Source organism: Streptomyces sp. NPDC001787 (assembly GCF_040297465.1).
Taxonomy (GTDB): Bacteria; Actinomycetota; Actinomycetes; order Streptomycetales; family Streptomycetaceae; genus Streptomyces.
Map to the genome: position 1 here is coordinate 1 of NZ_JBEOZE010000039.1, position 57,671 is coordinate 57,671.

The 57,671-nt window shown below is 68.0% G+C and carries 42 protein-coding genes and 12 pseudogenes (1 of these 54 running past the window's edge); 28 read left to right on the forward strand and 26 right to left on the reverse strand.

All coding sequences use genetic code 11. The features are described from left to right. Window positions 1-393: 393 nt before the first annotated feature. Complete coding sequence (locus ABT170_RS35145; RefSeq protein WP_329940609.1) at window positions 394-2,460, forward strand: discoidin domain-containing protein; 2,067 nt, start codon at window positions 394-396, stop codon at window positions 2,458-2,460. A gap of 231 nt (window positions 2,461-2,691) precedes the next feature. Here the strand turns inward: ABT170_RS35145 and ABT170_RS35150 are convergent, their stop codons facing one another. Beyond that, the gene (locus tag ABT170_RS35150; RefSeq protein WP_351874329.1) at window positions 2,692-4,959 is read right to left on the reverse strand and encodes an NACHT domain-containing protein; all 2,268 of its coding nucleotides are present in this window, start codon (window positions 4,957-4,959) and stop codon (window positions 2,692-2,694) included. A gap of 160 nt (window positions 4,960-5,119) precedes the next feature. Continuing rightward, entirely contained in the window at window positions 5,120-6,019 is a 900-nt protein-coding gene (locus tag ABT170_RS35155; RefSeq protein WP_351874332.1) for a DUF6801 domain-containing protein, read from the reverse strand. Window positions 6,020-6,294: 275 nt separating this feature from the next. Here ABT170_RS35155 and ABT170_RS35160 point away from each other — a divergent pair, with 275 nt between their 5' ends. From ABT170_RS35160 to ABT170_RS35170, 3 genes are all read left to right on the forward strand, one after another. Continuing rightward, window positions 6,295-7,281 (forward strand): AraC-like ligand-binding domain-containing protein, encoded by a 987-nt coding sequence (locus ABT170_RS35160; protein ID WP_329940612.1) that lies wholly within the window; start codon window positions 6,295-6,297, stop codon window positions 7,279-7,281. A gap of 260 nt (window positions 7,282-7,541) precedes the next feature. Beyond that, entirely contained in the window at window positions 7,542-8,456 is a 915-nt protein-coding gene (locus tag ABT170_RS35165) for an MBL fold metallo-hydrolase (RefSeq protein WP_329940613.1), read from the forward strand. Window positions 8,457-8,564: 108 nt separating this feature from the next. Beyond that, the gene (locus tag ABT170_RS35170) at window positions 8,565-9,032 is read left to right on the forward strand and encodes a GNAT family N-acetyltransferase (protein WP_351874336.1); all 468 of its coding nucleotides are present in this window, start codon (window positions 8,565-8,567) and stop codon (window positions 9,030-9,032) included. Between the two features lie 96 nt (window positions 9,033-9,128). Here ABT170_RS35170 and ABT170_RS35175 read toward each other — a convergent pair whose 3' ends face one another. Next, on the reverse strand, window positions 9,129-10,295 hold the full coding sequence (locus tag ABT170_RS35175) for an NAD(P)/FAD-dependent oxidoreductase (protein ID WP_351874339.1): 1,167 nt from the start codon (window positions 10,293-10,295) through the stop codon (window positions 9,129-9,131). Continuing rightward, window positions 10,292-12,271, reverse strand: a complete 1,980-nt coding sequence (locus ABT170_RS35180) for a LodA/GoxA family CTQ-dependent oxidase (protein ID WP_351874342.1) — start codon at window positions 12,269-12,271, stop codon at window positions 10,292-10,294. Before ABT170_RS35180 ends, ABT170_RS35175 begins: the two co-directional genes overlap by 4 nt. Window positions 12,272-12,802: 531 nt before the next feature. On the opposite strand from ABT170_RS35180, the gene ABT170_RS35185 reads away from it, so the two are divergent. The 3 genes from ABT170_RS35185 to ABT170_RS35195 all read left to right on the forward strand — a co-directional run bounded on the left by ABT170_RS35185 (window position 12,803) and on the right by ABT170_RS35195 (window position 14,710). Then, window positions 12,803-13,024: a hypothetical protein gene (locus tag ABT170_RS35185; RefSeq protein WP_351874345.1), complete on the forward strand. Its 222-nt coding sequence runs from the start codon at window positions 12,803-12,805 to the stop codon at window positions 13,022-13,024. 33 nt (window positions 13,025-13,057) lie between these two features. After that, complete coding sequence (locus tag ABT170_RS35190) at window positions 13,058-13,738, forward strand: aminotransferase class I/II-fold pyridoxal phosphate-dependent enzyme (RefSeq protein WP_351874426.1); 681 nt, start codon at window positions 13,058-13,060, stop codon at window positions 13,736-13,738. Between the two features lie 195 nt (window positions 13,739-13,933). Continuing rightward, window positions 13,934-14,710, forward strand: a complete 777-nt coding sequence (locus ABT170_RS35195; protein ID WP_329940619.1) for a class I SAM-dependent methyltransferase — start codon at window positions 13,934-13,936, stop codon at window positions 14,708-14,710. Between the two features lie 396 nt (window positions 14,711-15,106). Here the strand turns inward: ABT170_RS35195 and ABT170_RS35200 are convergent, their stop codons facing one another. Then, entirely contained in the window at window positions 15,107-15,433 is a 327-nt protein-coding gene (locus ABT170_RS35200; RefSeq protein ID WP_351874348.1) for a hypothetical protein, read from the reverse strand. Between the two features lie 859 nt (window positions 15,434-16,292). On the opposite strand from ABT170_RS35200, the gene ABT170_RS35205 reads away from it, so the two are divergent. Beyond that, window positions 16,293-17,453, forward strand: a complete 1,161-nt coding sequence (locus ABT170_RS35205) for a cytochrome P450 (RefSeq protein WP_329940621.1) — start codon at window positions 16,293-16,295, stop codon at window positions 17,451-17,453. Between the two features lie 331 nt (window positions 17,454-17,784). On the opposite strand, the gene ABT170_RS35210 is transcribed toward ABT170_RS35205, so the two are convergent. The 8 genes from ABT170_RS35210 to ABT170_RS35245 all read right to left on the reverse strand — a co-directional run bounded on the left by ABT170_RS35210 (window position 17,785) and on the right by ABT170_RS35245 (window position 28,150). After that, entirely contained in the window at window positions 17,785-18,225 is a 441-nt protein-coding gene (locus ABT170_RS35210; RefSeq protein WP_329940622.1) for a hypothetical protein, read from the reverse strand. A gap of 462 nt (window positions 18,226-18,687) precedes the next feature. Then, window positions 18,688-20,724: a collagenase gene (locus ABT170_RS35215; protein ID WP_351874352.1), complete on the reverse strand. Its 2,037-nt coding sequence runs from the start codon at window positions 20,722-20,724 to the stop codon at window positions 18,688-18,690. Between the two features lie 209 nt (window positions 20,725-20,933). Then, a complete protein-coding gene (locus ABT170_RS35220; RefSeq protein ID WP_329940624.1) occupies window positions 20,934-21,962 on the reverse strand; it encodes a LacI family DNA-binding transcriptional regulator in 1,029 nt (342 codons plus the stop codon). A 58-nt stretch (window positions 21,963-22,020) separates the two neighbouring features. After that, the gene (locus ABT170_RS35225) at window positions 22,021-23,874 is read right to left on the reverse strand and encodes a glycoside hydrolase family 36 protein (protein WP_351874355.1); all 1,854 of its coding nucleotides are present in this window, start codon (window positions 23,872-23,874) and stop codon (window positions 22,021-22,023) included. 4 nt (window positions 23,875-23,878) lie between these two features. After that, complete coding sequence (locus ABT170_RS35230) at window positions 23,879-24,694, reverse strand: carbohydrate ABC transporter permease (RefSeq protein WP_329940626.1); 816 nt, start codon at window positions 24,692-24,694, stop codon at window positions 23,879-23,881. Further along, the gene (locus ABT170_RS35235) at window positions 24,691-25,644 is read right to left on the reverse strand and encodes a carbohydrate ABC transporter permease (RefSeq protein ID WP_329940627.1); all 954 of its coding nucleotides are present in this window, start codon (window positions 25,642-25,644) and stop codon (window positions 24,691-24,693) included. The genes ABT170_RS35230 and ABT170_RS35235 overlap by 4 nt, the downstream gene beginning before the upstream one ends. A gap of 5 nt (window positions 25,645-25,649) precedes the next feature. Continuing rightward, a complete protein-coding gene (locus ABT170_RS35240; RefSeq protein ID WP_329940628.1) occupies window positions 25,650-26,978 on the reverse strand; it encodes an extracellular solute-binding protein in 1,329 nt (442 codons plus the stop codon). After that, the gene (locus ABT170_RS35245) at window positions 26,963-28,150 is read right to left on the reverse strand and encodes an aminotransferase class V-fold PLP-dependent enzyme (protein ID WP_351874360.1); all 1,188 of its coding nucleotides are present in this window, start codon (window positions 28,148-28,150) and stop codon (window positions 26,963-26,965) included. The genes ABT170_RS35240 and ABT170_RS35245 overlap by 16 nt, the downstream gene beginning before the upstream one ends. Window positions 28,151-28,522: 372 nt before the next feature. Here ABT170_RS35245 and ABT170_RS35250 point away from each other — a divergent pair, with 372 nt between their 5' ends. Continuing rightward, the gene (locus ABT170_RS35250; RefSeq protein ID WP_351874363.1) at window positions 28,523-29,050 is read left to right on the forward strand and encodes a GNAT family N-acetyltransferase; all 528 of its coding nucleotides are present in this window, start codon (window positions 28,523-28,525) and stop codon (window positions 29,048-29,050) included. A gap of 295 nt (window positions 29,051-29,345) precedes the next feature. Next, window positions 29,346-30,017: a DUF4232 domain-containing protein gene (locus ABT170_RS35255; RefSeq protein ID WP_351874366.1), complete on the forward strand. Its 672-nt coding sequence runs from the start codon at window positions 29,346-29,348 to the stop codon at window positions 30,015-30,017. Window positions 30,018-30,094: 77 nt separating this feature from the next. On the opposite strand, the pseudogene ABT170_RS35260 reads toward ABT170_RS35255, so the two are convergent. Both ABT170_RS35260 and ABT170_RS35265 read right to left on the reverse strand, forming a co-directional pair. Further along, a pseudogene (locus tag ABT170_RS35260) lies at window positions 30,095-30,606 on the reverse strand (transposase); the annotation flags it as partial. A gap of 185 nt (window positions 30,607-30,791) precedes the next feature. Then, window positions 30,792-32,486 carry a hypothetical protein gene (locus ABT170_RS35265; RefSeq protein WP_351874369.1) on the reverse strand — a complete coding sequence of 565 codons (1,695 nt, stop codon included), beginning with the start codon at window positions 32,484-32,486 and terminating at the stop codon, window positions 30,792-30,794. 111 nt (window positions 32,487-32,597) lie between these two features. On the opposite strand from ABT170_RS35265, the gene ABT170_RS35270 reads away from it, so the two are divergent. From ABT170_RS35270 to ABT170_RS35285, 4 genes and pseudogenes are all read left to right on the forward strand, one after another. Continuing rightward, a complete protein-coding gene (locus tag ABT170_RS35270) occupies window positions 32,598-32,792 on the forward strand; it encodes a hypothetical protein (RefSeq protein ID WP_351874372.1) in 195 nt (64 codons plus the stop codon). 1,394 nt (window positions 32,793-34,186) lie between these two features. Next, window positions 34,187-34,423: a DUF6186 family protein gene (locus ABT170_RS35275; RefSeq protein ID WP_329940634.1), complete on the forward strand. Its 237-nt coding sequence runs from the start codon at window positions 34,187-34,189 to the stop codon at window positions 34,421-34,423. Window positions 34,424-34,439: 16 nt separating this feature from the next. Then, entirely contained in the window at window positions 34,440-34,799 is a 360-nt protein-coding gene (locus ABT170_RS35280) for a DUF6256 family protein (RefSeq protein WP_329940635.1), read from the forward strand. A 26-nt stretch (window positions 34,800-34,825) separates the two neighbouring features. Beyond that, window positions 34,826-35,106: pseudogene (locus ABT170_RS35285) on the forward strand (hypothetical protein); the annotation flags it as partial. Window positions 35,107-35,264: 158 nt separating this feature from the next. Here ABT170_RS35285 and ABT170_RS35290 read toward each other — a convergent pair. Next, a pseudogene (locus ABT170_RS35290) lies at window positions 35,265-35,348 on the reverse strand (transposase); the annotation flags it as partial. A 351-nt stretch (window positions 35,349-35,699) separates the two neighbouring features. Between ABT170_RS35290 and ABT170_RS35295 the strand changes: the two are divergent. Further along, window positions 35,700-36,224, forward strand: a complete 525-nt coding sequence (locus tag ABT170_RS35295; protein WP_351874378.1) for a peptidase inhibitor family I36 protein — start codon at window positions 35,700-35,702, stop codon at window positions 36,222-36,224. Between the two features lie 550 nt (window positions 36,225-36,774). Then, window positions 36,775-37,048: pseudogene (locus ABT170_RS35305) on the forward strand (Tn3 family transposase); the annotation flags it as partial. A 659-nt stretch (window positions 37,049-37,707) separates the two neighbouring features. On the opposite strand, the gene ABT170_RS35310 reads toward ABT170_RS35305, so the two are convergent. Further along, window positions 37,708-38,772, reverse strand: a complete 1,065-nt coding sequence (locus tag ABT170_RS35310; protein WP_329940638.1) for a 2,3-butanediol dehydrogenase — start codon at window positions 38,770-38,772, stop codon at window positions 37,708-37,710. 1,197 nt (window positions 38,773-39,969) lie between these two features. On the opposite strand from ABT170_RS35310, the gene ABT170_RS35315 reads away from it, so the two are divergent. Beyond that, the gene (locus tag ABT170_RS35315) at window positions 39,970-40,596 is read left to right on the forward strand and encodes an SMI1/KNR4 family protein (protein ID WP_329940640.1); all 627 of its coding nucleotides are present in this window, start codon (window positions 39,970-39,972) and stop codon (window positions 40,594-40,596) included. A gap of 664 nt (window positions 40,597-41,260) precedes the next feature. Here the strand turns inward: ABT170_RS35315 and ABT170_RS35320 are convergent. Then, window positions 41,261-41,710: a hypothetical protein gene (locus ABT170_RS35320; protein WP_329940641.1), complete on the reverse strand. Its 450-nt coding sequence runs from the start codon at window positions 41,708-41,710 to the stop codon at window positions 41,261-41,263. Window positions 41,711-42,058: 348 nt separating this feature from the next. Here ABT170_RS35320 and ABT170_RS35325 point away from each other — a divergent pair, with 348 nt between their 5' ends. From ABT170_RS35325 to ABT170_RS35335, 3 genes and pseudogenes are all read left to right on the forward strand, one after another. Further along, entirely contained in the window at window positions 42,059-42,265 is a 207-nt protein-coding gene (locus tag ABT170_RS35325) for a hypothetical protein (RefSeq protein ID WP_351874384.1), read from the forward strand. Next, window positions 42,262-42,831: a relaxase domain-containing protein gene (locus tag ABT170_RS35330; RefSeq protein WP_351874387.1), complete on the forward strand. Its 570-nt coding sequence runs from the start codon at window positions 42,262-42,264 to the stop codon at window positions 42,829-42,831. The genes ABT170_RS35325 and ABT170_RS35330 overlap by 4 nt, the downstream gene beginning before the upstream one ends. A 551-nt stretch (window positions 42,832-43,382) precedes the next feature. Further along, window positions 43,383-43,511 (forward strand): annotated as a pseudogene (locus tag ABT170_RS35335) (IS630 family transposase); the annotation flags it as partial. A gap of 10 nt (window positions 43,512-43,521) precedes the next feature. On the opposite strand, the gene ABT170_RS35340 reads toward ABT170_RS35335, so the two are convergent. Beyond that, window positions 43,522-44,034, reverse strand: a complete 513-nt coding sequence (locus ABT170_RS35340) for a DinB family protein (protein ID WP_329940644.1) — start codon at window positions 44,032-44,034, stop codon at window positions 43,522-43,524. 295 nt (window positions 44,035-44,329) lie between these two features. Beyond that, window positions 44,330-44,506, reverse strand: a pseudogene (locus ABT170_RS35345) (transposase); the annotation flags it as partial. Here ABT170_RS35345 and ABT170_RS35350 point away from each other — a divergent pair. Next, window positions 44,462-45,341: pseudogene (locus ABT170_RS35350) on the forward strand (transposase); the annotation flags it as partial. The pseudogenes ABT170_RS35345 and ABT170_RS35350 overlap by 45 nt on opposite strands. Before the next feature lie 22 nt (window positions 45,342-45,363). On the opposite strand, the pseudogene ABT170_RS35355 reads toward ABT170_RS35350, so the two are convergent. Together ABT170_RS35355 and ABT170_RS35360 are read right to left on the reverse strand one after the other, a co-directional pair. Beyond that, window positions 45,364-45,705 (reverse strand): annotated as a pseudogene (locus ABT170_RS35355) (transposase); the annotation flags it as partial. Between the two features lie 65 nt (window positions 45,706-45,770). Beyond that, a complete protein-coding gene (locus tag ABT170_RS35360) occupies window positions 45,771-46,397 on the reverse strand; it encodes a hypothetical protein (RefSeq protein ID WP_351874390.1) in 627 nt (208 codons plus the stop codon). Between the two features lie 911 nt (window positions 46,398-47,308). Between ABT170_RS35360 and ABT170_RS35365 the strand changes: the two genes are divergently transcribed. After that, a complete protein-coding gene (locus ABT170_RS35365; RefSeq protein WP_329940646.1) occupies window positions 47,309-47,584 on the forward strand; it encodes a hypothetical protein in 276 nt (91 codons plus the stop codon). A gap of 48 nt (window positions 47,585-47,632) precedes the next feature. Here ABT170_RS35365 and ABT170_RS35370 read toward each other — a convergent pair. Continuing rightward, window positions 47,633-48,842: pseudogene (locus ABT170_RS35370) on the reverse strand (IS256 family transposase). A gap of 141 nt (window positions 48,843-48,983) precedes the next feature. On the opposite strand from ABT170_RS35370, the pseudogene ABT170_RS35375 reads away from it, so the two are divergent. Continuing rightward, window positions 48,984-49,339: pseudogene (locus ABT170_RS35375) on the forward strand (transposase); the annotation flags it as partial. Between the two features lie 8 nt (window positions 49,340-49,347). Here ABT170_RS35375 and ABT170_RS35380 read toward each other — a convergent pair. Then, window positions 49,348-51,000: a serine/threonine-protein kinase gene (locus ABT170_RS35380; RefSeq protein WP_351874393.1), complete on the reverse strand. Its 1,653-nt coding sequence runs from the start codon at window positions 50,998-51,000 to the stop codon at window positions 49,348-49,350. Window positions 51,001-51,547: 547 nt separating this feature from the next. Between ABT170_RS35380 and ABT170_RS35385 the strand changes: the two genes are divergently transcribed. Beyond that, window positions 51,548-51,958 (forward strand): hypothetical protein, encoded by a 411-nt coding sequence (locus ABT170_RS35385; protein WP_351874433.1) that lies wholly within the window; start codon window positions 51,548-51,550, stop codon window positions 51,956-51,958. Here ABT170_RS35385 and ABT170_RS35390 read toward each other — a convergent pair. Continuing rightward, window positions 51,905-52,405 carry a DUF6193 family natural product biosynthesis protein gene (locus ABT170_RS35390; RefSeq protein ID WP_351874396.1) on the reverse strand — a complete coding sequence of 167 codons (501 nt, stop codon included), beginning with the start codon at window positions 52,403-52,405 and terminating at the stop codon, window positions 51,905-51,907. The two genes, ABT170_RS35385 and ABT170_RS35390, sit on opposite strands and share 54 nt — an antisense overlap. Window positions 52,406-52,642: 237 nt before the next feature. On the opposite strand from ABT170_RS35390, the pseudogene ABT170_RS40725 reads away from it, so the two are divergent. The 4 genes and pseudogenes from ABT170_RS40725 to ABT170_RS35405 all read left to right on the forward strand — a co-directional run. Further along, window positions 52,643-52,711: pseudogene (locus ABT170_RS40725) on the forward strand (hypothetical protein); the annotation flags it as partial. A gap of 40 nt (window positions 52,712-52,751) precedes the next feature. After that, entirely contained in the window at window positions 52,752-53,594 is an 843-nt protein-coding gene (locus tag ABT170_RS35395; RefSeq protein WP_443034209.1) for a transposase, read from the forward strand. A 401-nt stretch (window positions 53,595-53,995) separates the two neighbouring features. Next, window positions 53,996-55,024 (forward strand): S66 family peptidase, encoded by a 1,029-nt coding sequence (locus tag ABT170_RS35400; protein WP_329940651.1) that lies wholly within the window; start codon window positions 53,996-53,998, stop codon window positions 55,022-55,024. A gap of 73 nt (window positions 55,025-55,097) precedes the next feature. Further along, window positions 55,098-56,118 (forward strand): annotated as a pseudogene (locus ABT170_RS35405) (IS701 family transposase). 524 nt (window positions 56,119-56,642) lie between these two features. On the opposite strand, the gene ABT170_RS35410 reads toward ABT170_RS35405, so the two are convergent. Further along, a protein-coding gene (locus ABT170_RS35410; protein ID WP_329940288.1) for a hypothetical protein crosses the window boundary here: on the reverse strand, window positions 56,643-57,671 show its 3' portion. 207 nt of this gene lie beyond the right edge of the window; the window shows 1,029 of its 1,236 coding nt (coding positions 208-1,236); its start codon lies beyond the right edge, outside the window — the gene reads right to left on this strand; the stop codon is at window positions 56,643-56,645.

The following is a 57,671-nucleotide window of genomic DNA, read 5'->3' on the forward strand; positions in this document are numbered from 1 at the left end:
TGTAGGCGTCCGCCATCCTGACCGCGCTCGGTGTGGAGGTGCCGAGGGCGAAGGAGCGGTCCAGGCGCGCCAGGCTCTGTTCGCGCAGCCCGGCCTGGGGAGACGTGCCTGCCGCGGAAACCGGCCGCCGCAGCGGCGATCGGGGTGGCCGACCTGCGAATACCACCTTCCGCGGGTGCTCGACCGGAACCTCGGCACGCCGGTCGTGTTCGCCCTGATCGTCCACCTTCCGTCGACGCGGTCGTGAGCCGGAAGGCTGTTTGACGCCAGGCGTGAGCGCATCGGAACTGATAGGCCATCAACTGAAGCGTTCCGGAGTATTGACTCTGCCGACGGTGGTCGCGATTCTCAACTCGCCAGTAACTTGAGTGGACATGCCAATCAAGGTGAGTGATGAACATGGTTCAACATCCGCGCCGCAGACTCCGATCGCTGACGGTGGTGTCACTGCTTGTCTCCGTGATCGCCCTGCTGCTCGGTCCGATGCCCAGCTCCGCGGCGGAGCCCGGCTGGTGGAACCCGGCCGCCCGGCCCGCGCCCGACTCGCAGATCAACGTAACGGGCGAGCCTTTCCAAGGCACCGATGACCAGGGGCGCGTGAGGGGATTCGTCGACGCCCACGACCACATCATGTCCAACGAGGGCTTCGGAGGCCGGCTGATCTGCGGAAAGCCGTTCTCGGAGCAAGGCGTTACCGACGCGCTCAAGGACTGCCCCGAGCACTACCCCGACGGCACGCTCGCCATTTTCGACTTCATCACCAAGGGCGGCGACGGGAAGCACGACCCCAACGGGTGGCCGGCATTCAAGGACTGGCCCGCCCACGACTCGCTCACCCATCAGCAGAACTACTACGCCTGGATCGAGCGGGCCTGGCGCGGCGGCCAGCGAGTGCTGGTCAACGACCTGGTCACCAACGGCGTGATCTGTTCGGTCTACTTCTTCAAGGACCGCGGCTGCGACGAGATGACCGCCATCCGTCTTGAGGCGCAGAAGACGTACGACATGCAGGCCTACATCGACAAGATGTACGGCGGTCCGGGCAAGGGCTGGTTCCGCATCGTCACCGACAGCGCGCAGGCCCGCGAGGTCATCAAGCAGGGCAAGCTGGCCGTCGTCCTGGGCGTCGAGACCTCCGAGCCGTTCGGCTGCAAGCAGATCCTGGATGTCGCGCAGTGCTCCAAGGCGGACATCGACCGGGGCCTGGACGAGCTGCACAAGCTGGGCGTACGCAGCATGTTCCTGTGCCACAAGTTCGACAACGCCCTGTGCGGGGTGCGCTTCGACTCCGGTGCCCTCGGAACGGCCATCAACGTGGGCCAGTTCCTGTCGACCGGAACCTTCTGGAAGACGGAGACCTGCCGCGGCCCGCAGCACGACAATCCCATCGGCAACGCGGTGGCCGAGTCGGCGGAGAAGCAGCTGCCGGCAGGGGTGACCGTCCCTTCGTACGCCTCGGGCGCGCAGTGCAACACCCGCGGGCTGACCGACCTGGGTGAGTACGCGGTGCGCGGCATGATGGACCGCAAGATGATGCTGGAGATCGACCATATGAGCGTCAAGGCCGCGGGCCAGGCCTTCGACATCCTCGAATCCGAGTCGTACCCGGGCATCATCTCCTCGCACAGCTGGATGGACCTGGGCTGGACCGAGCGGCTCTACAAGCTCGGCGGGTTCATCGGTCAGTACATGAGCGGCTCCGAGGCGTTCAGCGCGGAGGCCAAGCGCACGGACGCGCTGCGCGAGAAGTACGGGGTCGGCTACGGCTACGGCACCGACATGAACGGTGTCGGCGGCTGGCCGGGCCCTCGGGGCGGCGACACGCCGAATCCGGTGAAGTACCCCTTCCGCAGCACGGACGGCGGTTCGGTGATCGACAAGCAGACCACCGGCGAACGCACTTGGGACTTCAACACCAGTGGCGCCTCGCACTACGGCATGGTCCCGGACTGGATCGAGGACATCCGGATCGTCGGCGGTCAGGGCGTCGTGGACGACCTCTTCGCGGGCGCCGAGTCGTATCTCCGCACCTGGGGGAGTTCCGAGCGGCACAAGTCCGGGGTGAACCTGGCCTCGGGCGCGACCGCCTCGGCGTCCACCTCGCAATGGTGGAATCCGTTGGTCAGTTTCGCGCCCGACCGGGCCGTGGACGGTGACAAGGGCACTCGCTGGGCCAGCGAGTGGAACGACGACCAGTGGCTGCGCATCGATCTCGGATCCGCGAACCTGGTCAAGCGCGTCACCCTCGACTGGGAGGCGGCGTACGGGAAGTCGTACCGGATCGAGCTGTCGGCGGACGGCACGAACTGGCGGACGGCCTCGTCCACGACGGCCGGTGACGGCGGACTGGACACGGTGCGCTTCGACGGAACTCCGGCGCGATACATACGGATCCAGGGGCTGGAGCGCGGCACGCAGTGGGGCTACTCGCTCCACGAGGTCGGCGTCTACAGCGACTGACAGCACCGGTGGAGCGGTGCCCGAGGCCGGGGCCGGCCGGATCAGCTCTCCTGATCCGGCCGGCCCCGGCGCGCAGAGGCACGCGACGGTCGCGTCCCTTCCTGGGGCGGCGGCCCGTGGCGTTCACGGCGGGGGCGGTCGTCCATGAACGGTTCTTCTCCCACCGAGCGGGAACAGCGGCGTGTCCGTCGGCGCGCACAGCCCCGCCGGGTCGCGCGGTGAACGACAGGCTCAGGGTCGTGTCATGCGTGCGGAGGAGGGTCGGTTGGGCGGGTCGTGCTGGATGGGGCCGCGGATGAGGAAGTCCTGGATCTCGCGGTGGCGGAACTGATAGGCGATCCCGGCGGTGCGCATCAGACCCGCTTCGCAGCACCAGTCGAGAAAGCGGCCGAGACGCCAGGGCAGCGGCTGGCCGGACCAGTAGCGGCGGGTGCAGAGCAGGAACGCCAGGTAGCGGACACCTGCCGCGCCCAGGGCGGGGCCGGCGCCGGTCCTGAACAGGGGACCGAACACCCGCCAAGGCCTGAACAGCGAGTCGAGCGCGCCGCGGAAACCGCATCTGAACAGGCGGTTGTAGAGGAGAGCGAGCGCCCGCCCGCCGCCGAGACCGAACAGAAGCATGTAGATGAGTACTGCTCCGAGCGCGACCACGGGGCCCCCGGCGAACCAGTAGTAGGGGGCGAACCCGAGCCCGACCACGAGGCCGGTCGCGAACCCGGTCACGAGGTCGTTTCGCACCACGCCGCGCGGCGACGCGTTTCCGTGGGACCTGCGAGCTTCGGGTGCGTCCGAGAGCACGCCCGCCAGCCCGGCCCCGACCATCGCTCCACCGGCGAGCCCTACCACCGACCCGTATGCGAGCCCGGCCACCGGTCCGACGACATTCCCCAGGTCGACCACGACGATGAGTCCACCCCAGAAAAGCCCGCCCACAAGCCCGTTCACGAGCTGGTGCCTCGCGGCTCGGGTTCCGGCACTTGCCCGTTCCAGCCGAGACGGTACGGGCCAGGGCGGGATTCCCAGGAGCAGACCGGCCAGCACCATGAGCGTCACGTTCGTCGCGTACACCTGCCAGGCGTCGAGCAGGCCGGCGGGCAGGTCGATGGTGGCCCACACCGCGACGGTCAGCAGGACGTGGACGGTGCGTGCGCGGTGCGGGCCGGTGAGCGGCCACAGTTCATGGAGTACGAGGTCGGTGCCCGACAGGTGCCGTCCGGCCACTTCGCGGGGGCTGATGGTGTTGGTGTGCAGATAGCCGGCGAGGACGGTCAGCCAGTCGTGTACCTGCGTCCGCGTGTAGGGCGCTGTCGTGCCACCTGCCGAGGATGCGGCGAGGATGAACAGATCCAGCAGATGGTCCCGGATCCGCTCGGGTGTCTGCGGGGTGAGTGCGAGGAGTTCCACGGGATCACGGACCCAGCTGCCGTCGGGGTGACGTTCGTCGTGGACGGCGAGGGCCACGGTCAGTCGCCAGGGTGTGGACAGGCCTTGGACCAGTGGACTGGACCGGCCGGCGTGGAGTGCGTTCAGGACCGGCTCCCAACGGGCCGGTCTGCGGGCCCGGGCGGTGACGAACGCCTCGGCCGCGGCCGGGCTGACGGGAGCGATGTCGATCCGGGAGGCGTCCTCCGCCCACAGATTCGCACCTTCGAGAGCGACGTAGGTGGTGCTGCGGCAGGTGAGGACGAGTTGGCCCTTGGTGGTGCCATGGAGGTAGCCGTTCATGGCCTCCAGAGCGGCTGCGGAACGGGAGTCGCCCTCGGGAGCCTCACCGGCGTCCATTTCGTCGAGCCCGTCGAGCACGGGGAGGATCAGCCGGGCGGTGACGAGAGCGGCTGCCGCGGCGGGGCGCAGCTGGAAGGTACGGATGAGCTGGTCGGTGATCCAGTCGTCGAGCCCGTGCCGGCCGGGGTCGAAGGTGGACAGCGACAGGCGTACGGGAACGGGGGCGCCCGGCGCCCGGTCGGCGAGGAGGAGCAGCATGAGCTGGAGGGCGAGTACGGTCTTGCCGGCCCCGGGTGCGCCGGTGATGACGAGGCGGCCGGGCCGGAGGTCACGGTAGTAGGCGGCAATGTCCTTCAACGTGCCCCGGGGCGCCGCGCCTGTGGCGTGGTGGGCGGGGGAGGGGACGAAGGCGAACTCGACGTCGATGGTGCGGTCGCTGCCGCCGAGGAGCCTCTGGCGGGCCTCCTCTTCGCGTTGCCTGATGTGGCCGGCGAGGCGGTCGGCGATTTTGGCGGTGTCGGTATCCTGCGAGGCCTGGGAGAGCGTCGCCTGGTACAGGCCCGCCATCGCCAGCATCAGGCTGACCAGCCCCAACGCCAGCCCGCCGGGGTCCACATCCCCGGTCCCCGCCCGGATGGCGATGGCGACCGCCACCCCCACGGCCACCACCGTGAGCGCAAGCCATCCCCACAGCGTGTGACGTGCCGTCCGCATGTGCCCGACCTCACCATTGGCTTCGTTGTTCAGGAAACCGAACGCCGCAACGGTGTTCACGGGTCCGTTGCCCCCGCACCCCGACCGGCAACGGATGGCCCGGCTCGGCGGACTGCACGGGGTGAGCTTCCCCGCAGACCACCGCAGCGCCCTCACGTGGTCCGGATCAGACTCCGGGGGCTGTCCCGTGCCCGTTCGGGGCTGCCGGGGTTCGCCCCGGTCACCTGCTGTGTGAGCGGAAGCGGAAAGCGGCGGCCACGACAAGGCTGCCCAGGACAACCGTTCCCGCAACCAGCGGAGTCAGACTCATGGTGCCTCGGCCGCCGGTCGTGGCCAGGCTGCCGGAGGAGCCGGCCGATGGCGCCGCCGTCGCGCCCTCCCTCGTACCCTCGCTCGGGTTCTGTGACCCGGTGGTGCCGGAGGTGGCCGTGTCGGGCACTTCGGACGGGGCCGGGCCGGTCGTCGCTCTCGGCCCTGTGATGTCGAGCGATGCCACGGTGTTGTTCTGTCCGGTGTCCAGCCTGCACGGCACGTCGAGGTCGATGGTCATGCCGCCACCCGCGGTGACGCGCATGATGAGGTCACCTACGGTGATCCTCGCCTTGCCCGGCCGGGTGAAGGTGAAGCTCGGCGCGACGCCGGTCGCCTTGACGGAGAACGGTCCGGACCTCGGGACGTCGGTCCTGGCCACGTGGAACGGCACTTCGAGGTTGGTGTCGCCCTCAGGCGCTGTGACGCGGACCTTGGTTTGCGCTGTGCCCTCGATGGTCCTGATACCGGCCCTGCGCAGCCCCTCCGCGTCGGCCGCGTTCACCGGCACCGCCGCGTGGATGACGAACTTCGAGGTGGGCTTGCCGACCGTGGCCGAATTCGGTACATCCGAGTCGATCCTTACCGTGCCTGCCCGGTCGTGGAGCACCGGAACCGAGCATACGTACCGCAGTTTGAGCGATACCGGGTCCGCGACCGCGGTCGCGGACCCGAGAACTCCCACGCTCGCGCCGGCAACCCCCGCAGCCATCGCCAGCCCCAGGGCCCTACGGGCCACCGGACCGCTCGGGACGGCACGGGAAGTCCGGCGCCGCTCACGCAGGCGCTGGACCGGATTGTCACTTGCCATCTTGATCCTCGGTCAGGTGCAAGGGGCCTCCGGATGAGGCTCATGGGTTCCTCCCCGGAGGGGACGGCTGTGGGGCCGTCCCCTCGCAGTCGGGCGGGGCCCGCCCTGCCCTGACGCACAACGGATCCTGTGACCGACCGTAGGACTGGCCGGCACGCCGGAATTGTGCCTGTGCGTAAGAAAGTTGTCGCTGTGCGCAACGCTTGATGCGGTGGGCGCGAGGACCGACTCTGGAAATGCAGACTTGGAGAAGGCTGCGGTGAAGGGTGTCCTCGATGGCTTCGGAAACCTACGTTGTGGACTCGTCGACGACCCGCGACGTGACATTGCGTGAGCGCACCGATTTCTGGAGCGAGCACGTGACGTCGTATCAAGGCCGGATGGGCTACGGGTACCCGCGCGCCGACGACTTTCATGCGGGGACGATCCGCCAGTGCACGGACACCCATCAGCTCGTCATGTTCTGGTCGGACACGATCACGTACACCAGGACCGCGGGCCAGACGCGGTACGACCCGGACGAGGACTACCGCTTGTTGCTACCGGTCGCCGGGGAGATGGTGCTGCGGCAGGACGACCAGGAGGTACGGCTGACGCCGGGGGCCGGGTGCCTGGTCACGTTCGCCAAACCCTTCGAGGTCCTTCAGAACGCCTCCATGCGGGCGCTCATCATGTCGATCGCCGCTCAGGAGGTGAACGGGCGATTGAACAGGTCGTCGCCGCTCACCGCGGGCCTCGACCTGACCTCCGGTCTGGGCCGGGTGGTGCGCGACATGCTGACCGGTCTGCACGAGGAGCGCGACACCCTGACCAGCGCCCAGTTCGACGCGGTGTCGGACCGGTTGGTCGAGCTGCTGTGCATGCTCGCCGCAGGCGAGGACCGCCCCACCGCCCCGGGCCACCTGGCCGATGTGGAGGCGGTGGTCCGCCGGTACATCCGCGAGCACGCGGCCGACCCCGATCTGACCGGCGTCACCGCGGCACGGGCGCTGGGTTGGTCGCTGCGCCAGGTGCAGCTGGCCCTGCGGCATGCCGGGACGACCCCCCGCGAGCTGATCCGCGAGGAACGGCTGCGGTTGGTACGGGACCGGCTGCGGGCACCCGCGTACCGGCATATGACGATCACCGAGCTGGCTTACGCGTCGGGATTCTCCTCCTCAAGCGCGCTGAGCACGGCATTCCGGCAGCGCTTCGGGGTATGCCCCCGCGAGCTGCGGCGCGCGTGCCCCGGTCCGTCGGCGACTCGCGCCGGAGTTGACTGACAGCCTCAGCCGTCAGCCCTCCGGGGCGGATCACCAGCGGCGCGCGCACCGGGCGCTGACGTGCGGAAACGTGACGGGTCCGGCCGTGCCGGGGAATCGCCCGGGCCAATCCTCGGCGCCTGGTCGGCCGGGTCAGGCGGGCGAGGGAGCGGGTCGGCTGTCACAGACCGAGCTGCCGTCCGGTCCTAGGGGATGACTGAACGGCGTTCCCCATGGCGCCGTCGAGGTCTTCGGTCAACGCTCGTCAAGAGGAGAACAACATGAGCCGGGTCAACATCGCACGCCCCGATGCACCGGGATATGACGAATTGGTTCCGTCACGCTACGCGCTGAAGGTCGGCGACATCGATGTGATGGTGATCAGCGACGGCGTGCTGCCGATCCCCCCGGCGACATTGGCCACCAACGCCGCCTCGGCCGACCTGGCGGCCTGGCTCAGCGACATGTTCCTGCCGCCGGAGGTGCTCGACTGGCCACTGAATGTGGCCGTGGTGCGCAGCGGTGGCCGGACCGTCCTCGTCGATTCCGGGCTGGGGACGGAGTTTCCGGGCTTCCCGCGGGCCGGGCAGCTGGCCATGCGCCTGGACGCCGCCGGGATCGATCCCGCGTCCGTGACCGACGTGGTGCTCACCCACTTGCACATGGACCACATCGGAGGGCTGCTCGTCGACGGTCTGAGGGGCCGGCTGCGCCCGGATCTGCGGGTCCATCTGGCGTCCGCCGAGGCCGAGTTCTGGCAAGCGCCTGATTTCACCCGTACCGACATGCCGGCACCGGTGCCGGACGTGCTGCGAACGACCGCCTCGCGGTTCCTGGACGTGTACCGCGGCCAGTTGCGGCCGTTCGAGACGGAGTACGAGGTGGCGCCAGGAGTAAGGATCTGTCGCACCGGTGGTCACACTCCCGGCCACAGCATCGTCCGCCTGGAGTCCGGTGGCGACCGGCTGATGTTCGCGGGCGATGCCGTGTTCCAGTGCGGGTTCGACAAGCCCGAATGGCACAACGGATTCGATCACGACCCCGAGGAGTCGGCCCGCATCCGGATCCGTCTCCTGACGGAGCTGGCGGCGAGCGGCGAGCAACTGGTGGCCACTCACCTGCCGTTCCCGTCCGTCTGCCATGTGGCGGTCGCCGGCAACGCGTTCCGTTTCGTCCCGACCGTCTGGGACTACTGACCGCACTCCGGTGGGGGCCGACACATGAGAACCGTGTGACCGGGCCGGCCACCCGCTGCGGTGGGAGGGCTGTTGGCCGGAAGGCGGCGTCTGGGCGAGGATGGCAGGATGTTCCAACCTGTCACCCTCCGCGCGATCACCGACCTCAACCGGTCCGCGGTGCTGGGCCTGCGGGTGGCTGCCGGGCAGGAAGGATTCGTCGACGGTGTGGACCGCTCGTTGCGCGACGCCGCCGAGCACCCGGAACTCGCGCCCTGGCCGCGAGCGGTCCACGCCGGGGAGCGGCCGGTGGGGTTCGTGATGCTCGCTGACGGCGTGGCCGCGGGCAACCCGGATGTTCCCTGGCCGTTCTACCTGTGGCGGATGCTGATCGACGGCCGGTTCCAGGGCCGCGGGTACGGGCGGGCGGCGTTGGACGCGGCGGTGGCGCATCTCAGGTCCGGACCGGACGCCCGGGAGCTGGTGACCAGCGTCGTGCCGGGGGAGGGTTCGCCACTGGGCTTCTACCTGCGGTACGGCTTCGTCGAGACCGGGGAGATGTTCGACCACGAGCGGGTGCTGCGCCTGGCCCTGTAGGGCGCCGGGTGCCGGTGCGGAGCCGCCTTCCCGGCGATGGCCGCCCGGGGGCCGGCGGGGCGTGGCCCGGTGACCCGGCGGTGGACCGATCGAGCACTACGGTGCACTGCGCGGGGCCGCTGCCGTGTCCGGCGGGGGCGGGTGCTGTCGGCGGTGCCAGAAGGGGTGGGTGGCCCAGCGATCCTCCCAGGAGTGGACGGTTCGGTGGCCGAGGAGATAGCCGTCGAAGGTCTCGTGCAGTTGTTCCGTATAGGTGCCGGTCGCGCTGTGCCGGCCCGCGAGGCGGGCGTCCACGGCCTCGCCGGCGCACTTGCCGGTGTAGAGGGCGGTGAGGATGCCCTGGGAGGAGACCGGGTCGTAGGCCGCCGCGGCGTCGCCGGCGGCGATCCACCCCTCGCCCGCCGCCGGTTCCAGCCGGGCGGTATGGGCGGCGCAGCGGCGAGGTACGTCTCCTGGGCGGGCCGGGCGGCCCCGGGTACGGGTGGCGATGTGCGGCGCGGTGGTGAGCAGGTCGAGGAAGACCTGTGGGGTGGTGAGGGCGGGCGGGGCCAGGTCGGTGTCGGTGAAGTAGGCGACGAGGCGGCCGGTGGGGTGGCAGGGGGCGGTGTACCACCATCCGTCGGGTGCGGCTTCGACCACAGAACGGCTCTCGCTGTCGTGCGGGTCGTGGGCGAGCCGGAGGTGGACGGCGACGAGCCGGTCGTAGCGGTGGCGTACGGCTCCGCAGCGCATGGCGATGCGGGCGCGCCGGCCGGTGGCGTCGATCAGCCAGCGGCAGCGTACGGTGCGGCGCGTCTCGCGGGTGGTCAGCGTGATCTGCCAGTCGCCGTCGGGCAGGCGCGCGGGTCGTCCCGCGGTGGTGTGTTCGGCGACCCGCGCGCCGTGGGCGAGGGCGCGGGAGCGCAGCATGCTGTCGAAGGCGGGCCGGTCGAGGTGCCAGCCGCGGCCGTGGGGGTCGTTGATGAAGTCGGTCTGCTGCGGGTGGGACGATCCCCAGACGGACAGGGTGCCGTGGCACGGGCGGTGGTCGCTGTCGAGCGCGCGGGAGTCGATCCCGAGGTCGTGCAGCAGCATGCGGGCGGCCGGGACGAGGGATTCGCTGGTCTTCGGCGGCCCGGTGTGTGCGTCGGCGAGCAGAACGCTGCGTCCGGCCCGGGCCAGCGTGATGGCCGCGGCGGCGCCCGCCGGGCCGCCGCCCGCGACCACGGCATCGTAGTGACCCCGGTGGTCCGGGCGGCGCCCCGCGGCTGCCGCGGTGGTCATCCGCTGTCCCGGAAGGGGTCGACGTTGGCGATGTAGCCGGCCGAGATCTCCTCGGGATCGAATTCCGTGTTCCGGGTGACCTCGTCGACGGCCTGCTGGTTCACGTCGGTGCGCCATGCCGCGTCGGGCGCGGCGGGGCCGGCTTCGGGGACATGGACGTTGACCAGGTTCCGGCGGTCGTTGACCTGGGGGAGTCCGGGCGTGGACTCCGCGAGGATGTGATCGGGGAACTTCTTGTCCCCGGCCGTGTACGGGTGGGTCTCGACGATGCCGAACTTGGCCCACCAGTCGACCATGTTCTGCAGGCCCTTCAGTTTGTCCCGGTCCAGGAAGCGGTGCCAGACCGCGCGCCGGGCGAATGCCTGCTCCCGCTGGTCGTCGGTGCCGTTCTCGTCGTTGACGACGTCGAAGTCCTCTTCCTTCAGTACCTGGTTGGGTACCCGGGCGGGCCAGAATGACGGGAGGTAGGGGCTGTAGCGGGGGCCGATGTTGGCCGCGAGTTCGTAGCCGGAGCGGCAGCTCGCGGTGTCGGTCTGCCAGGGGATCCCCATCCAGCGGGTGAGGTCGCCCGGACCCTGGGCGTGCAGCGGACCGTCGTCGGCCAGCGCCTTGTCGGGCGTGAGGTAGGGCCCGTAGTCCGGGTCCTGGCCGCCGGTACGGTGCAGGATGCGGAAGGGCTCCTGGTAGAGGGTGAGGTGGCGGACGGGCCAGGTGACCTCGCAGCCCGGATGGAAGGCGTCGGCGAGGCAGTAGTCCAGCGCGGCCCGGTCGAGCAGCCCGGGTTGCAGGGCGAGGGGTGCCTTGTCGAGTTCCGGCCGGGGTGTGCGGAGCGTGGTGTCGTCGAACTTTCCCTCCACCCACAGTTCGAGCAGTTTCTCCTGCGTCTGCGTGAGCACACCGTGCTGCAGGGGGGACTTCGGGCGGCTGGACATGGCGTCCCCGTACAGCCAGGGCCAGGGCAGCGGCGAGACGCCGTCGCGCTTGTAGTTGCGCATGGAGTAGTAGACGCGCTGCCGCAGGTCGCGGTACTGGGGTTTGCCGCTGCCGAGCGTGGCGAGGACCTGTGGCGAGGTGAAGTCGTTCGGGGCACGCCATCCGAACTCGGCCGCGAAGCCCTCGTTGACCCACTGGTGTCCGGTGAACCGCAGCAGCAGCGGCTTGATGTGCTCGTCGAACGTCACTTTCGCGGGGAAGGGCAAGTCGCCGTTCCGCACGAAGAGGTCGTACAGCAGGTCGTGGAGCGTCACGATGCCCTTGACGTCCGGTGCGTAGTTCGGCGGCCCGACCACCACCCAGGCCAGCTTCGCCTCGAAGGGCTTGTCGCCGATCTTCACCTCGGCGGTCACCGGGCCGTCGGAGATGTCGTCGTACCATCCCTCGTTGTTGCCGAACGTCGTGAGCGCGGTCTTGGGGTCGGTGAAGGAGTCGGAGTGCCCCTTGCCTCCCAGAACCACGAGCCGGCCCGCCTCATCGGTCCGCAGTTCGCCCAGGTACACCGCGGTCCCGTCGACCGTCCCCTTGTCGAAGACCTTGCCGCTCCGGCCGAGTCCGGTGATCGACTGTGCGGAGGGGGTGTTCTTGAGCGCGCCCCGGTCAGCGATGTCCGCGTTGCGTCGCGCGAACTGTTCGTCCGGCAAGTCCTTGGCATCGGGGATGTCGAGTGCGAGGGAGAACTTGTACCAGGCTGCCTTCTTGTTCGCCAGTTGGGCGGTCCAGGTGACCGTGGCACCGTCCTGGCCGTGTTTGACCTCTCCGAGAACGTTGCCGTTCTCGTCGTAGCCGTAGACGCGGAACCGTGCCGCCTGCCTCTTGACCGCGGCGGAGCCGTCCTTCGAGAAGCCCGGTGTCATGGGCGGTTCGTCAGGGCTCTCGGGCCCGTAGAAGAACTTGTCGCTGTTCCCGACCCGCGCGATACCGATCGCGGGGTGAATCTTCACGTACGCGACGTCCGTCATGGCGTTCTCCAGAGTGCTCACGGAAACCGCCGGAAGGGCTTCGGCACACGGTTCCGGCCCGCATGCCACCACGAGGTCCGCGTCACGGTCCGCGGCACGCGGAGGCCGCGCTTCTCCGGCGGCTGATATCTCAGGGCCCATCCCGGGCACAGCGTGTGATGCCTCGTGTGCGAACGGGCTGGGAGACGGGGCCGAGCACCCCGGGGCGGTCCCCGAACACGCCGAAGGGGTACGCACAACCCCTCACCACGATAGGCATGTTCCGCTCCGACCGCACATGGAGGACCGGCCGGTCGATGCCGCGGGCCCTCCCGCGCGTGGCCTGGTGCACTGCCGTTCGTCGCTTGTACGGGGTATCAGGTCCGGGGAGTTCGCCCGCCGAAGGAAACCAAGGGGACGGAGAGACCGTCCGGCAGCACGTGAGGTGGGAAGATGACGCAGACGGTCACAGGAACCGGCGAACGCCAGGAAACGGATGCCACCGTCGGCCCGATCACCGGACGTGCGGTGGCCTTGGAGCGGCTGCGGCGGATCGCCGATCCCTAGGAGCGCGTGGTCGTGTACGCTGCCGCCGCCGGGGAGAAGGTGATCAACCTCGGCATCGCGAACAACGTTTTGCTGTTCCAGCTGCTGCACGACAACGTCTTCTCGAAGGTGTCACTGACGGAAGAGGACGCCACGTACGCGTCGCCGCCCTACGGCGCCCAGGAACTGCTCGGCCCGATCACCACGTTCCTGCGGCAGAGGTTCTCGGCCGGCATCGACCCGGCCTAGGACGCCTACGCCACCGCCCCCGACCGCTTCCACCTGGTGTACGGGCTGACCAAGGACTTCGGGCTGTCCGGGTTCCGCATCGGCTTCCTCGTCTCCAGATCGAACGCTGTCCGCAAGGTCATGCAGGGCGACGAGAGGTGGAAGTCGTTGGCCTGGTTCGGACCTCTCGACTCCCTCAAGAGTGCCTACGTACGACGGCTCTTCGGCACCACAGCACATCCGAGCGACTTCCCCGCCACGCTGATGAAGGACTACCGCCAGAGCCTGAAGGGCGCGTACGACCGGGCAGCGGCCACGCTCAGGAGCACCAGGATCCACTACGTCGGTCAGGACGAGCAGTCCCGCAACGCCGCCCAGTTCTTCCTCCTCGACCTGAGCGCCTACCTGGACAGCAAGAAGTCCCCCAAGGGCCTGCAACCGCCGCCTTCGGCGATGGCCTGGGGCACTGCTATGCCCCAGGACCGCGTCTCGCCGATCATGTCGAGGGAGGGCGGCCACTTCTCGACATGGTCCACCTGCGCACGGGATGGCACACCCGCCCCGGCGGACCACGGTGACCGGACCGGCCTCGGGTGGGACAGGATCCCGGTTCTCGGGCAGGAACAGATGCCGGTTCGCTGCGAACGGATGCCGCACTTCGCCGTAGCGCGGTTACGGGTCGCTGTCCGGCGCCGACGCGGTTCGTGGGCAGGGTCGTTCTGCTCGCCGCCGTGAGGCCACCGCCGCCTCGGTACCACTGCGCATGGTCCGCAGCGGCCGTTCTCCCTCAGCATCTTCAGCCTCGTACAAACGCACCGGTGCGGCCGTGGCCGCATACTCGCTGGTTTCCCGGAGGGCGATACAGCAGTATGCCCACGGGATAGTGAACAGACCACTCCTGTCTGCCTGACAACGTCATCGAAGGAACGCATGGACTCCGGCTTCGACAACACCGCCTGGCGCTACGGACCGCTGGCAACGCTGTTCTACGAACTCGACAAGCCGATCGGCACCTCGTTCGGAGACGTCGAGTTCTACGCCGACCGTCTGCGGAACGTGTCCGGACCCGTCCTGGAACCCGCCGTGGGCACCGGGCGAATCCTGATTCCCCTGCTCGAACAGGGACTGGCCGTGCGCGGCTACGACACCTCGGCATCCATGCTGGAACAGTGCCGTGCCAACTGTGCCCGGCGAGGTGTGAAGGCCGATGTCTTCGAGGGTGACATGACCACGCACCACGACCCCGGCGCCTTCGAGGCGATCGTGATCCCCACCGGGTCCTTCGCCCTGCTTCCCGACCGTGAAAGCGCGCAGACCGCGCTCACCGTCATGCACGAGAACCTGGCTCCGGCGGGCCGGCTGATCGTCGACATCGAACCGCCGTCCATGGGCACAGCCACCGACGACGGACCGGTCCTCCACCAGTGGAGTGGCAGCGATCTCGTCACCCTCACCACGTGGCGCACGCACGTGGACCCGGTGGCCCAGCGCACCACCCGCTGGCTTCGCTACGAAGCCTGGAAGGACGGCACGCTGACACGCACCGAGCTTCAGATCTTCGCCCTGCTGTGGTTCGGGCAGGCCGAGTTCACAGCCATGCTGCACCAGGCGGGTTTCGCACACGTCAGCGTCCACGGCGGCTACCGAGCAGGTGCCGCACCGACGGCCGCAGACGACGTGTGGACATTCGAGGCCACCCGCGCATAGCGCGCCTGCTCCCATCGGCAAGCCGCCGGGGCCAACGTGGGTGCGGTTCAAGAGGATTGCCACGCGAGGCGGCACGCGGCGGGGACCGGCTGGACGTCCTCGCCTCGGCTGCGGCCCGGTGGACCCGCGACAGCATCCTTCCTGAACTGCTCCGGATGCGGTGACTCGTGTACCACCTGGACACCCCGCCCTGGACCATCAGGATCCATGGTCGGGGGTGTCCACTCCCAACGGTAGGCCTCAGGTACGGCGGTGGCTCTGTCCAGGGACAGGCAGGACCGGCGTGCTGCCGGACCCGGCCGATGTCGGTGGGCCGGGTCGGGCGACTGCTGTGCCGACGACTGGTGAGGCATGCCTCGGAATGAGAGCGCGAATCGATACGCGCCCTCACGCGTCCTAGTCGATGCGGTCAACCCAGGCGTTCACGACGTATCCCGCACCCCAGGGGTTGGAGGCGACCGAAGTCTGGCCGACGGGAGCCCAGTTACCGAGGATGATGCGCTGCGGCAGTCTGGGGTCGAGCGGGTTGAGCACCGCGTGGATCCGGTGCTGACCGGTACCGCTGGTGCAGAGGCTGGAGATGCTGGCCCCGGACGAGATGGTGCAGTCGCCGGGCGCTGCCTGGGCGGCGGGCGCCGTGGCCAGCATCATGCCCGCCGTGGCCGCCGCGACGGCCACGGCACCGGCGAGCCCGCGCTTCCTGGACAGGGACTTCGTGAACATGGGGGACTCCTTCTTCTGATGACGGTGTGTGATGAGAAGGGGCGCATGTGCGGGTGGAGCACGGAGCGGAACGATCCGGTTCTGGCAGGCGGCTCCGTGAGGTGTCACGGACGCCGCGTACGCCAAAGCGCCACAATGGATGAGAAAGCGAGTGATTCCCCGCTTGATCGCGAGCAGAATCCTTCCCAGGTACGCGGTTCCTGGCAAGAGCTTGGCCAGATTTGGTACAGACCAATTGTCGGCCCTGGTGCAGGGTTTCCGGGTCGGCATCGGCCGGGTGGACGGTGTTTGGGCGCGATGACGCCTGGGGCGAGCACCGCCGACACCGACAGGCGGAGCGCGGCGGCGAACCGGTGTGACGTGGACGCTCTTCCGGAAGGTGCCTCGGATCGGCCGATCGGCAGGCAGCCCGGCGCGGATGGGGTCGGGTGTGCCACCGCCCGGCCCATGGGGCGCCGCCAGGTGACCGGTGGTCCGAACCGTGAGCGATCGTCGGTTCAGTGCCGCGCCGCCCGCCAGGGGTGCATGGAATCACGGCCATCGGTTGTGGAGTGCGTGCCGGTACCGGGTTCACGAACTGCTGTTTCCGGGATGACAGCCACGTTCGGGTGAATTCCCTTCGGTGTAAGGGAAATGAGGACAATTCCCGCCAGCATGGCAGAGGGGCTGCGGCAACCCTGATCAGGAGGCCGCGGGCTCCCCTGCCGCGCGCACCGGGCCCGGAGGGGCCGGCACAGGTTCTGCCCGGAACCGGTTCCGCGATGGGGTGCACACGGCCTGGCGGGCCGCCGGCCGGGCCGTGTGTGCAGTACGTATGTCAGAAGCCGCCGGAACACAGCCTTGCGCGGACGAGGAGACCATGCCCGCCACCAACGACACGCTGCCGTTGCACCGCCTGGAATTCGATGAGCCGGGCCCACCCTGCCGGACTGCGCTCCACGACGGGACGCCCGTCTGGCGTTTCACCCGTTATGACGATGTACGTCGGCTGCTGGTCGACGCCCGCTTCGCACGCATCTCACTGCCCGGTTCCTCCAGCGTGCTGGATGACCCCGAGTTCTTGGCCAAACAGGACGGGGCGGCCCACCGGCGACTGCGACGCACCGTCCAGGGCGCCTTCACCCCCCGTGCGATCGCACGCATGGAACCACTCGTGGCCGAAGCCGCCGACCGGCTCCTCGACGACCTCATCCGGCAGGGCTCTCCGGCGGACCTCGTCACCCGCTATACCCAGCCGTTCCCCATTACCGTCACCAGCACACTGCTGGGCGTGCAGGACCTGGACCACGACCGCCTGCTGCACTGGAACGAGTACTGCTTCGCCCTCACCACGGGCAGCACCCAGGAAAGCTCCCTCGCCCACCACGAGCTCACCGAGTTCACCGCCCGTCTCCTCGCCGAACGACGGCGTACCCCCGGCGACGATCTGATCAGCCACCTCATCCGCTCCGCCGACCACCAGGGCGGCATCCCCGACGCCCCACTCGTCAAGCTCATCAGCACCCTGGTGATCGGCGGCTACGACACCACGATGACCATGCTCGGCAACGCCCTGCTCTACTGTCTGAGCGAACGCCCGCAGGACTGGGAGCGGCTGGGATCCGACGAGAAGGCGGCAGGGGCGCTGACCGAGCGGCTGATTCACCTGATCCCCCTGAACGACCCCGAAAAGCTCACCAACCTTCTGCGAGCCACCGAGGACATCGAGATCGGCGGTGCGAAGGTCCGCACCGGCGAACTCGTCATCGCCGACCGGGCCGCGGCCAACCGCGATCCCGCGGTGTTCCCCGGCGGCCCCTGCGCCGACCCGTTCGCCCCACTGCAACAGCCCACCCTGGCATTCGGCGTCGGACAGCACTACTGCCCGGGCACCTGGCTGGCCCGCACAGAACTCCGTATCGCTCTCAGCCATCTGGCCTCACGGCTTCCCGGCCTGCGACTGTCCGTTCCGGTGGACGCCATCACATGGCGTCAGAGCAACCTCACGCGAAGCCCCCTGAGCCTGCCCGCCGCCTGGTAGCACAACTCGCACATCCGCGACTGGCGAGGCGTCAGGGCATCACCGTTCGTCCCTGATCCTTCCCAACGCCGACGAGGAAGTGGGGGAAGCGGCACCCGGGCCGGGACTGCTTCCCCCACTGCTCCCGCCCACCCGGCCCGAATGCGAAACGGACTCAAACCGGCCCCGGATGCGGATTGCGAACCTGGACCGGAACGGGAGGCAGCTTGGTCGGACGGTGCGGCAGCCGACTTCGGTCGGCGGTTCGACGCACGGGCCGACTCGTGCCAGGTCAGGTCGGCATGGATCAAGGTTCAGGTCGACACGGCGGGTGTGCGCCGGTGATCCCCGGTCAGCGGCGGCCGGTGGCCAGAGTGACGAGGAACTGGCCGCCGCCTGCTTCGATACCGGCAGTGACCGGCAGCCCCGGCACCAGTCGGGAGAACCGGTCCACCAGCCAATCCGCCGCCTCTTGGGCGTCCTGCCTGCTCGGACAACGGCCCACCATCTCGCGGCCCCCCTTGCGCTCCAGTCTTTCGGCAACGGCGATGAGTGGCGCGGGTTCGACCACGTACAGCCGGTCCGGCCAGGCGATGACCACCTTGACCGCGCCCTTGCGGGTGTTGCACCCGCGGTGCGCCAGCCGCTCGGCGACCTTGGCCTTCCGGTCGGCGGTCCGGCTGTCAACGCTGGGCCCCCGCGGGTCGTTCACCGACATGTCGGGGTCGACCGTTTCGTCGCACACCCAGCACCGCCAGCCGTCGCGCTCTGCCACATCATCAAGGAGACTCACCCGAGCAAACTAGCCTGTCCAGCCGCTATCCCGCGCACCAGGGTCCCGGGCTCCGGCTTCTTCGTGGGTGATTCCGGTCTGGTGGACGTGGACGTGGACGAGAGGTTCGGGAGTGCCGAGCCGTGCCGGGAACGCCCCGCATCCCCCTGGCCGGCCCTGCAAGGCAGCGCAGTCGTGCCGGCCCTCGCCGGTGCCCTCACCGGAATGGGCAGTCGTACCGGCTGCCATCGGTGTTGCGGGTTGGCCCGGCCGGGGACGAGGCCCGCGTCTTCCGCGTTCTCTCGGTGCTCCGGGTATGGCGGCTCCGAGGCCGTCGGCCCGGCTCGGCGCGCGCCCACCCTCCGCATCGTCCACCGCATCTCCTCGCCGCGCGGACGGCGGGTCGTATCACCAAAGCACTCCGCCGCCCCCGGGTGGGGGCGGCGGAGCGGCCCGACCGGTCGGCCCGGACGGGCCGGCAGGTCAAGAGGCCTTGCAGGCGCCCGCCGCGCAGTCGGTCAGCCATTGATCGAACTCGGCGTCGTAGGCTCCACCGATGGACCGGGTCAGGAGGTCGCGCGCGCCCGGCCAGTCACCGCTGCGGTAATAGCGGAGTAGGGTGTCCACCTCGCCCGGGTGCCGCTCGACCATGAAACGGACGGCCAGGTAGCCCCAGCGGTAGGTCCGGTCCTGGTTGCTGTTGGCGTAGGTGGTGTCGAACAGCGTGCTCAGCCGGTAAGTGTGCTTTCCGGCCTCGGTGATCGCCGCTTCGTAGGTCTCCTTGAGGTAGGAGTAGGAGACGTACTCGGCGAAGCCCTCGACCCACCAGACGGTCGGGGTCGTCATGCCGTCCTCGAAGTCGCCGTACATGTTGTACCGGCCGTCGAGGTAGTGGGTGTACTCGTGGTTGAGGTTCCAGATGGCGAATTCGGGCTTCTGCCACTCCGCCTCGTAGGCGATGAAGCGCGGCTGGTTGCCCTCCGCCGAGGGGTCGCCCTCCAAGTACATGCCGCCGTTGTTGGTGTCGATGCCGTAGATGATTCCGGCGTAGGTCCGGTAGTTGTTGCTGGAGTCGAAAGCGGTGACCTCGATGGTCTCGTTGCTGTCGTCCTTCACGGGACCGCTGTCCCGCGCCACGGAGTGGAAGAAGGCGTTCTGTTCGCTCATGCTGCGGCAGGCCTCGGCCAGCTGTTCGGTGGTGATCTCCTGGGCCTTGACGGTGATGCCGCCTCCGCAGTCGTGCCGCACGGGCAGCACCGCTTCGGTCAGCCGCTCCTTGAGGTTGCAGGTGCCGTACTCCTCGCACCGCTCCTTGTCGTAGGCGTCGGTCATCTCGGCGACGCCCACCCACAGCGGGGCGGTGGGACCGGTGATCTGCGACTTGGCGAGCAGGTCCTTGGCCAGCGGAAGGACCTTGTCGCGCAGGCTGTCGTGCTGGAGGAAGCGGCCAAGCTCGCGTCCGGCGTTGTAGACGAGGAACCACTTGTCGCCGCTGAGTACGTCGATGTGGTCCGAGGCGAACTTGGTGACGGTGTCCAGCACGCTCGGGTCCTGCTCCACCGCAGTGACGAACTCCGGCACCTGGTGGCCGCGGAACAGCACCGTGAAGACGCTGTTGACCGCGTTGACCATCCAGTAGGAGCCGTCGTAGCTCTCGTCGTAGTCGGTCAGCAGCCGTTTGACGACGGACAGATAGCGGGCGTTCTCCTGGGCGCTGTCGACCAGGACGACCGCCTCGGAGAGCGTCTCACCGTTGGCGTCGGTGACGTCATGCGAGTGCGGGGCGGCGAAGAAGGCATCCAGTCCGCCCTGGATCGCGGACTTCAGCGTGGCGCCGTACGGGCCCACGTCGTCCGGGTGGTACCACTGCACGAAGTAGCCCGCGCGCAGGAACAGCACCATCTGAGGCATTCCGGTGGAGCCGTCGCCGGGGTAGTCGGCCGAGCCGGCCCGGAGCGCCTGCGCGACGGTGGTCATCTGCTCCTCGCGGAAGGCCCCGCGCGCGTCACCGCCGGTGAGGGTGAACAGCGTGTTGACGCAGTCGGTGGCGGACTCCTTGATCTTCAGCACCAGTGCGTCGCCGGTGTTCTGGGTGAAATCGCTGATCCGGCAGTCGGCTGATCGGACTCCGCTCTTCCGCCCGTGCAGGGAGGGGCGCGGATGCGCGGCCTTCCCTGCCGACGGCTGGTCGTAGTCGGTGCGCTGGACGGACTGGTCGGCGCTCAGCGGTGCACGGTCGGAGGCGGTGCGGGCGCGCCGGCCCGAATGCGCCGCCGCGGCCGGTACCGCGTCCAACTGTGCCCGCGGGGCGTCCGGGTCGGCGCCGAGAGGGCTGAGGTCCGTCCCGGCGGCCGTGGGGGCACCCGCCGGACCGGAGTGGGAGGACGGGGCCGCGGTGGCGAGACCCGGGGCGGCGAGGAGGCCGCCGCCCAGGCTCAGAGCCAGGGCAAGGGCGGCCAGGGGGGCGGCTGTGCGTCGGTGTGCCCGGCGCGCGTCACGGCGCGCTAAGGATATTCGCATGTTCGTTCTCCGATGGGGGGATTGGACGGATCATGCGCAGATTGGCATGTGCATGCCCGTTGTGCAATGTACAATTTCACATGCCACACTGCACTGGGAAGGCCCGTGCATCGGAAATTCACCCGGGATTCCTCCCGGCCGTGCTGCCGGGCCGGGGCGGCCGTGGTCCCGCCGCCGGTCACGCCGGGGGGCGTGACCGGCGGCGCCCACTACCGCCCCGGCGTGCTGCCGCGCACAACCGGTTCCGCAGGAAGCAGCAGCCCGCTCGTCGGGGTGGCGGCGGGGTCCTCGACGGTGGTGATCAGCTGATCGACAAGGGCATGGGCAATGGCCGCAAGGGGCAGGCGCGCGCTGGTGAGGGAGGGCTGGAGCAGCGTGCAGAGCGGCATGTCGTTGAAGCCGGTGACGGCGACGTCGTCGCCGACGGTGAGGCCCGCGGCGCGGACGGCCTGGTAGGCGGTCAGGGCCAGCCAGTCGCTTGCGCAGACCAGGGCGGTCGGGCGGTCGGGGCCGGTGAGCAGGCGCCGGACGGCGTGGGACAGCGCGGCCGGTTCGTCGTCGGGGACGCCGACCTCGAAGGCGCCGTCGGGGGCGGAGGCCGCGGCCTGCAGGAAGCCGGCCCTGCGGTCGGCGAGCCAGGGCAGGGACGCGGCGGAGTTGATGTAACAGATCCGGCGGTGGCCCTGGTCGAGCAGGAGTCCGACCAGTGCGGCGGTGGCGGCGGTGGAGTCGATGTCCACCCAGCTCTGGGGGCGGCCGGGGGCGGTACGGCCGAAGGCGGCGAACGGAAAGCCGGCCTCGCTGAGCACGTCGACGCGGGGGTCGTCGTGGATGACGTCGGACAGGACGAACCCGTCGACCTGGCGGGCCGCGATCAGGCCGTTGAAGGACTTGGCCACCGCTCCGGAGCCCTGCTGGGGATCGGAGCGGAACACCAGGATGCGGTGGCCGACGGCGTCAGCTGCGGTCACCAGTGCCTGGAGGAAACCGCCCATCAGGGGGTTCGGGTCGGCGGGGTTGTCCGCGGGGGCGGGATAGCCGATGACCTTGCGGGTGCCGGTGCGCAGGCTGCGGGCGGACTGGTCGGGCTGGTAACCGAGTTCGTCGATGGCGGCGGTGACCCGGGCGAGGGTGGTGGCGCGCAGCCGGTGGGGGGCGTTGAGGGCGTTCGAGACGGTCTGGCGGGAGACTCCGGCCGAGCGTGCGACGTCCTCGATGGTCACCTGTCGAGCGGTCATCGTTCCTCTGTGGTCGGCGGGCTGGGGACTGCGGGTGGCCGCCCCCAGCCCGCGGCTGTCAGCGCTCGCGGGTCAGGGTGAGCAGGCCGCCGGTCGGCACGGTCACCGGGTTCACCCCGGCGACGAGGTCGAGCACGGTCTCGGACAGGATCTCACCACGGCAGTCCTGGACGAGGGCGAGGGCCCGTTCCGGTCGGTCGGCGGTCAGGAGCACCACGGGGTCGCCGTCCGCGTTGGCGACGAGCAGGGTCTGCGGGCCGTCCGCGGCGTGCCGGTCCGGGAGTGCGACGGGCAGCGGCGCGTAGCGGGCGACCACGGTGGTGCGGTGGTCGCGGGCACGGACCAGGGGGTAACCGAGGTCCGGTCGCACGGGTTCCAGGACGCCGAGCTGGAGGACGTCGGCGTATCGGCGGAAGACACCGAGCCAGAAGCGCAGGGTGGCGAGCCGGTCAGGGCTCTGGGCGGCGAGGTCGACGGAGATCTGCGGCACCGAGAACAGGGCGTTGACGAGGTGTACGGCGATGGACTCGGGCGTCTCGGCGGAGTTCCACGTGATCATGTCGGCGTGGACGGCGAGCGGCCCGGCGGTGAGCCGGCAGTCGACGGTGCGCTGGCGGTTCTCGGCGGGGCTGAGCGGGCAGTCGGTGGCCCGGACCATGGTGGCGTACGGCCACAGCCCCGGGCTGACGTAGGGCTGGCGGTGCTCGACGATCACGTCCGGCCGGGTGCGGCGCAGCCGGGTGTCGAGGTCGGCGAGCAGTTGGAGCACGCCCTCGTGGACGGTGGTGCGGTCGGCGCCGGCCGGGGCGGGCGGGGGAGACGCGACGGCGAAGCGGTCGATGAAGTCGAGTTTCACACCGTCCATGCCCCACTCCTCCACGGAGCGGGCGATCCTCTCGATCAGGTATGCCCGGACCTCGGGGTGGCGGGGGTCGAGCACGGCCGCGTCCAGGTGGGGCTCCTCGCGCAGGATCATGCCCTGGAAGCGGTCCCAGGCGTCGTTGTGCCGGCCGATGAACGGCACCGCGTACCAGAGGAGATAGGCGACGCCGAGCCGGTGGACCTCGGCGACATGGCCCGGGAGGTCGGGGAAGGCCTCCGGGTTGGGCTCCCAGTCGCCGCAGTGGCCGTAGCCGCGCGCGCGGTCGGTGGTCTGCCAGCCGTCGTCGACGATGATGCTCTCGCAGCCGATGGCCGCGGAGAGGGCGGCCTGGCGTTCGACGGCGGCGGTGTCGACGTTCTGGTGGAGGCTGTACCAGGTCGAGTAGGCGGGCATCCGGGCGGCGGGCGCGATGCCGGGGTGGTCCAGGCCCTCGGCCCACCAGTCGGTGACGGCCCGCAGGGTGGCCGCGAAGTGGCGGCCACCGAGGTCGATCCGCAACCGCAGCGGCAGCCCGTCCGGGGTGAGGTCCTGCTCCACGGTGAAGGCGAACTCGCCGCTCTCCTCCACCACACCGGCGCCGACGCGCACGGGTGCGGAGGTCTCTCCGGCGGCGACGGTGCACAGCGCGCGGTCGTCGGCGCCGATCAGACTGGCGACGGGGGCGCCCAGCGCGAGCGAGACGGTCCGTGGTGCGATCCAGGACGGCGGCAGCCAGCGGGAGGCGTTGGTGTCCGGTGTCCAGTAGGCGGTGGCCCCGACGCAGGGTATCCGCCACTCGGCACGGACCGTGGCCGGGACCGGCGCCGTGACCTCGATCATGGCCACGCCGTCACCGGCCGGGGTGACAGACGCCTCCAGCCGGTCGCAGCCGAGCCCGGTGAGGTGGACGGTGAGCGGGATGCCGGCGCCGTGGAGCAGCCCCGTGGCGAGCTGCTGGTGGACGACGGCGTCGGGGGTCGCGTCGGCCGGCGCGTTGGGGCGCCAGATCTGGACCGGCTGCTGCGGGACCGCGGGTACTTCGGTGGTCACGTGGTCACTCCTTGGTGGCCCCGGCCAGCAGGCCGGAGATGAACTGGCGTTGCAGGACGAGGAAGAGGGCCATCACGGGGATGGCGGCGATGGCGGCGGCGAGCAGGACCTGCGCGTAGTTGGTGGTCGCAAGGCCCTGCAGGGTGGCGGTGGCCACAGGCAGCGTGTACATGTCCGGGCTGCGCAACGCGATCAGCGGCCAGACGAACTGGTTCCATCCGCCGAGGAAGACGAACAGCGCGAGCGCGGCGATGACCGGCCGGTTCACCGGGATGACGATCCGCCACAGCACCCGCAGTTCACCGGCGCCGTCGACGCGGGCCGCGTCCAGGAGCTCGTCGGGCATGGAGCGCAGCGCCTGCCGCATCAGGAAGATGCCGAACGGGGTGACCAGGCCGGGCAGGATGACGGACTGGTAGGAGTCGATCAGGCCCAGCTTCATCATCATCTCGAAGATCGGGATGAGCATCACCGTGTCGGGGAGTACGAGGGTGCTGAGCAGTAGGACGAAGAACAGATTGCGCCCTCGGAACTCGAATTTGGCGAAGGCGTAGCCCGCGAGGACCGAGACGACGACCGCGCCGGCCGTCTGAACGCCGGCCACCAGAACGGTGTTGAACAGGACACGGGTGAGCCCGATGGAGTCCTGGAGGCCCTGGAGGTTCTCCATGAGGTGACCGCCGGGCAGCAGCTTCGGCGGCCAGGAGAACACGTCGCTGTTCTCCTGCGTGGCGGCCATGGCGAGCCAGTAGAACGGACCGACGCAGAGCCCGAAGGCGCCTGCGAGGAGCAGGGTGAGGAGAGGGCTGCGGCGTTTCACTTGCGCTCCCCCATCAGCCGGACCTGCAGGAGGCCGAGCACCGCCACGATCAGCGCGAGCGCGTAGGCGAGAGCCGAGGCGTAGCCGAAGTCGAAGTACTTGAAGCCGTTGTTGTAGAGGTACATGGTGACCGTCAGGGTGGAGTTGTCGGGGCCGCCGCCGGTGAGGACGTACGGCTCGTCGAAGAGTTGAAGGGTGCCGATGGTGGAGAGCACCACGGTGAGGAGCAGGATCGGGCGCAGCTGGGGAACGGTGATGGAGACGAAACGGCGGATCGGTCCCGCGCCGTCGACCTTCGCGGCCTCGTACAGCTCCTGGGGTATGCCCTGCAGGCCGGCGAGGTAGATCACCGCGTTGTAGCCGGTGTAGTGCCAGGTGATGACGAGCACGACGCCGACGCGGGCCCAGGCGGGGCTGCCGAGCCAGTTCACCCGGTCGATGCCGAACAGGGAGAGGACCCAGTTCAGCAGTCCGGCGTCACGGTTGAGGATCACCGAGAACATCACGCCCGCGGCGACCAGACCGGTCAGCGAGGGGATGAAGACGCCGAGCCGCCAGAGCGGGCGCAGCCAGACCTTGGTGGAGTTGAGGCCGAGGGCGACGAGCAGGGCGAGCCCGAGCATCAGCGGCACCTGGACGACCAGGATCAGCGCCGTGTTCTTCAGCGCGGTCCAGAACAGCGGGTCGTGCAGCAGGCGCTGGTAGTTGTCGAGCCCGGTGAAGTGCCGGCCGGCGCCGTTGCCGGTGGTGAGGCTGATCCAGAGCGAGGCGACGATGGGGTACGCCTTGAAGATCGCGAAGCCCAGCACGGCAGGCATGATCAGCAGGTACGGGACGGAAGTGCGGGTCAGCAGTCGGCGGCGTCCCGGGAGGGTGCGGCCGGTCTGGTCGGTGGTGCCGCGGCCGGCCGGGGCGGCGGCGGGAGCGTGTTCGGACGGAGCGAGGGACATGAGGTTCAGGCCGCCTGCTGCCGGCCGGTCTGCTGCGCAAGCTGCTCGGCGGCCTTCTTGAGGGCGTCGGCCGGGTCGGCGCCCTTGAGCAGCACCTGGCTCTGCGCGTCGCTGGCGAACTTGAGGGCGCGGGCGTAGTCGCCGGTGAAGTTGGTGGCCCGGGCATCGACGGAGAGCGATTCGACGAAGGGCTTCAGCACCTTCTGGCCGCCGTAGAAGGGGTGCGGCGCGCTGAACCGCGGGTCGTCGTACGCCGCCTTGAGGGCGGGGAAGACGCCGCCGGAGGTGAACATCCGGTTGATCTGGGCGGGCTTGGTGAGCGCGTACTCGATGAACTGCCACGCGGCCTTGCGTCGCGTGCTGGAGCCGGCAACGGCCAGGTAGGTGGAGTTGACGATGGCGTTCCGCTTGCCTCCGGGAATGGCGGCCGGCGGCTGCATGGAGCGCCACTTCCCCTTCTGCTCGGGGAACGTGGAGGCCAGATACTCCACGGCCCAGGCCGCCTCCGCGTAGGTGGCGAGCTTCCCCTGACTGAGCAGGCGCTTCTCGGTGCCCTGGCCCGCGGTGTCGGCGATCAGGCCGGCATCGTTGAGCCGCTTGATGATGGTGAGGGCCTTGACGGCGGCCGGGGAAGCGAGCGTGATCTTCCCGGCCCCGTCGAAGTAGAAGACGTCCTGGAGTTGCATCAGGTTCTGGAAGAAGTCCATGTCCTGGGTGGCGCCGGTCTTGTCGAGCCCGAGCAGCCGGACGCCGGTGGCGTCGAGGATCTTCGACCCCGCGGCGGTCATGTCGTTCCAGTCGCTGATGCCGTCGGGGTCGACACCGGCCTTCTCGAAATGGTCGTGGCGATAGAAGAGACCGAGCGGGTTGACCTCCCACGGGAGGGCGTGCGCGGCCTTGCTCCTGCCCGTCACGGTCGGCCAGAGGCCCTTGGCGAAGGCGGCCTGGTAATTGTCGGCGCCGAACTTGGACAGGTCGGCGATGCCGTCGGGGAATTTGTCCAGGTAACCGGGCAGGTAGTCGACGCCGATGTGCAGGACATCGGCAAGGCCCTTGCCGCCCGAGGCGAGGCCGACGGTGATCTTGTCCCAGATGGCCGGGTTGCCGACGTCCTGGACCTCGACCGTTATGCCGGGGTTGTCCCGCTCGAAGGAGGGCACGACGCTGCGCAGCCCCTCGGCCGCGGTGGTCCAGCTCCAGACGGTGATCTTGCCGCTGTCACCGTCGCCTCCGGCGCTGCCCGATCCGTTGTCGCCGCAGGCGGCCAGGCCCAGCCCGGCGGCGGAGGCGGTGGCGAGCTGGAGCAGTCGGCGGCGGCTCAGTTGGTGGGACATGTCGACTCCTGGGAATGTGTCGTGCGGTGGGTGAGGGTGTGCAGCGCCTCGGCGAGCAGGTCTGCCGCGGCGCCAGGGGTGGAGGTGTGGGGAGACAGCCGGATCCACTCGTCCCGGCGGGTGGTGATCAGACCGGCCGCTTCGAGGGTGCGGTGGACGGTGGCGGGGTCGTGGCCGGGCAGGCGGAAGGTGCCGATGCCGGCGCGCTCGTGGGGGCCGAGTCCGTCCAGCAGGACCTCGGCGCCGGCCTGCCGCGCGCGGTCGAGCAGGTCGGCGAGGGTGTCACGGATACGGGTGCCGACGGCGGCCGGGCCACCCTGCTCGAACAGGTCATCGATGGCCGCACCGATGGCCGCGGCGGCCAGGAAGTCCGGGTTGGTGGCGAGGTGGGCGGCGGCCCCGGGCAGCGGCGGCGCCGGATGCTGCGGTGCGAAGGGCTCCGTGACACCGGCCCAGCCGCCGAGCCCGGGAGCCAGACGCTCGGCGCAGCGGTCGCGGATCAGCAGCAGTGCGGCTCCCCAGCCGGCCCGCAGCCACTTCTGGCCGCCGCTGACGAGGATGTCGGCGGCATCCGCTTCCAGTGGGACGGCCCCCAGGCCCTGGATGGCGTCGACAATCAGCAGCCGGCCGGGCCCGAGGACCTCCTTGAGGGCGGCGAGCGGTGCCACATGGCCGGTGAGCGAGTCGACGGCGCTGACGGTGAGGGCGGTGACATCGGGGGTGAGATGGCGGCGCAGAAGGTCGGGGGTGATGTGCCGCTGCCCGGCCGCGCCGACGAGCCGGACGGCGGGGCCGCCGCGGCCGGCGAAGCGCAGCCAGGGGTAGAGGTTGGCGGGGAACTCACCGCGGGGCACCAGGACGGTACCGGCGCCGTGGAGCGCGGCGGCCACGGTGAACAGGCCGTTGCTGGTGGACGGCGCGAGCGCGATCTCATGCGGACGGGCATCGAGCAGCCGGGCCGCCGAGGTCCGGGCGGCTTCGCTGAGGGCAAAGAGCCGATCGAGGTCGGCCGGGTCGACCCGGGTGGCGAGTGTGGTCGCGGTGGTGAGGGCGGCGAGGGCCGGGCGGGAGACCGGACCGATCCTGGCGTAGTCGAGGTAGCCCGCCATCGGTCCGCGGCCAGGGGTCGCGGGGGTGGCGGTCTCGACCGGACACTGAATTTGATCGTTCAAAATTGGCCCTAACAAAGCTTGACGCAGGCGCTTCCAGAGATTTGAAGGTTCACATTAGGGAGATCGGCTCGCCCCAGCAAGAGGTTCGGCGCAACTTCTGCCGGCGAGCCGTAGGGCAGCACCTGGGGGAGGGGCGAGGGCAGGGGGACAATCGACACGGGTGAGGCGCGGGTGCCGGAGCGCCGGCACGTCGGTCGGTCCCCTGCACGCCATCCTTGTCCGTCGTCGACGCCCCGCCTCAACCGCACCCTCACCCCCACCGGAACCGGTGCCCACCACCTCGGCGGCACGCCGACGCGCTGACGCGTCAGCCGGCCCCGGCCGACGTCTGCCTGTGTGACATGGCGATGACGCCCGACGAGGATCGTCGCCATGACCTACGTGATCGAAGCCCCTCATCCCGACGACGCGGCCCGGTTGGGACCTTTGCTGCTGAGGGCTTGGCTGCAGACGTACCCCAACGCGGAGCTGGGGATCGATGAGGACTGGATCCATGAGCAGCGCGGCTCCTCGGCCACCGCGGAGGGCATCGCCCATTGGCGCGAGTTCATCGAGGAAGCCAGCCGGCGACCGGACCGACTGTTCTGCCGTGTTGTCCGGTCCGAAGCCGACATCGTCGGTTTTCTCTGCGGACGCAGGGAGAAGCCGCTCACTCTCGGGCCGATGTATTTGCTGAACCAAGCCCAGAACCAGGGGCTCGGTGGCCGTTTGATGACCGAGTTCCTCACCTGGGCGGGCCCCACCCGCATCTGCCTGTGGGTCACCGCCTACAACGGGAGCGCGGTCCGCTTCTACCAGCGCCACGGATTCAAGGCCACGGGAGAGCGAGAGCTCTGGCGAGGCGCGCTGCCAAACCTACGCATGACCCGCGAGGCCACAACGAGCATCGACCTCGGCTAAGGGCTGTCGTCGTACTCCCTGGCGGGCGCACGACGACAGAAAGAGAGTCTGATCGTCATGTGAAAGACCCCGGGCAGCTTTCTGAACCCTGCCCAGGCTTGCTGAGGGCTGGTTGACGCTCTGGTGGTGTGGGACCTCTGGCCAGGCAGGTGGTGTCCGTACGGTGACGCCTTGGCGGAGCGTGAGGTCAATTCGCCTGTGACAGAACGAAGACGTCGTGGGGGACCGCCTGTAACTCGGTGCGGGATACAAATGCTTCAGACCACAAGCACCGCGCTACTCCTGGGGGAACACCGTGAAGTACACCCGCATCACCGCTCTCGCCGCCATCGGTGTCGCCGCCACCCTTTCGCTCACGGCCTGTGGCAGCGACGGCTCCGCGAAGGACTCGTCCTCCGAGAACTCCTCGTCCTCGTCTGCTCCGTCCTCGGACGGCGGTTCGAAGTCGGAGGGTGGCTCGGGCTCCGGCGGTTCGGCGGTCAGCGACGCGAAGTCAGGCTCCGGTGAGGGTGCTGGGGCCCGCTCTGACGCCGCGAACGGCGAGACGGAGACCGGAGGCAAGGTCACGTTCTGCAAGACGGCGAACCTGGCCATCGACGCCATGGACGCCGCGCCCGACGCGGAATCCGGCAGGATCGACATCACCATGATCAACCGGGGTTCGACCACCTGCTCGGCAACGGGCTTCGCCGGCGTCGACATCAAGGACGCCGACGGCACCTCGAACCCCATCGAGCGTGGCCAGGCCCAGCCGCGTGTCACCATCCTGAAGCCGGGCGACGCCGCTGTCTTCAACCTCGCCTACGACATCGACAACACCGGCGGCAGCCTCGCTTCCCCGACCAACATCCAGGTGACGCCCCCGAACGAGACCCACACCGTGAGCCTGAAGTGGCCTGCGGGCGCGGGAGAGATCAAGGGCGCCTACACCGACGTCGAGGTCTACCCCACGCACACGACCAACTGATCGTTTCGGAATCAGGTTCGGAGTCGTCGCAAGCAGAGGATTCTGCAGGCGAGTTGGATGTCGGCGCGCGGCTTGCAGCGGGTGCGGGGCACGGCGTCCGGCAGTGGTGGGAGTTGGGCGACGCTGTGACGGTTTCCGCTGGTCAGCGAGACGGCGGGCGGGGTTTCGTGCCGATCGACGATGATGTGGTGTTTGCTGCCGGGCCGAGCACGGCCGACCGGCGAAGGTCCGGTGTGAGCCCCTGTTGAGGGCCCTGATGTGCGAGCCGTCGATCGCGGCGTCTTCCATCTTCGACAGGCCCTCTTTACGCAGTTCCGCCAGCAGGACGCGTCGTGCAGGCGGGGGCATACGCCGGCTTCGGTCCAGTCCCGCGGACGCCGCCAGGCCGTCACCCCACTGCAGCCGCCCAACTCCGCAGGAAACGTCGCGCCGGCGCGCACCCTGCGCAGCACGTAGAACGATGCCCGGCAGAGCAGCACGGTCATCGGCCGGAAGCCGCCCGGGGTACCGGTGCCGTCGAGACGGACGAACCGGCAGCAGCGGGGTTATGCGTTTCCCATAGGTCATCGGGTAGGAGATCAACAGACACCCGGCAGATCCTGCCGACACAACACCCAACAGCCAAGCCAACACAGCGATCTCATTCTGGAATGATCAGTTACTACGGCCGACGGTCGTAGGGCAACGTGGGTATCCGAATCGCCCCACCCTCCCGGGACCCCGGAGAAGCCCTTTCTGCGCACAAGTGACGCGCCTGCACACCGACCTGACGGCTCAACCTGTCAGGTCGGTGTGGATGGTGGCCAGCCCGTCCTCGTCGATCACACAGCTTTCTCGGTCGGCCTTACGTTCCAGCCTGGAGATCGCCAGGCTTTGATCTCCGGCAATGCAGAACTCCGACCGCAAGGGAGGTGTTCCGTAGTACACGCCGTTGTCGAAGGGGCAGTCGAAGACGGCCGGGTCGGGATTGGCGCAGCTTCTCCCCGCAGGCGGAAGTCGTCGCACGGGGTGGGTATACCCTGCGCAATGCATCATCTCATGTATCAGTGTCTGTGATATTTCCTGGTTTCCTTGCGGGAAGAGGACTCCGAAATTGACACTCACCTCCGATCCGTCCACGTATGCGCTCCCGTTCTGATGAGGATCGGTGTTTACCGTGTGATGAATGGGCCGATTGTAGGTCTGACGAAGCCGTTGCCGCTCCTCGTCCGACAGATTGGTGCACCCCGAAACACGGGACACGGCAAAGATGTGGCGCTGGATCACTGTGTCACGGTCTGTCGGTGAGATGTCTCCTGCGAACGTGAAGTGATCGAGCGAGAGGTCTTCGCCCGGCAATCGGAAGTACGCCTCGTGGATCCTCTCGTCGACTCCTACATAGGCGACGTGCTGTACGTTGTCGGAACGCGTGACCCAGCTGGTGGGCCGGCTCGTGCCCGCCCTGGCCTTCGGCCCGTCTCCGCTGAGAACGTTGTGTTCCCAGTGACCGCCTCCGGGCGCCAGGCGGAAGAACGCTTCATGGATCTTCTCGTCGATCCCCGCATAGGCAATGTGCTGCACGTTGTCGGAACCTGTGACCCAACTGGTGGGTGCGGCGTTTATCACCCCCGATGGCAGGCCTGCGCCGGGAACGTTGTGCTCCCAGCGGAAGCCTCCTGGAGCGGACCGGAAGAACACCTCATGGACCTGTTGGTCGGTTCCCATGTAGGCAACGTGCTGCGTGCGGTCGGAACGCGTGACCCAACTGGTGAGGCCGATGCCCGCGACGCCTGGCCGACCCGCGCTGATGACGTTGTGTTCCCAGTGGAAACCTCCGGGCGCGAACCGGAAGAAGAGCTCGTGGATCTGTGCGTCGTCTCCGATGTAGGCAATATGCTGCACGTCGTCGTAAGGCGTGTACCAGCTCGTAGGGCTGGCGTACAAGGATGCCCTCGGCCGACCCAGATTGGGGACGTTGTGCTGCCAGCGGAAACCACCTGGCGAGAACAGCTGGTAAAGCTCATGGATCTGCTGGTCGTGGCCGACGTAGACGATGTGCTGTGCGTTGTCCGCCGGGCTGTACCAACTCGTAGGGCTGGTGGGGGTGAGTGTCGCCCGTGTCTGGCCTCTGCTGGGCATGTCGAATTCCCAGCGGAGGCCTCCGGGTCCGAACCGGAAGAAGAGCCGGTAGATGCTCCGGTCTTCTCCGACGTAGGCGATGTTCTGCGCCTGGCCACTTGCCTGAGTAGGCGTGTACCAACTCGTTGGGCTGCAGCTTTCCGCTGCCCTTGACGGCATGTCGGTGAGGCCGCCGGGTTCCCAGCGAAAGCCTCCGCGTACGAACCGGAAGACGGACTCATGGAGGCGTATGTCGTCTCCGAGATAGACGATGTGCTGCACATTGTCATTTGCTGTGTACCAGCTCGTGGGGCTGGTGCCTGCTGCGACTTTCGCCTGGCCTTCGCTGGGCACATTGTGTTCCCAGGGCATGAGAAATCAGCCCTTCGCAATGGTGTTGGCTTCCTCGGCTCTGCGAGGCTGGCAGACCCCCGGGCACCACCTCTCAGTTTGCGCCTCTCTCGGAACCCCCACAACTTGTCGGTGGGCAGGGCCTTGCAGCGGAAGAAGGCGGTGCACCTGAGCCCGGACGAACTCTGGGCGGAGGCTGCGGTCAACGAGGCCCTGGAGACCCGAGGCTTCGGCTATGACGACCAGGCCGAGGACGGCAAGGCGGATCTTTCCTGGACCCGCTCGGCGAAGCCGGGACGAAACCTGCCCTTGAGGTGTCTTCCCTGACCGGCTCGGCCGTCAGAGCCTCTGGCAGGGCCTTGACCAGCACTACGGGTCAGCTGATCCTCGGCCTGCAAGGAGACCGGCTGGTCGAGTTGCTCCTGGCACGCACGCGAAGAGGTCGGCCACGCCACTGGTCGGACTTCTCCAGCACCTGGAACAGGACGGCGTGGACAGGATCGGTATGAACGGCTGGAACGACAGCATTCCACCTGGCGAGTTGGGCACGCCGCAGCGTGCAGAGGACCTGCGTAGGCTCGCTTCCCTCAAGATCGTGGGCGATCGACGGGTGCGGAGTGGCAAGCCGTCAGGCTGGTTCTCGCTTTCGGCAAGGTCGAGGAGCTCGCCCGGTACATCGGCCGTGAGGGGCATCTCTTCGTGTGGGCCGACCATGCCCATCCCGACGTCTCCATGGCGTTCCGGCGGGGATGCCTCCCGGCGGGCAGCCCCGATGTGCCGGACAGTCCCCATGGCATCTGGTTCGGGTCGTCGGCCGCTGGGTCCGTGTACCGCTGGACGCGCGCCGGTTGGACCATCATCCGGTCACGTCCTGGACGTCGAATACCGTGCCGAGCGAGCGTTGAAGGGCCGCCCGCCGGGACAGCGCGCCGTCCCCGTCCCGGCCGGCAGCGGCCCGCGTGTTGCAGGTATGGCCGGTCCCACTACCCAGTCCCGGCCGCAGACGGCCGGTGGACGGCACGTGTGGGAGCGCAGAGGGTGGCGCAGCCAAACGCGTAAGCGCGCGAAGTCTCTGCGAACCAGCTCTTCTGCTGAGGCTGTAGGCATGGTGTCGTCGGTGTGAGACCGGTGGCGCTGAGACATCCGTTGATGATGTCGCTGCTGTACGGGATCCGGCGGAGTCCGTGTCGTGGCCGGTGGATGAGGTGGCAGGGGTCGGTGAAGGCGGTGTTGGCCCGGCTGAGTCCGGCGCAGGACCGACCAGATGCCTTCGCGATCCCCGTACTGCCCCGCCCGACGGCGAGCATCACGACCGCTTCGCTCCGGACCCGCTCACGGAACGCTCGCCTCCCCGCGGTCAGCCCCCCGCTCTGCGGATACCGCACACACCTGGCAAATCGCGCCAACCGCCAGCCCCTACGACAGGGCGGAGGCGGTGGAGCGGCTGAGCGTGAGCTAGCTGCCCGAGTGCACCCGCTCCACCAGCCGCTGTACCAACACTCCGTACTCCCGCGTTGCAGAGGCCGGCCAGTCGGCGGACGACGGGGACGATTTCGGCCCATCGGCCGCCAGCGGTGGCCCTTGGTCGTCGGGCCGTGTCAGGGACAGGCGGTTTCTCCTCCGCGGCTTGACGCGCGCGTCGGGTCCGCGGCGCCGAGCCCGCTGTGACCGATCATCGACCTGACAGCCACCGACAACCCCATCAGAGCAGGAGAGATCCCATGGCAGAGCATCCGGTGATCGGCTACCTCGTCTGGGCCGCGTTGTTCGGCGCCATCTTCGCCTGGGAGGGCGTCGGTCTGCTGCGGCCCGACGACGGCTTCCCCACCCTCAGCGACACGACCAACGCCGTCATGCGCTACCCCGCAGGGCGCTGGGCCCTGTTCGCCCTGTGGTTGTGGTTCGGCTGGCACACCTTCGTACGCGGCTGGCACTTCCTCCTGCAGGATCCCACCTGACGATCAGACGCCTGCCGTGCTTCCCGTACACCTCAACGTCACGGTCATGCTGACCGGCTACCTCCTGGTCATGGGCTATCTCGGCCTCGGCCTGCTCATTCTCCGACGCCGCCCGGCCAAGTCCTGGACGCCTGCGCAACGGCTGACTCCTGGCCCGGCCGGGCGGGGCTGGCCCGCACTGGTCCGTCAGGTCGTGGGCACCGCTATCGGCGGATACCTGGTGCTGATGGCTGTCGTGGCCGGCTGGTACCAGGGCATCGCGCGGTTGGGAGGCCGCTTCCTCTCAAGCGCGGTCACCGGTACCGCGCTGCTGATCGGGGTCACCCTGCCGCTGTTCCTCCTGGCCTCTTGGATGAACTCACGTCGGCGCAGATGAGGCACATCACGGCATGCAGCCCGCGCACCGCCCGCCAAGTCCACGGCGCCGACGTCGCGGTGACCGTGACGAACGGCCGCGTCACCAACCCGGCCGTCACCGTCGCCGAGCAGCAACGGCTCCATGTCGTCGACCGCCGCGCCCTCACCGCGTGGGCGGCCGGTCACGCCCCCTGTGGAAACTGCTGCGAGCCGTCCCGCCGCCCCGCACGCCCGACCGCCCTCTGCTGAAGCCCGCCGCAAACCGCCCGACCAGCAAAACCACATGCCTCACAACGCGCAGCAGAGCCGGAGCCATTCGTGACTGACGACGAACAGCGGCTTGCCGCCCTCCTCAACGACCTCCCCGGCCACGACAGTGCCCGATTCTGGCGCAGGCTCAAGGGCGCCGCGGGCATCTCCCGCGTACGCTCCGCCATGTCCTCCGCCGTCAGGCAGTCCCAGGACGGAGGCTTCGGACCGCTCGCGGCTGTTCGCGGCGGATCGACGAGCCCGAACTCCGGGTCGCCGGGGCGAGACCGGCGTAGGCGGCGAGGCGCACACGAGCCGCCGGCTGACCGGTTTGGTGCTCGGGGAGGGAGCCGGATGGGTCTGGCGCCCTGAGCCGGCCATCCGTACCCCATTCCGGTGAACGATACGCGCCGTCACCCCTCGGAAACGGCCTGCGTGTGAGCGTTTCACCAGACGGTCGTCAGGGCGTCATCGAATGGTGTGTTCCAGGCAGGGGCAGTTCTTGCGCCTCCTGTGCGGAGCGGGCCGGCGAGGGGTGGATTCATGATCAAAATTTCGGGCCGCAGGCTGGGGACGCCGGCCCTCGGGCTGGCTACGGCCGGGGGGACCATGCTGCTGACACCTGCGGCCGTCCCGGTCACAGCGGCACCGGCACAAGCCGGTCGGAGCAGTGTCCGGAGGGAAGCTTCTGCATCTGGTCAGAGCCGGATTCACGGGCCAGTTCAAGGAGAGCGCGCTGCCGCTGGGCCAGTGCAACGCCCCCAACGCGGCCTGGCCGGACGGAACCGTCTCGCGCATCCGGTCCCTGGCCAACAAGACCCGCTTCCAGCTCGAAGCCTCCGAGACACGATCGTGCACTGAGGGCCTGTACCACGTGCTCAAGCCCGGAACCGGCTCCAACGCCATCGGCGACCGGCTGACCACGCTGCGCCTCGCGCCCGACTGCGATGTCAACCAGGTCTGCATCTACGAGAACAAAGACTTGACCGGGACCCGCTGGCAGATCAGCCTCGCCAGGACCAACCAGTGCTACGACGGCGGCCCCAGCGCCTGGGGATACAGCTTTTACAACAACACGGCCTACACTGCCACCTTCTACCGCAGCAGCCTCTGTACCGTCATGCCAGCCGGGCCTGTGGCGAAGCAGAGCTTCGGCTCCTTCGACGAGCAGATCGGCCCCGTCAAGATCGACTGATCCCCACGACCCCGGCCCGCCACGGCTGAGTGTCGCGGATTCCGCGCGCTTTCCCGCATGACGCTCCCCGCCACCTGGTACCTCGGGCTGGACTGCGGCGCCGCCGCGAGGTGGAGGCGACTCTCTGGCCGGGCGGCGCCGCTGTTCGCGGTCACGGCACGTTCCAACAGGTCCGCGAGTGACCAGGATCCGGCCGAATGGCCTCCCGGCGGCTGCCCCTGCCCTGCGCAGGTACGGCGTCGAGTGGACCGCGACGAAGCTCCGCCGGGGCCTGGCAGTCGACGCACTGGGGGAGGGGAGGAACGTCTTCTCGCTGCCACCGTGGCTCCGTCGATGGCAATGAGCGGCGCTTCTCCAGCACCTCGGGGAGGCGCGACCGCCTGATGGCAGGCCGGTATGCCGATGAGATGGACGGCACTATGAGATGCACCCTGGTGACGCCGTCTGCCTTCAGCCACTGCTCAACTGGAAGAACAGCAATGGGTACTGCGGACCGACGGGCGACGAGGGACTCAACCGGGCCTGCCCATGCGGCGTTCCGTTCGCGACCCTCGCTGCCGACGCCATCGTGCTGTGGACCACGAAGGACATCGACGCCGCCATCGCCCAGCTCCAGGCCGAGGGCCACGAGATCCGCGAGAAGGACATCGCCCGGCTCTCCCCGCTCAAGCACCGCAACCTGAACCTGCTCGGCCGCTACAGCTTCACCGCACAGGTCCCGGATGCCGGCGCTCTGCGCCCGCCGCGCGAACCCGACGCACCCCAGCCTGGATGAGGACGACGTTGGGAGCGGACAGGGCCAGGGGCGGCCGACCAGGGAGTGATGAGCTTGCGCACCTCGCCTTGGTCAGCCGCTTCGCGGCCGTCTCGCAGCGCTTCCGAAGAGCGCGTGGGGCGATGTCGCTGCCCTTGACCACTTTGGCTGACGCGGCGTCGAACCGCTCGTTGCCGACCTTGTCGCAGTGTGCCGAGGGGCGTGCGTTGGCGGGTGACCGAGCCGCCTGCGCGGGTCGTCGTCGCCATGCCTGCCGGTCTTCGCGCGGCCTCGTGGGACGAAGCTGTCGCGTTGCTGACGTGGAGGGCCCGGGCCAGCCTCCCAAGCACCACGGACCAGCGGGATTCAAGGTGGTCAGCTCTCATTGATCATTACGTCACCCAGGTAGATCTTCGCAGCGTCATGGAATGCCTGTGCCCGCGTCGGCCCGGCGCCCACGACGACATCTTGTGCCAGGTCGCGCGGTACGGGATCGGGCGCGGCGAAGGCACGGCCGTCGACGACAGGGACTCGACGCGGACGGTCGAGCGACATCGCCGCCGAGGAACAGCGCCGCCGAGGAACAGCGACGCCCCGTTCTCACGGATCGTGATCCGTGAGAACGGGGCGGGTGAGGTGATGTTCGGCAAGAGCCGCCCACACCCTCACTCCGGCAGGATCGAACCTGCCGGAGTGTCCTGCGAGGGCATGGACATCTCGCCGTGCGCGTCAGGCGCGGGGATCGACCAGGATCTTGACGGCGGTCTCGTTGTGGTGGATCAGGGTCTCGAAGCCCTCGCCGACGAGGTCGTCGAGCCCGATGGTCTTCGTGATGAAGGGCGCAAGGTCGATGCGCCCTTCCTGCACGAGCTTGATGGTCTGCGGGTGGGAGTTGACGTACGCGATGGTGCCGCGCAGGTCGACCTCCTTGAGCACGAGCTTCTGCATGTCGATCGAGGCCGGTTTGCCCCAGATCGAGATGACCGTGATGACACCGCCCGGCTTCACCGCATCGAACAGGGTGTCGAGGACCACGTTGACGGAGGTGGCCTCGAAGGCGACGTCCGCGCCCTTACCGTCGGTGAGCCGCCGGACTTCCTCGGCGACGTCGGTGGTGGCGGGGTCGATGACGTGGTCGGCGACCTTGGCGTCCAGCGCCTTCTGGCGGCGCAGCGGGCTGAGTTCGGAGACCGCGACCTTGACGCCCATCGCTTTGAGGACCGCGCAGGTGAGCAGTCCGATGGGACCGGCGCCGCCGACGAGGGCGAAGTCGCCCGCCTTCGCGCCCGAGCGCTGGAAGGCGTGGTAACCCACCGAGAGCGGCTCGATCAGGGCAGCCTGGTCCAGCGGGACGTCGCCGACCGGGTGGACCCAACGGCGCTCGACGACGATCTTCTCCGCGAGCCCGCCGCCTCGGCCGCCGAGCCCGATGAAGTTCATGTCGGGCGAGATGTGGTAGGTCGGGTTGTTCTCGCTGGTGTCGACGTCGGGGCGCAGGATGTAGGGCTCCACGACGACGCGGTCGCCCGGCTCCAGGCCTTCGACACCCTCGCCCACCGCGTAGACGGTGCCGGACATCTCGTGGCCGAGGGTCACGGGGGCGGCTTCGCCCGACACCGGGTGCGGATGGCCGGCCGGCGGCACGAAGATCGGTCCATCGAGGTACTCGTGCAGGTCCGTGCCGCAGATCCCGCAGTACGCGACGTCGATGCCCACAGTGCCCGGTCGGACGGTGGGCTCCGGGACATCCTCGATACGGATGTCACCGCGGTCGTAATAGCGTGCAGCCTTCACTTTGCTCCGACTCCTTCGTCGTTCCTGCTCACGCCATGCATCGGGTCGTGCCGCAAGGTGACGTATGTACCCGACATGGCGCACACGGTGAGTAATTCGCCAATACGACCATATACCTCCATCGGAACCTCAAGGTCAGGGGTGTGGTGGCGCTCCGGTGAGGCTGCCCTGACTGCTCCTGTACGGCTGCTCCGGTGCGGCTCCGTGATCCGCCCACGCGGGTCCACCGGAGGGCCTTCGGCGGCGGTGACAGGGCGCGACGGGACCGGGCCGTTGCCTGATGGCGTCCGGGCTGGCCGGTCGGTGCGCAGGCCTGGCCGGCGGGGACGCCGTCACGGCGCGGTCACGCGGTGCGGTGCCATAAGCGGCGAGGGTCGGGAAGATCGGAGCCGGGGCAACCCGGAAGTGGACCTACGCTCAGGGTGTCTACATGCCTCCGAGTCGCACAGCCCGCACGTCCGGCCGCTTGATCGAGTTCACCGAGCTGCGCGCATCACACCGACCCACGGAGGCCTATGGAGGCATGCTGGAGGGCTACTCGTACAAATTCACCAATAACTTGAAGGCCGGGAGCCTCCAGAAGCGGGCTGAACGTGCGTTTACCGTCACGCCGGTCCCCGCCTGGTTCCTCCCACCCGCGAACACCCGGACCAGCCTGCGTACGCCTTCGGCTCCGTCGAGGTGCTGCTGCCCGCGTTGTGTATCGGTGCCTTCCGCTCGAATCCGTCGCCGCTGAACTCGACCCGGTGCCGCACCGTTCCGCTCTCACCGGAATCTGGTTCCGGACCGGCTTGGACGTCCGGCCGGGCGAGGACGCCGACCTTGTGCTGAGCGGCATTCGCTGGGAGCAGCCGGCCCAGGACCACCAGCTGCAGCGGCGAGCGACGTGAACTGCCCCCACCCTGGGAACACCACTGGCCGAGCGTCTGGGTTTCTGATGGCCACCGGCCTGGACACCCAACGGCCACCCGCATGGGCATCTCCATGGCCGCTGACACACACGGGGTGGCTCGCCCGGTCCGGCCGGGACGGTTGCTGGGGTCGTCCTGCTGGGGTCACACCCGCGGTGTTGGTGGTCACCGTCATGGCTTCCCACGTCGAACACTTGGGCGGGTTTCTGGGGACCTGGCTATCCGGGGCAACGGTGTCAGCCCACGCAACTAGGGTTGCTGACCACTGACCTCAAGGGGCTTCACCATGGGCATTCATCCGGACGTCGCCGTACTGCTCGATCTCGTACCAGCAGACTTCGCAGGCGGCGAGCAGATCGACTGGGCTGCGGCCGAAGTCACGCTCGACACCGAGCTGCCGAGTGACTACAAGGCTTTGCTGGACACGTACGGCGTGGGCGATATCGGAGAGCTCGTCATTCTGCCGCCACTCCCCAGTGATGTGCGCGGGTGGGAAGCGTGTCACATCGGAGGCATGACGGACGGCCTGCGTGGGCTCTGGGAGGACGGCGCAGGAATCCCGGACGTGACGCTGGGTGCCGATGCCGTCCTGCCCTGGGGCTCCGGGATGAACGCCAACGAGATGGCCTGGCTCATGAACGACCCAGATCCGGACAAGTGGCCTGTCATAGCCTGGCGTCGGCACCACTCGTGGGGCGAGTCTCCGTGGGCCCTGTTCGACTGCAACATGGTCCAGTTCATCACCCGCATGATGCTGGGCCAGTTCGACGCCTGCCCGCTCGGCGATGAGTCGCTCTGGAAGCGGACAGACGCATTCGTCAGCTGGCGAGAGCAACATCGACGGCTCGGTGCCGGACTGGACCCTTCCACAGGCGAGCCCGATCCCTACGCCCACATGTACCCCATCACCTAGGACTGGCCCTGATCAGGACCGAAGCCGGATGGTACGAGCTGCCGCTGTCGCGGCGCGGTGGAAGGCATAACCGCGCCTGTCGTAGCGAGTGGCGATCGCCCGGGGCTGCTTCGGGAGGTTGATCGTCCGCTCGCGGTGTTGGGATTCCTGTAGCGGACCTCATCAAAGCCGGGCGGCCGTCCACCGCGTGCGCCCTTGCGCATGCGGGCCGCCCGGCTGTCGGTTCTCTCCGGGATGGTGTGGCGGATTCCCCGCCACCGCACGTACTCGCGGCTGGGGCGTTGCTGTAAGCCCTGTCGGCCGCAGGGCTGTCGGGCTTCTTGCGCGGCCTGCCCAGGCCAGATCCGAGCACCCGGGTCTTCTCCCGGACCAGTTCGAACGGTGTCTACCGCTACGGCGCCCATACATCGTCGCGTACGGCAAAGGCGGAGGCAAAGGCACCGTCGCCGAGATGCAGAGCGACGTGGACGTCACCTGGACCGACGTCCACGAAGAGCTGACCGAGGTCATGCCACTCGCCTGCACCGAGCACACCGGCCGGCGGCTCATCGCCGCCGACAGGTGGGGCGCCGCCGGGGCGGCGGACCCGCAAGACCGGCTCGCCGCCCTGGCAGGCTCCGCGTCCGGTTCCGGCCGCGCAGCCTGCTCCTGTGTCGGACGTTCGTCAGCAGGTGACCGGAACGTCCAGGGTCACCGGGCTGGAGGGATAGCCGAGAGCGGATGAGGTGAACTCGGCGTGGACGGTCGAGCCGCAGGGGACGGTGCCGCCGACGCCACGTACCAGGGTTGTCGCGGCTTGGAAGCGGACCGGCTGCACCAGGTGGCCGAGGGAGGTGCCGCCTACGGCGTTGCCGGTGAGGGTCGTGGTCAGGTCCTTGACCGGGAGCGTGGAGCCCGGGCTGGGCGGGCCCGCCAGGCTTATCTGGCCGCTCAGTTGCACGGTGTTGCCGGTGATCTCGGCGCACACCTTGGTCGACAAGCCCACCCGGAGGGCGGACGGACCGCACGTCACGGTGGTGGCAGCGGTGTTGGTGGCGTGTGCGGCGGTGGCCGGGGCCGCGCCGAATAAGGCCAGGCCCACGGCCGCGGTGGCGAGCAGAGCGATACGAGACATGAGGGTAGTTCTCTCTGTTCAGAGGTGTGGTTCATAGGCATCACTGATGCACTCAGGATGCAGTTGCAATGTGATATTGCACTGGACTCAGTATGTGTGGAGGTGGCGTGAAGGGTCAAATCGCGTACCTCCATGGGATCTTCGTGCCCTCACCTTCTCCTTGTCCTGCCGAGTCACGGGCACGTCCATACCGAGCACGCCGCTCCCACGACGGGCATCCCGGAGCTCCGGGGCCACGGTTGAGATGGCGTACGGGCCGGTGACTTCTCCCGGCCGTACGACCACGTCGCGCACCTGTCCGGCGCCCAGGCCGGCTCGTAGACGCCAGGCGCGACGCGTACACCCTTGATGCGCAGGTCGTTCGGCGAGCGGGGCCTGCATCCGTACGTGGACCGGATCGAGGCCGGACTGCCGGCCGCAGGTGTGCCTCCGGGGGAGGCGTGGAAGGCCGGCGCGCTCGGGCGGCGGGTGACGGTCACGGGTGCCGATCTAGTGTTGCCGCAGCCGACGGTCTACCTGCTGTGGGCGCTGGGGATGAGGAGAGCCGGTGGGTGATCGAGGCCGCGCACGAGCGCGCGATCGAGAGGGTGCTGGAGTGGATCGAGGACGCGATGGCGGTGATCCGGTACAGGTGGGACGGCATCCACCGGGTGCGGCCGACCGGCGGTCTGGTCGCCGCCCGCTTCCGTCACTGCGAGGCGAGGTCCGGTATGCCGTTGCCTCATGACGATGTGCTCCTGACTAGGAAGGGGCAGCGCCCGGACGGGTTATGGGGCTCGATCCCCACCACGGCCCTGCACGAGAACACCGTGGCCGCATCCGCGCCCTACGACGAGCTCGTGGCCGTGGAGGTCTGCGAGGCGCTGGGATTGGTGACCGAGCCGCGCACCGTAACCCCGGGGCGCCGGCCGGTGATGGAGATTGCCGGGGTGCCGCACGAGCTGATCCGCCGGAGCGCCCGGCGCAGCGACTGGATCGCCGTCTGCTCGGCAGAGCTGGAGCGGGAGTACGTCACCGCTGTCGACGACGACGGCGAGCCGCAGTTTCTGCCCGTGGTCACCGAACGGGCCCGCGCCAGGCCGAACGGTATCGCCGCGAAGATGACGAGCCCGCCGAAGTAGAAGGCCCGGCACTCGCACAACTGCGTAAGGAGTGGAAGACAGCCGCGATCCTCACCTCCAACGTGGACGTGGGTATCTTCAACTCCCTCTCAAATACGCCCGTGTTGTGGCTGTGGTTGTGGCTGTGGTGATCCGGGCCCGGGGCGCCGCCGTGGTCGATGTCGCCCTGACAGCCGTCGTTGTCGCCGCGATGGTGTTCGTGCTGAACGACGGCGGCCGGTTGCACCGCAGGCACCTGCTCGCCGAAGCCCGCCGCTACCTCGCCCTCGTCCGGCGCGGGCCGCCGCCGCGACGCCTGCCTGGACGACCGGATCGTGGCCGCTGCCATCTCCACCCACCGCCTGGACATCAGCGAGCCGAAGACCGTGCACGGCCTGGAGTCCGGCTACGGCCTCTCCACCGCCCGGTGGGCTCTGTCCCACCTCCCCACCCGGCGCCGCCCACACATCCCCGCGCCCGCCCTGGACCGGCGACCTCTGGCCGATCCCAGCGAGCCGGCTGCGCCCCGGCATCGGGCCAGAATGCGGGAGAGGCTGCGCACCGCCAACGCGCTCGACGGCACGGACCACGCTGACCCTACGGAGCAGGGCAGCATGATCCGCCGCTTCGTCATCTGGCGAAACCGCTACGCCGACGACCGGCGCCTACGCGCCGTCGTCGACCGAGCCAACACTGCCTGATCCGGAAGCGCTACACGCCGGTGGTGCCGTCGATGCGTTCCCGGAGCAGGTCGGCGTGGCCGTTGTGGCGGGCGTACTCCTCGATCATGTGGACGTAGATCCAGCGGAGACTGACGTCTTGCTCCATGAAGCGGCCGGTGTCGGTCAGGGCGCGGTCGGCGCAGTGCTCGCGGGCGCGTGCGATCTCCCCATTCCAGGTGGCCAGAGCGTTGTACAGGGTGGTGCCCCCGGTCAGCTCGAAGCCGCCGTCGGGGCCATTGGGGTCGGCCTGCGGGTCGTAGATGGGCGGGGCCTGTTCTCCGGCGAACACTCGGCGGAACCAGTTCCGCTCCACCTCCGCCATGTGCTGGACGAGACCGGTCAGGGTGAAGGCGGACGGCGGCACGGATGCGACGGCGGCCTGCTCATCGTCCAGGCCCTCGCACTTCATGGCGAGTGTGGTGCGATGAAAATCGAGCCAGCTTTCGAGCGTCGTGCGCTCGTCAGCGTTCAGGGGCGTCATGGGGCGTTCGATGATGGCCATCGGTCGATTATCGCCAGCAGCCGAATCCGTCGACGGCGCCCCGCACGGCGCCACGTGATGCTGGCGGCGCCGACAGCATGAGACCCCAGGAGCCCCAACGCCCCGGGTCTCTGTGTGACATGACGTGATGTCTGTCCTCGCGCAGGGCAGGGAAGCGCCGGGCATGACAAGTCCACATCCGCAGGCTGAGTACGGTCTCCTGCAATGGCGAGTAGGCGAACGAGTTCGCCGCGAGATCGGCCACGCCCAGCCGGAAACGAATCAGTAACTGATCGTTTCAGAATGCAGTTCGGAGTCATCTCAAGCAGATTATGCTGCAGGCGAGTTGGAGCAGACCGAGATGGAGGTCGGTGCGTATCTCGTAGCGGATGCGGAGCCTTTTGAACTGGTGCAGCCAGGCGAAGGTGCGCTCGACGACCCAGCGGGTCCTTTGCCGGCCGACTCCGAACTCGCCCAGGCCATCACCGTGCTGGCCCGCGCCCGGCAAGACGCCGTCTGGAGCCGGCAGAAGATCGCCAACCAGGTCCTCTCACTGCTGCGCGAGTACTATCCCGCCGCTCTTATCGCCTTCCAGAGCAAGAAGGGTGGCCTGACCCGTCCCGATGCTCGGCTCGTTCCTGCCCTGGCTCCCACCCCGGCCAAGGCCGCCCGGCTCACCCTCGCCCAGTTGCGAGCCGCCCTCAAACGCAGTGGTCGCCCCCGCTCTTTCGACGCGGAAGCCGAGCGCCTGCTGGCCGTTTTCCGTGCCGAGTACGCTCGCCAGATACCAGCAGTCGAAGACGCCTTCGGCCAGCAGTTGCAGGCCCTCCTCATACAACTGGCCGCTGCCTGCCAGGCCGCGGACGACCTCGCTGGCGCCGCTGAAGAGTGCTTCCACCAGCACGCGGACAGCGAGATCCTGCTCAGCTTCCCTGGCCTCGGCCCCTCCTCGGCGCCAGGGTGCTCGCCTAGATCGGCGACGACCGGGCTCGGTTCACCGACGCGAGAGCCCTCAAGTCCTATGCCGGCTCCGCACCGATCACGCGTACTTCCGGGAAGAAGCGCTTCGTTGGACGCTGCTTCGTCAAGAACAACCGGCTCATGAACGCCGGTTTCCTCTGGGCTTTCGCCGCCTTCCAGACCTCACCGGGGCCGACGCCCACTACCGGCGCCGACGCGAACACGGAGAATGGCACAACGCCGCCCAACGCAACCTGCTCAACCGCTTCCTCGGCCAGCTCCACCAGTGTCTCCAGACCCGGAAGCGCTACGACGAACAGCACGCCTTCAGCCCACTACTCGCACACTCCGCCGGGCAGCCAGCTTGACTTCTTGGCTCCCTGAGATGTCTTTGAGGGCCCTGACGTGCGAGCCGTCGATCACGGCGTCGTCCCTCTCCAGCAAGCCCTCTCTACGTAGTTCTGCCAGCAGGACCTCGTGCGGGCGTGGTCATACTCCAGATTCGGTCCAGTTCCGCAGACGCCGCCAGGCCGTCACCCCACTGCAGCCGACCAGCTCTGCAGGGACGTCGCGCCAGCTCACACTCTTGCGCAGCCCGTAAACGATGCCACGCAGAGCAGCACGGCAATCCACGGGCAACCGCCCGGGATACCGATGCCTTCGAGGCGGTCGCTCCGGAAGCAGCGGGGCTATGCGTTCCCACAGATCATCAGGCACAAGGTCAGCAGACACCCATCAGACCCTGCCGACCCAATACCCGACTGCCAAGCCACCACACCGATCTAATTCTGAAACGATCAGTAACGGAGGATCCCCACGAGCCCGTCGCCGTCCCCCGCGCACGCGAACGTGCCCGCGCAGCATGTCTCCCAGCCCGTGGGCGTGCCGAGCAGGGTAAGCCGAGACCACCGGTCGGCGGCCGACGGATTCTCGCTGAGCCGCAGCCCCAGCGGTTCCACCGTCACCTCGGTGGTCGTCCGAGGAGAGGTGACGGCCGGCAGGGACGGACGGACGGGTTCCGGCAGCACGGACACGACGTCCTTGACCGGGTGCCCGAACAGGTCGACGCCGTCCCACACCACAGGAGTCGCCGACGGCGCTCCACTGGACGGGTCGGGGCCGATGTTGATGCTGGTCAGGCGGTCCGTACGACCGGGCCCGCCGCCGGCGACGGTCACCGTCACGCCGTCGAAGACGGCGCAGGTGCTCCAGGCCGGGTCGAAGAGGATTCCGGTGAGCCAGGCGTCGTGGGCGTGCCGGAGTTCCTTGTAGTCGGCACGCGCCAACGTCATGCACTGCCTTCCCCTGTGGCTCCTGGGCGCCGCCTTCAGCATCACTTCGGCCTCGTCGGGGGTCATCCCGAATCTGAGCGTCCCGGCCCCGTCGGGCAGGACCACGCCGATCCCCGGCAGCAACTCCAGCATCGCCTCATTATGCTCGCCCCGGCTTCTGCGAGCGGTGCCGGTACCGGCTGGGCCGCGCCCGCTGCGGCTTTCGCATCTCATGCCCTTCGAGGACTCGACCAGCGCTCGACTCGTCAAGCTCGGGGCCCGACCTGCGGCGGATGCCGGTGAGAGCCCATACCGTACGGGCGCTCCCTCTCCTCATCCCGCTCCTGGTGCTCGACGGCGTCGCGCCCGGCACCGCCTGGAGCCGGATCGGGGAGGCCCAGAGCTCCCCGTACCGGACACCGAGGAACAGCGCGCATGGACGCTGGAGCCGGCCGGACCGGTGTCATCCTGACGCGGACTTGCCGGATTCCACGGAATGCCCCAGTCCGGCAAATGCCACGGGATACGACAGGCTGAGGGCTGTCCCGCAATTCCTGGCGGGCGCACGACGACAGCTACGGCACCTCGCCGAGTTGTCGAAACGCCCGAATACATCCAGTATGCGGGCGCCTCTCCGCCTTGCGATGCACCGCATCCGACGCCGCGCGCTGATCCACCAGGAATTGCGGGACAGCCCTTGGCCGCGCGCTACGAAGCGACAGTGCTGGTCGCAGTTATCAACGAGTGGCTTGCGGGCCGCCCCGCGATTGTGACGTCACGCCATGTCCCGAATTGGCCACAGCATCCCCAGGGTGCGGCGCCGTACGCATGCCCACGAGGTGCACAGCGTTCCCCCGGAGAGGAAACGGTCGGGACGGCAGGCGATCTGTTCGCCGCAGGCCCCGTCTGGGATGCTGAAGGCCAGGCGCGACAGGGGGCAGACGGTGTATACGGAACCTATGGCGCGAGCCGTTGTGGAACCAGCAGTACTCAAGCTGATACGGCAATACCCCCGTGGCAGGCCGTTCTCCACTACGGTCACATTCGGCGGAGACGACTTCAGCATGTGCGCCCACATACGGGCGCAGTGGGCGGCACCCGGGCAGGTGAAGATCGCACTGGCCTGTTGGGTCGTCAACATGGACACCGCGCGCTATCTCGGTGACAACCCGCCTGCCAGGGAGGAGATGCGCCTGCGACCGGAAGGCACAGCGGAGTGGGACGAGGAACTGACCAGCCGGGTGATCGGCCACCTCGCAGCTCGTATGAACGCTCTCACCACCGCCCTGCCGACCACCGACGAACACCTCACCATCACCGTGCCTCTCGTCCTGACGTAGTCCGGCACAGGGCGTGTCAATTTAACGGCTGATTTTGGTTTTTGAGGTTCAGTTGTTGGCCGGGGTGAGCCGGTCCTCGAAGGTGATCTGGAACGCGTTGAGGGGTGCCTTCCAGCGCGTGGTCCATCTTTTGCGGCCCTTCCCCCCCCGTCGGGTCCAGGCTCATCAGCGCCATGTAGACGCACTTGAGGGCGGCGGCCTCGTTGGGGAAGTGTCCGCAGGCCGTACGGCCTTGCGTATGCGGGCGTTCACGGACTCGATCGCGTTCGTCGAGCAGATGACCTTTCGGATCTCGACGTCAAAGGAGAGGAAGGGCACGAACTCGGCCCAGGCGTTCTCCCACAGCTTGATGATCGCCGGATACTTCCCGCCCCAGGCTTCCTGGAACTCCCCGAACCGCTCTGTCGCCGCGTCTTCGTTGGGTGCGGTGCAGACGGGCTTGAGGGCCTTGGCGACCTTGTCCCAGTCCTGGCATGCCGCGTAACGGAAACTGTTGCGCAGGACGTGAACCACGCAGGTCTGGACAATCGTTCGAGGCCAAACGGCCTCCACCACCTCGGGCAGGCCCTTGAGGCCATCGCAGATGAGCATGAGCACATCGTCCAGGGCCGCGGTTCTTCAGCTCGGTGAACACGTGCAGCCAGTACTTGGCGCCCTCACCACCGTCGTCGGCCCAGATCCCCAGGATGTCCCGGGTGCCTTCGACGGTCACCGCCATCACGGTGTAGACCGGCCGGTTCGCGACCTGCCCATCCCTGATCCTGACGTTGATGGCGTCCACGAACAGAACCGGATAGACACGGTCGAGTGGCCGGTTCTGTCATTCGGTCATCCCCTCCATCACGTTGTCGGTGATCGTGGAGATGGTCTGCTTGGACACCTCCGCCCCGTAGACCTCGGCCAGGTGCGCGGAGATCTCCCCGGGGGTGAGGCCCTTCGCGGACAGGGAGCGCACTATTTCGTCCACGCCGGACAGGCGGCGCTGCCGCTTCTTGACGATCTGCGGCTCGAAGCTGCCGGCGGTGTTCCGGGGCACCCTGACCTCGACCGGGCCGATGTCGGTCAGCACGGTTCTCGCACGAGTTCCGTTGCGGCTGTTGCCGTTGTTCTTCCCGGCCGGATCGTGCTTTTCGTAGACGACATGGTTAGTGATCTCGCACTCCAGGGCCGACTCCAACGCCCGCTTGGTCAGCTGCTGCAACAGCCCACCCTCACCGGTCAGCTGCAGGCCCTCGTCGCGGGCTCGGTCGACCAGCATCGCGACGAGCTGTTCGTCCGATGTGGCCGACGGCACCGCGCCACCGCCCGGCTCCTCGACGGACTCGTGCTCGATCGTTGTCTCGCTCACTTGGCGTCTCTCCTTGATCAGCAGATCCGCCGTTGATTAGACACTCCCGTTGGCAGTTGTACTGGTCATCAGGCCCTGAAGCCGATGCTGTCCCATTTCCACATGGGACACGAATCCCACGCGACCGAATTCAAGCCCGCCGCCTTCATGCCGACAAGGCGTACGACATCCCTCACCTGCGGCGATGGCTCTGGGGCAAACACATCGGAGTCCGCATCGCACGCAAGGGCATCGAATCCGGCGAACGACTCGGCCGACGCAGGTGGGTCATCGAACGCACCATGTCCTGGCTTACCTACCACCGCCTCAACCACCGCTACGAGCGGAAATCAGGCAACTACCTGGCCTTTCTCGGACTGGCAGCCGCCCTCTGCTGCTACAAACGACTCCTCAAACTGACCATGTAGGACACGGTCTAAATGGGCCAGTAGTTCCACCATCTCATTAGCGCTCCTCTGTCCTTGCTCTTGGCCATGACAATGAAGTACTCCTCATGCGCGTCGACGTAATAATCATTCGTAAATGTCCAAGCGATCGTCGAAAATTCCCATACATTTTCGTGCGTGAAAACTTCACCAATCTGCTCTCCTCTCTTATTCTCCACAGGACCCCGGTACGGGAAGTCGCTCACGTTCAAGAGGGGGAGCACGCTCGGGTCTTCTTTTTGCTCGCTTCGCGTGCCGTCATCCTGAACTTCCTTTTCCTCGCTTCTGATAAACGATTCGTATTCTTCTGCGCCCTTCGGAAATGAAGCGACAGTCACGGTGATTTGATTGGCTTCGGACTCCGAGATCACGGTACCTGGGCCGTACTTTGGTTTGCATGAGAGCGTGACTTTTGCTCCCTTGATCCGGTAGAGGCTTTTTGCGCTTTCGCAATCCATCAACCCTCTGTCGACGCGGTCCTTAAGGTTAATTTCATCCTCCTCTTCACTGGGAGGCTTTCCTGTCGGGGCTCCAGGGGTAGTCGCTTCTCTGCTCGGTTTGTTGTCCGAGGCCTGGTTTCCTTCGTCGGTGTTGCTGTTCCAGGGGCCGATCCAGACAATGAAGGCTGCAATTCCTGCGACGGCAAGTACCGCAGAACCTGCGGCGAGCCGCTTTCTCGAAGTCCTGGCGGCAGGCGCCGGTGGTGCTGGCGGAGGCGGAACTGCGAGATTACCTGCCGGAATGGGCGAGTGGTTCGGTGTCGATACTGAAACCACAGTGAACTGCTCGGGCAGCCACCCGGCCTCGGGCATCACCTCGGTCAGACCGAGCCGGCTGCCCACCTCCCTGCACATAGCAACCACCTCAGTGGCTGAGGGGCGATCAGCGGGGTTCATTGCTAAGCAGCGGTCAAGCAGAGGTCGCAGCGGGGCCGGACAAGCGTTGAGGTCCGGTGCGGCGTCCTGAAGATAAGGAATGGCGGCGAATAGTTCCTTCTCGAAGGGGTGGAGTCCCGTCGAGGCGACATGGACAGTCAATCCCAGGGAAAACACGTCGGCGGCCGACGTGGTCGGCGCGTTCCCCTTAATTTGTTCGGGAGCCATGAAGGCTGGGGTGCCGATGCGGGTGTTGGCGCCTGTCAGAGAATCTGAGTCGATAGCTCGTGCGATACCGAAGTCGATCACGGACAATCCGTTTTGCGTCAGGACGACGTTGCCCGGCTTGAGGTCTCGATGAATTACGCGGGCGGCGTGGATGGTTTCCAGGGCGCTTGCAATGCCGGCCGCCACCCCCAGACATGTTCTGAGCGGGATCGTGCCATGAGCGGAAATAGCCTGTGCTAGCGATACACCCGGAACGTACTCTGTGGCCAGCCAGGGCATAGGTCCCTCGGTATTGCTGTCCAATACGTTTGCGATATAGTGCCCCCGCACGCGCCGAGCAGCATGCACTTCCTGTTCGAACCGCTGCCGAAAACGTGGGTCCACCGCAAGATCCGGGCGCACTGTCTTGATGGCGACCGGTTGTCCACCGCGCGTGGTCGACAGGTATACGGTTCCCATTCCGCCAGTTCCCAGGCGGCCCTGGAGTACGTACCCCGAGATAACATCTGGGTCCCCTTGAATCATCGGATGCACCACCATGCATTTTCCTCCCCAATCTCGTCACGGATGGATGCGCCATCCTATCCAGGGCAGGGCGTGTGCGTTCTCGTATGACGAAACGTCACTCCTTCCCGGCGATGATGGGCTGCTCATCCGACGTATCGGAGTGGTGAAAACAGAGCACGACACCTGGATGAACCTGCAGATCAGCGACGACAACCGGCCCCTGTCGAAGACCGGCCACCGCTGCGGGGCATCGCCGTCGACGGCAAGGCCCTCCGCGCGGCTCACGCACCGCCACCTCGGCCACGGTCCATCTGGTCGCCGCACTCGTCCACGGCGAGCGGACCGTCCTCGCCCAACGCCAGGCCACCCCCAAGAGCAACGAACTCACCGCCTTCCGCGGCAAGCTCCGACGCTTCCCCATCGGGCAGCCAGCTCTGCCCCGGTGACTACCCGGGCGCTCATCCCTCAGTTCTGTGTTCCTTCAGCTGCGTGTCGCTGCGGCGCCGGCCGACGACTACATGGACTCCGGGCGCGACGAGTCCGGCTTCGTGGACCTGGACGATGTCCTCGGTGCCCGCCGGTGAGTGGTGACGTCTGGGCGGTACGCCTGTCGCCGCAGGCGGCCAAGACGCTCACTGAGCATCCCGAGCACGCCAGGGAGACGGTCCGCGACGTCCTGGACATCGTGGTGCGCTCGCCGTGGGACTGGCCCCAGTGGAACAACGGCGACCGGGAGGGCGAGGACGTCCGCGCCGCCTCCGTCGGACAGATGCCCGTCGTCTACGTGATCAACCGGCTGGTCCGGCACCTGTCCGTGCTGGACATCGTCTGGCTCGGATCGCCACCCGTGACTCTGTCAAAGACGAAGAGCAGCGTTCCTCCGGCAGCTCGGGAGGCGCGAACACCTGACGGCGGGGCCTGCAGGTTGAGTTCACAGTCATCTGTATCCGCGCGTGTCCCTGGGGTGGCTCAGCGTCGTTGTTCTGGATGAGTCACGCCAGGCAGCCGAGCGGCAGGCGTGCCAGGACCATCGCGATGGCTTGTTCGGGTGTATCCGCCGGTCCCACGGACTCCGTGCGGAGGGCCCCGAGACCCAGTAACCGCCTCCAGTCGCTGGCTGGATGTAAGGGATGTCCCAAGTGTGCCGATACTCGGTGCAGCGGCTGAAATGCAGTTCACCCATCCCAGTCCAGGGAAACAGCTGCCGCAAGCGGGGCTCTGCGTAGGCGGCGGCCAGAAGTGCGGTTCGTACGCGCCCGTCAGTCCGTACGGCTTGCCAGCCTGCCTCGACGATCGCCGTCGATGAAGTCGTGTCCACGAGGTCATCATGCACGGCCTCGTGCCGCCTGGATCGCCCCTTCGGCAGTCGAACGGTCCGTCGAGCTTGATCACCCGAGCAGGGAAATCCTGAACGTGGAGGCGGCTTTCGTCTGATCATGTGCTCCGACCAAGGTGCACATGATCAGACGAAGGCCGTGAGGTGAGTCTGCTGCCTGACGCTGTCCGGAGGGAAGCGTTCGCGGAAGCGTCACGCTTCCGGGGAGTGCTACGAGTGTCTGACCGCCCGGCGCGACGAGTTGTTCGAGCTGGTGGACGCGGTGCTGTGCGAGGACGGCGCGGTGAAGTCCTCGGCGGATTGACGCTGTTGCCCGAGCATCGTCGTGGGCACGGAGCGATGTACGGCGGCCTGAACCACGGCCGGCTGGACGCCGACCGGCTGCGTACCGTGCTGGCCGGACTGTCGCTGCCGTGTTTCGACGGCGGGCGCCTGGTCCTGGCGGTCGATGTGTCGCCGTGGCTTCGCTCGGACGCGCCGTGCTCGGCGGAGCGCCTGTTCTGCCACGTCTACGGCCGGGCGAGAACAGCCTCGCAGTTCATTTCCGGGCTGGCCCTATTCCTTCGTCGCCGTGCTGGAGCCGGGCGCCACATCCTGGACCGCGATCCTGGACGCAGTCCGGCTCGGCCCGGTCGACGACGCGACCGCGATCACCGCCGCCCAGCTCCGAGGAGTCGTTGAACGACTCTTCACCGCAGGGCAGTGGCGGGCCGGGGACCTGACCATCGTGATCGTCAGCGACGCAGGCTACGACGTCACCTGCTTGGCCTGGGTCCTGCGCGAGCCGCCCGTCCAACTGGTCGGCCGGGTCCGCTCCGACCGCGTCATGCTGCTGCCGGAACCACCGAGGATGCACAGCGTCAACGGCCGGCCGCCCAAGCACGGCTCGGAATTCCGCTTCACCAATCCGGAGACCTGGCCCGAACCCGCGATCACCACCATCACTGACACCACCAACTACGGCAAGGCCGAGACCCAGGCATGGGAACGGATCCACTCCAGGCTCACCCACCGCTCCTCCTGGCTCGAACACGAGGGCGAACTTCCGTTGGCCGAAGGCACGTTGATCCGTCTGAAGGTCGAGCATCTATCGAAGGAACGGGATGCCCGCCGGTGTGGTTATGGTCCTCGAAGGCCGGCGCCACCCCGGACGACGTGGACCGCTTCTGGCAGGCGTTCCTCCGTCATTTCGACCTGGACCACACCTTCCGCTTCGCGAAACAGACCCTCGGGTGGACGGCCTCCAAACTCCGCACCCCCGAGGCTGCGGACCGCTGGACCTGGATCCTGATCGTCGCTCACACCCGGCTTCGGCTCGCCCGCCCCTTGCCGTGGACCTCCGCCGGCCCTGGGAGAAGCCCACCACCTCCGACCGACTCACCCCGGCCAGGGTCCGCAGAGGGTTCAGGAGCATCCGTGCTCACCTGGCCTGCCCGGCCCGTGTTCCCAAACCCCGGGGCGCTGGCCCCGGACGGCCACCCGGCGCCAAGAACAAACACCGGGCACCTCGCCACGAAGTCGGCAAAACCGTCAAACGACCTGAGACTCTCAAGGCCATCTGCAAGCCAGGTAGGTTCTGGTGGATTAAGGACAAGGTAAGTGCGTGTTTCCGAACGCTGCCCGCCGAATCTGCTCTTCGCGGCATGCAAATTCGATATCGCCCTGCTCTGGTGTCGTGTCAGACTTCCGCGCATGTCAATTCGATATCCGCGCCCCCTGCGTCCTGGTAGTCGCATCGGCGTCACTTCTCCTTCGAGTGGGGTCCCGAAAGAGCTACGCAGACGCCTTGACGTGGCGATTCACGATGTGGAGGCCCGGGGATACGAGGTGGTTGTTGGCCGCTGCATGGACGGTGCCGGCCATGTCAGCGCCCCTGCGGCCGATCGCGCGAGAGAGCTGATGTCGATGTTGACGGATCCCGACATCAGAGCCGTGGTGCCGCCGTGGGGTGGGGAGACGGCGATCGACCTGCTGCCGCTGCTGGACTGGGACCTGCTGCGTGATGCCGAGCCGACTTGGCTTGTCGGGTTCTCTGACATATCAACCATTATCACGCCGCTGACCCTTCTCGCCGGGATGGCGACAGTGCACGGCAACAACCTCATGGACACGCCTTACCGGGTGCCGGAAGGACTGTTGTCATGGCTCGATATTGCCGCTGCCCCGCAGGGGCATCGGTACACGCAGACCCCGCCGAACCGTTACCGGGCCACGGGCTGGGACGACTACCGTGCTCACCCGGAGGTGCGCGAGTACACGCTTGATACGCCCGGCAGGTGGACCCGGCTGGACGGCGAGGGGGATGTGGAAGTCGAGGGGCGTCTGATCGGGGGCTGTATCGAGATGCTGTGCAACCTCACGGGAACTGCCTACCTCGATGTCTCAGCCTTTGCGCAGGCCGAGTCTCCGGAAGGTCTCCTCGTGTACGTCGAGGCAGGAGGCGACGATGCCTTCGCCATCTGCAGGAACTTGCATGGGATGAGGCTGGCCGGATTCTTCGACACGGCGAACGCGGTCCTTGTCGGCCGGACGTGGGCATCCGGCGCCGACTCGCTCACTCAGCACCAAGCCGTGCTCGACGCACTCGGCCCCCTGAACGTTCCGATCATCGCTGATGTTGAATGCGGCCACGTCCCGCCGTACCTGCCAATCGTCAACGGAGCACGCGGCCGGGTCGTACACACCTCAACTCGCAGCGAACTGATCCAGACACTGGACTGATGCCTCATGTCAGCCCTTAGTATTGCAACGGTGCTTTGCGTGACGGTTGGGCAGGTTGCTCGTTGGTGTTGTTGTGGGTGGGGACCTTGCTGATGCGCGGGTGTGGGCGGGCGAACTGATTGCGGTGCACGAGCGGTTCGTGCACCGGATTGCCAGATCAGAGCCGCGGGAGTCGGCACTGGCCTATATGCGGGGGCTGCTCGCTCCGCTGGAGCGGAAGAACGGCCTGAAGAAGGGAACCCGGTCGGCGGGTGTCCGGCGCCAGTACTCGGGCACCGCGGGCCGGACGGAGAACTGCCAGGTCGGTGTCCTCCTCGCATACGCCGCCGGGCGCGGTCGGACGTTGATCGACCGCCGGCTGTATCTGCCCACGTCCTGGACGGACGACCGCGAACGCTGCCGTCGGGCCGGCATCACTGATGAGACCGCCTTCGCGACGAAGGTGGTCATGGCCAAGGAGATGGTCCGCCGGGCGATCGCAGACCGGATCCCGTTCCGCTGGGTAACCGCGGACGCCGCCTATGGCTTCAGCAGGGGCTGGCGGCACGAGCTGGAACAGGCAGATGTCTTCCATGTCATGGCCACCACCCGGCATGACACCGTGGTGACCCGCTGGGCCCTCGACCACCCTGTCCACGACCTCTTTCCTGCTCTGCCCCGGCAGAAGTGGAAGCGACGCTCCTGCGGGAGGGGTGCCCACGGGCCACGGGTCTTTGACTGGGCACGTGTCGAGGTTAAGGCCCTGGCACCGGGAGGACCGCCGTCACTGGGTGACCGCCCGCCGCGGCGTCGGCCGCCCCGACGAGATTTCCTACGGCATTGCCTATTGCCCCGCGGACACCACGCTCGATCAGCTGATCCACATCGCCGGCAGCCGCTGGGCTGTCGAGGAATGCTTCCAGAGCGCGAAGCAGGAGTGCGGCCTGGGCGACTACCAAGTCCGCCGCTGTCCCGGCTGGCACCGCCACATCACCCTCGCCATGGCGGCCCACGCCTGCCTGACCGTCCTGCGAGCCCGGGCACTGGACACAGACAAAGCAGAAACGGATCCTCCCAGATCATCCACCTCAGCCTCGCCGAAATCAGACGCCTGATCACCCGCCTCAACGACCGCGCTCCCACCCCAATCAATCACATCCTGCACTGGTCACACTGGCGCTGACGACGACAACACCAAGCGCGCGTCAGTCACTACAAACGACGCGGACACAGCCCATGGAACTGGCCACCCATCACCACAAACACCGTTGCAGTACTAAGGGCTGTCCCACGATTCCTGGCGGGTGCGCGACGACAGCTACGGCACCTCGTGGCGTTGCCGGAACGTCCACAGACATCCAGTATGCGAACGTCCCTCCGCCTTGCGATGCACCGCATCCGACGCCGCGCACTGATCCACCACGAACTGCGGGACACTCCTTTGGTGCCTGATTATGGCCGATGACAGTGGCATGCTCGCGCTGCCCGGCGTTCATTGAGCAAGTGCGACCGTCGGGCAACGAGGTGTCGGCTGCTCTACCGGTCCCAAGGCCGGGCTCGGAGCAGGGACGCGGAGGGCCGCGCACGGAACCTGTAGGCCGGGGGTTCACGTGCGGGGCCGCTCACGGAGTGCGCGCCGTCAGACTCCGACCAGGGTGTACGTACCCGTACCGTCCTGCCTGCCGCCGGAGTACTGGCGGACGAACTCCCCGTCCGCGTACCGGTCGTGGCCCATCATCGATCCGGTGTACTTGTTCTGCACACCGATCTTCGAGCTGCCGGGTACGTCGCGGTAGATGTAGAACCGCTGGAGGTCGTCCTCCGTGCAGGTGGCCGTCATCAGGGCAGCCCGTTCGGTGGCCGCGTTCTGCTCGGCGATGGTCGCGCACCCGCCATTGCCCCAGTTCCACAGGGTTGCCTCAAGGACCCCGTTGTTCTCCGTCACGTTGCACAGCCGCCAGTTGTCCAGGTGGGCGCTGAAGATCGTCGAGGGCCGTAGGCGGACACCGTCACTTGCCAGGAGCGGCGCGCCCCAGGACAGGGGCTTGCCGGGAACGGCAACCTTGTAGACCTGGGTCTGGCAGTCGAGAGCGGCCCGCGCGCTACGCCCGGTGGTTGTGGGCTGTGCGGCTGACATGCCGCTGGTGAGAGCCGGGCGCTGCGCGAGGCGGTTCCGCTGCTGCTCCGCTGTCGGTGCCACCGCGCCCGCCGGGTGCTCGGCCTTCGCGGTGGCCTGGCCGCAGTCGAGGAGACCCTGTGCCTTGGCCATGATGCTGCCCGCGGGCACCGTGTCCTGGCAGCGCACCGCGCCTTCCTCAAGGGTGGTGTAGGTGGTGAAGCTGCCGCTGCCGGGCCCCTCGGTCCACTTCAACGCCCAGCTTCCGTCGCCCTGCAGGGAGCGGTTGCAGTTGAGGCTTGCGTAGGTACCGGTGACCTTCTTCGTGCCCTTGTAGACGCCGTAGTACCCGGGCTGGTTGAAGTTCCACACGACCGAGTTCGACTCGCTGCTGGTGGAGGAGTATTCGACCTTCACGTCCAGGCCCAGGCTCGCGCCGGCGGATGTGAGGGTCTCGACGGGGAAAGTGCCCTCGACCTTGCCGTTGAGGCCGACGGAGACCGTGATGGTTGTCTCGGTGCTGGTGGTGACGGTGTGGTTGCCGGTCGTGCC

Bases quoted from the DNA above. Each gene is read 5' to 3' on its own strand.
- ABT170_RS35205 (WP_329940621.1), top strand. From the start codon at position 16,293: ATGCCCGCCACCAACGACACGCTGCCGTTGCACCGCCTGGAATTCGAT.
- ABT170_RS35395 (WP_443034209.1), top strand. From the start codon at position 52,752: ATGTGTCGCCGTGGCTTCGCTCGGACGCGCCGTGCTCGGCGGAGCGCC.
- ABT170_RS35240 (WP_329940628.1), bottom strand. From the start codon at position 26,978: ATGTCCCACCAACTGAGCCGCCGCCGACTGCTCCAGCTCGCCACCGCC.
- ABT170_RS35200 (WP_351874348.1), bottom strand. From the start codon at position 15,433: ATGTTCACGAAGTCCCTGTCCAGGAAGCGCGGGCTCGCCGGTGCCGTG.
- ABT170_RS35265 (WP_351874369.1), bottom strand. From the start codon at position 32,486: ATGCCCTGGGAACACAATGTGCCCAGCGAAGGCCAGGCGAAAGTCGCA.
- ABT170_RS35145 (WP_329940609.1), top strand. From the start codon at position 394: ATGAACATGGTTCAACATCCGCGCCGCAGACTCCGATCGCTGACGGTG.
- ABT170_RS35325 (WP_351874384.1), top strand. From the start codon at position 42,059: ATGCGCAGGTCGTTCGGCGAGCGGGGCCTGCATCCGTACGTGGACCGG.
- ABT170_RS35390 (WP_351874396.1), bottom strand. From the start codon at position 52,405: ATGATCAGACGAAAGCCGCCTCCACGTTCAGGATTTCCCTGCTCGGGT.
- ABT170_RS35235 (WP_329940627.1), bottom strand. From the start codon at position 25,644: ATGTCCCTCGCTCCGTCCGAACACGCTCCCGCCGCCGCCCCGGCCGGC.
- ABT170_RS35175 (WP_351874339.1), bottom strand. From the start codon at position 10,295: ATGACCACCGCGGCAGCCGCGGGGCGCCGCCCGGACCACCGGGGTCAC.
- ABT170_RS35340 (WP_329940644.1), bottom strand. From the start codon at position 44,034: ATGGCCATCATCGAACGCCCCATGACGCCCCTGAACGCTGACGAGCGC.
- ABT170_RS35195 (WP_329940619.1), top strand. From the start codon at position 13,934: ATGGACTCCGGCTTCGACAACACCGCCTGGCGCTACGGACCGCTGGCA.
- ABT170_RS35365 (WP_329940646.1), top strand. From the start codon at position 47,309: ATGTGCGCCCACATACGGGCGCAGTGGGCGGCACCCGGGCAGGTGAAG.
- ABT170_RS35380 (WP_351874393.1), bottom strand. From the start codon at position 51,000: ATGGTGGTGCATCCGATGATTCAAGGGGACCCAGATGTTATCTCGGGG.
- ABT170_RS35165 (WP_329940613.1), top strand. From the start codon at position 7,542: ATGAGCCGGGTCAACATCGCACGCCCCGATGCACCGGGATATGACGAA.
- ABT170_RS35220 (WP_329940624.1), bottom strand. From the start codon at position 21,962: ATGACCGCTCGACAGGTGACCATCGAGGACGTCGCACGCTCGGCCGGA.
- ABT170_RS35160 (WP_329940612.1), top strand. From the start codon at position 6,295: ATGGCTTCGGAAACCTACGTTGTGGACTCGTCGACGACCCGCGACGTG.
- ABT170_RS35170 (WP_351874336.1), top strand. From the start codon at position 8,565: ATGTTCCAACCTGTCACCCTCCGCGCGATCACCGACCTCAACCGGTCC.
- ABT170_RS35360 (WP_351874390.1), bottom strand. From the start codon at position 46,397: ATGCTGGAGTTGCTGCCGGGGATCGGCGTGGTCCTGCCCGACGGGGCC.
- ABT170_RS35275 (WP_329940634.1), top strand. From the start codon at position 34,187: ATGGCAGAGCATCCGGTGATCGGCTACCTCGTCTGGGCCGCGTTGTTC.
- ABT170_RS35250 (WP_351874363.1), top strand. From the start codon at position 28,523: ATGACCTACGTGATCGAAGCCCCTCATCCCGACGACGCGGCCCGGTTG.
- ABT170_RS35215 (WP_351874352.1), bottom strand. From the start codon at position 20,724: ATGCGAATATCCTTAGCGCGCCGTGACGCGCGCCGGGCACACCGACGC.
- ABT170_RS35400 (WP_329940651.1), top strand. From the start codon at position 53,996: ATGTCAATTCGATATCCGCGCCCCCTGCGTCCTGGTAGTCGCATCGGC.
- ABT170_RS35320 (WP_329940641.1), bottom strand. From the start codon at position 41,710: ATGTCTCGTATCGCTCTGCTCGCCACCGCGGCCGTGGGCCTGGCCTTA.
- ABT170_RS35315 (WP_329940640.1), top strand. From the start codon at position 39,970: ATGGGCATTCATCCGGACGTCGCCGTACTGCTCGATCTCGTACCAGCA.
- ABT170_RS35155 (WP_351874332.1), bottom strand. From the start codon at position 6,019: ATGGCAAGTGACAATCCGGTCCAGCGCCTGCGTGAGCGGCGCCGGACT.